This window comes from Roseovarius sp. MMSF_3281 (genome assembly GCF_030733685.1).
GTDB lineage: Bacteria > Pseudomonadota > Alphaproteobacteria > Rhodobacterales > Rhodobacteraceae > Roseovarius.
In genome coordinates this window covers 1-57,671 of sequence record NZ_JASHIM010000021.1, presented here as the reverse complement: position 1 = coordinate 57,671, position 57,671 = coordinate 1, and the positions used below count along the sequence as shown (strand labels likewise).

At 62.6% G+C, this 57,671-nt stretch carries 51 protein-coding genes (1 of these 51 running past the window's edge); 26 read left to right on the top strand and 25 right to left on the bottom strand.

Going from position 1 to position 57,671, the window contains the following annotated elements:
* The 9 genes from soxB to glnT all read left to right on the top strand — a co-directional run.
* Nucleotides 1-1,613 carry the 3' portion of a thiosulfohydrolase SoxB gene (soxB, locus tag RBB32_RS17225; protein WP_306154484.1) on the top strand. It extends 85 nt beyond the left edge of the window, so only the last 1,613 of its 1,698 coding nucleotides appear in the window; the start codon falls outside the window, past its left edge; it ends in the stop codon at nt 1,611-1,613.
* An 87-nt stretch (nt 1,614-1,700) separates the two neighbouring features.
* The gene (gene soxC, locus RBB32_RS17220; protein WP_306154482.1) at nt 1,701-2,987 is read left to right on the top strand and encodes a sulfite dehydrogenase; all 1,287 of its coding nucleotides are present in this window, start codon (nt 1,701-1,703) and stop codon (nt 2,985-2,987) included.
* Nucleotides 2,971-4,149: a c-type cytochrome gene (locus RBB32_RS17215; protein ID WP_306154480.1), complete on the top strand. Its 1,179-nt coding sequence runs from the start codon at nt 2,971-2,973 to the stop codon at nt 4,147-4,149. The genes soxC and RBB32_RS17215 overlap by 17 nt, the downstream gene beginning before the upstream one ends.
* Before the next feature lie 98 nt (nt 4,150-4,247).
* Nucleotides 4,248-4,958: a c-type cytochrome gene (locus tag RBB32_RS17210; protein WP_306154479.1), complete on the top strand. Its 711-nt coding sequence runs from the start codon at nt 4,248-4,250 to the stop codon at nt 4,956-4,958.
* Between the two features lie 38 nt (nt 4,959-4,996).
* Complete coding sequence (locus RBB32_RS17205; RefSeq protein WP_306154478.1) at nt 4,997-6,265, top strand: NAD(P)/FAD-dependent oxidoreductase; 1,269 nt, start codon at nt 4,997-4,999, stop codon at nt 6,263-6,265.
* A gap of 162 nt (nt 6,266-6,427) precedes the next feature.
* Entirely contained in the window at nt 6,428-7,321 is an 894-nt protein-coding gene (locus RBB32_RS17200; protein WP_306154474.1) for a glutamine amidotransferase family protein, read from the top strand.
* Between the two features lies 1 nt (nt 7,322).
* Nucleotides 7,323-8,000, top strand: a complete 678-nt coding sequence (locus RBB32_RS17195) for a GXGXG domain-containing protein (RefSeq protein WP_306154472.1) — start codon at nt 7,323-7,325, stop codon at nt 7,998-8,000.
* Between the two features lie 11 nt (nt 8,001-8,011).
* On the top strand, nt 8,012-9,358 hold the full coding sequence (locus RBB32_RS17190) for an FMN-binding glutamate synthase family protein (protein WP_306154470.1): 1,347 nt from the start codon (nt 8,012-8,014) through the stop codon (nt 9,356-9,358).
* Nucleotides 9,359-9,444: 86 nt separating this feature from the next.
* Complete coding sequence (glnT, locus tag RBB32_RS17185) at nt 9,445-10,779, top strand: type III glutamate--ammonia ligase (protein ID WP_306154468.1); 1,335 nt, start codon at nt 9,445-9,447, stop codon at nt 10,777-10,779.
* 78 nt (nt 10,780-10,857) lie between these two features.
* Here the strand turns inward: glnT and RBB32_RS17180 are convergent, their stop codons facing one another.
* Together RBB32_RS17180 and RBB32_RS17175 are read right to left on the bottom strand one after the other, a co-directional pair.
* Nucleotides 10,858-11,256 (bottom strand): cell division protein ZapA, encoded by a 399-nt coding sequence (locus tag RBB32_RS17180; protein ID WP_306154466.1) that lies wholly within the window; start codon nt 11,254-11,256, stop codon nt 10,858-10,860.
* Entirely contained in the window at nt 11,256-11,765 is a 510-nt protein-coding gene (locus RBB32_RS17175) for a hypothetical protein (protein ID WP_306154463.1), read from the bottom strand. Before RBB32_RS17175 ends, RBB32_RS17180 begins: the two co-directional genes overlap by 1 nt.
* A 254-nt stretch (nt 11,766-12,019) precedes the next feature.
* Between RBB32_RS17175 and tkt the strand changes: the two genes are divergently transcribed.
* From tkt to RBB32_RS17160, 3 genes are all read left to right on the top strand, one after another.
* Nucleotides 12,020-14,035 carry a transketolase gene (tkt, locus tag RBB32_RS17170; RefSeq protein WP_306154461.1) on the top strand — a complete coding sequence of 672 codons (2,016 nt, stop codon included), beginning with the start codon at nt 12,020-12,022 and terminating at the stop codon, nt 14,033-14,035.
* Between the two features lie 128 nt (nt 14,036-14,163).
* Entirely contained in the window at nt 14,164-15,117 is a 954-nt protein-coding gene (locus RBB32_RS17165; RefSeq protein ID WP_306154459.1) for a TAXI family TRAP transporter solute-binding subunit, read from the top strand.
* The gene (locus RBB32_RS17160) at nt 15,114-16,904 is read left to right on the top strand and encodes a TRAP transporter permease (protein ID WP_371931081.1); all 1,791 of its coding nucleotides are present in this window, start codon (nt 15,114-15,116) and stop codon (nt 16,902-16,904) included. The genes RBB32_RS17165 and RBB32_RS17160 overlap by 4 nt, the downstream gene beginning before the upstream one ends.
* A gap of 115 nt (nt 16,905-17,019) precedes the next feature.
* Here the strand turns inward: RBB32_RS17160 and grxD are convergent, their stop codons facing one another.
* The 5 genes from grxD to RBB32_RS17135 form a co-directional block, all read right to left on the bottom strand.
* On the bottom strand, nt 17,020-17,382 hold the full coding sequence (gene grxD, locus RBB32_RS17155) for a Grx4 family monothiol glutaredoxin (protein ID WP_306154457.1): 363 nt from the start codon (nt 17,380-17,382) through the stop codon (nt 17,020-17,022).
* A 7-nt stretch (nt 17,383-17,389) separates the two neighbouring features.
* Nucleotides 17,390-17,626, bottom strand: coding sequence for a hypothetical protein (locus tag RBB32_RS17150; RefSeq protein ID WP_306154455.1), 237 nt, complete (start codon nt 17,624-17,626; stop codon nt 17,390-17,392).
* 35 nt (nt 17,627-17,661) lie between these two features.
* Nucleotides 17,662-17,904 carry a BolA family transcriptional regulator gene (locus tag RBB32_RS17145; protein WP_306154453.1) on the bottom strand — a complete coding sequence of 81 codons (243 nt, stop codon included), beginning with the start codon at nt 17,902-17,904 and terminating at the stop codon, nt 17,662-17,664.
* 97 nt (nt 17,905-18,001) lie between these two features.
* Nucleotides 18,002-20,167 carry a phosphoribosylformylglycinamidine synthase subunit PurL gene (gene purL / locus RBB32_RS17140; protein WP_306154451.1) on the bottom strand — a complete coding sequence of 722 codons (2,166 nt, stop codon included), beginning with the start codon at nt 20,165-20,167 and terminating at the stop codon, nt 18,002-18,004.
* Between the two features lie 184 nt (nt 20,168-20,351).
* A complete protein-coding gene (locus RBB32_RS17135) occupies nt 20,352-20,858 on the bottom strand; it encodes a phosphoribosylglycinamide synthetase (protein ID WP_306154449.1) in 507 nt (168 codons plus the stop codon).
* A 210-nt stretch (nt 20,859-21,068) separates the two neighbouring features.
* Here RBB32_RS17135 and RBB32_RS17130 point away from each other — a divergent pair, with 210 nt between their 5' ends.
* A complete protein-coding gene (locus tag RBB32_RS17130) occupies nt 21,069-22,100 on the top strand; it encodes a pyridoxal-phosphate dependent enzyme (protein WP_306154446.1) in 1,032 nt (343 codons plus the stop codon).
* The gene (locus RBB32_RS17125; protein WP_306154444.1) at nt 22,097-23,227 is read left to right on the top strand and encodes a Xaa-Pro peptidase family protein; all 1,131 of its coding nucleotides are present in this window, start codon (nt 22,097-22,099) and stop codon (nt 23,225-23,227) included. Before RBB32_RS17130 ends, RBB32_RS17125 begins: the two co-directional genes overlap by 4 nt.
* A 234-nt stretch (nt 23,228-23,461) precedes the next feature.
* On the opposite strand, the gene RBB32_RS17120 is transcribed toward RBB32_RS17125, so the two are convergent.
* Nucleotides 23,462-24,367 carry a LysR family transcriptional regulator gene (locus tag RBB32_RS17120; protein ID WP_306154443.1) on the bottom strand — a complete coding sequence of 302 codons (906 nt, stop codon included), beginning with the start codon at nt 24,365-24,367 and terminating at the stop codon, nt 23,462-23,464.
* Between the two features lie 171 nt (nt 24,368-24,538).
* Between RBB32_RS17120 and RBB32_RS17115 the strand changes: the two genes are divergently transcribed.
* The 10 genes from RBB32_RS17115 (at nt 24,539) to RBB32_RS17070 (ending at nt 36,215) form a co-directional block, all read left to right on the top strand.
* Nucleotides 24,539-27,961, top strand: a complete 3,423-nt coding sequence (locus RBB32_RS17115; RefSeq protein WP_306154441.1) for an indolepyruvate ferredoxin oxidoreductase family protein — start codon at nt 24,539-24,541, stop codon at nt 27,959-27,961.
* 79 nt (nt 27,962-28,040) lie between these two features.
* Nucleotides 28,041-28,904 (top strand): lysophospholipid acyltransferase family protein, encoded by an 864-nt coding sequence (locus RBB32_RS17110; RefSeq protein ID WP_306154439.1) that lies wholly within the window; start codon nt 28,041-28,043, stop codon nt 28,902-28,904.
* 30 nt (nt 28,905-28,934) lie between these two features.
* Nucleotides 28,935-29,747 (top strand): glutamate racemase, encoded by an 813-nt coding sequence (locus RBB32_RS17105; RefSeq protein ID WP_306154437.1) that lies wholly within the window; start codon nt 28,935-28,937, stop codon nt 29,745-29,747.
* 116 nt (nt 29,748-29,863) lie between these two features.
* Nucleotides 29,864-30,892: an N-acetyl-gamma-glutamyl-phosphate reductase gene (gene argC, locus RBB32_RS17100; RefSeq protein WP_306154435.1), complete on the top strand. Its 1,029-nt coding sequence runs from the start codon at nt 29,864-29,866 to the stop codon at nt 30,890-30,892.
* 18 nt (nt 30,893-30,910) lie between these two features.
* Entirely contained in the window at nt 30,911-31,381 is a 471-nt protein-coding gene (ccmE, locus tag RBB32_RS17095; protein WP_306154433.1) for a cytochrome c maturation protein CcmE, read from the top strand.
* Nucleotides 31,382-31,670: 289 nt separating this feature from the next.
* A complete protein-coding gene (locus RBB32_RS17090; protein ID WP_306154431.1) occupies nt 31,671-32,282 on the top strand; it encodes a holin-associated N-acetylmuramidase in 612 nt (203 codons plus the stop codon).
* Nucleotides 32,273-32,848, top strand: a complete 576-nt coding sequence (locus RBB32_RS17085; protein ID WP_306154429.1) for a holin family protein — start codon at nt 32,273-32,275, stop codon at nt 32,846-32,848. Before RBB32_RS17090 ends, RBB32_RS17085 begins: the two co-directional genes overlap by 10 nt.
* Before the next feature lie 75 nt (nt 32,849-32,923).
* Complete coding sequence (locus RBB32_RS17080; RefSeq protein WP_306154427.1) at nt 32,924-34,894, top strand: heme lyase CcmF/NrfE family subunit; 1,971 nt, start codon at nt 32,924-32,926, stop codon at nt 34,892-34,894.
* Nucleotides 34,891-35,355, top strand: coding sequence for a cytochrome c-type biogenesis protein (locus RBB32_RS17075; RefSeq protein WP_306154425.1), 465 nt, complete (start codon nt 34,891-34,893; stop codon nt 35,353-35,355). Before RBB32_RS17080 ends, RBB32_RS17075 begins: the two co-directional genes overlap by 4 nt.
* 74 nt (nt 35,356-35,429) lie before the next feature.
* The gene (locus RBB32_RS17070; RefSeq protein ID WP_371931080.1) at nt 35,430-36,215 is read left to right on the top strand and encodes an enoyl-CoA hydratase-related protein; all 786 of its coding nucleotides are present in this window, start codon (nt 35,430-35,432) and stop codon (nt 36,213-36,215) included.
* 499 nt (nt 36,216-36,714) lie between these two features.
* On the opposite strand, the gene RBB32_RS17065 is transcribed toward RBB32_RS17070, so the two are convergent.
* From RBB32_RS17065 to gltX, 4 genes are all read right to left on the bottom strand, one after another.
* Nucleotides 36,715-38,331, bottom strand: a complete 1,617-nt coding sequence (locus RBB32_RS17065; RefSeq protein WP_306154423.1) for a calcium-binding protein — start codon at nt 38,329-38,331, stop codon at nt 36,715-36,717.
* Nucleotides 38,332-38,553: 222 nt separating this feature from the next.
* The gene (locus RBB32_RS17060; protein ID WP_306154422.1) at nt 38,554-39,318 is read right to left on the bottom strand and encodes a calcium-binding protein; all 765 of its coding nucleotides are present in this window, start codon (nt 39,316-39,318) and stop codon (nt 38,554-38,556) included.
* Nucleotides 39,319-39,517: 199 nt separating this feature from the next.
* Nucleotides 39,518-40,813 (bottom strand): citrate synthase, encoded by a 1,296-nt coding sequence (gene gltA, locus RBB32_RS17055; RefSeq protein ID WP_306154421.1) that lies wholly within the window; start codon nt 40,811-40,813, stop codon nt 39,518-39,520.
* Nucleotides 40,814-40,885: 72 nt separating this feature from the next.
* The gene (gene gltX / locus RBB32_RS17050; protein ID WP_306154420.1) at nt 40,886-42,295 is read right to left on the bottom strand and encodes a glutamate--tRNA ligase; all 1,410 of its coding nucleotides are present in this window, start codon (nt 42,293-42,295) and stop codon (nt 40,886-40,888) included.
* A gap of 80 nt (nt 42,296-42,375) precedes the next feature.
* Between gltX and RBB32_RS17045 the strand changes: the two genes are divergently transcribed.
* The gene (locus RBB32_RS17045) at nt 42,376-44,403 is read left to right on the top strand and encodes a ComEC/Rec2 family competence protein (RefSeq protein ID WP_306154419.1); all 2,028 of its coding nucleotides are present in this window, start codon (nt 42,376-42,378) and stop codon (nt 44,401-44,403) included.
* Here RBB32_RS17045 and lexA read toward each other — a convergent pair.
* From lexA to RBB32_RS17015, 6 genes are all read right to left on the bottom strand, one after another.
* Complete coding sequence (gene lexA / locus RBB32_RS17040) at nt 44,397-45,098, bottom strand: transcriptional repressor LexA (RefSeq protein ID WP_306154418.1); 702 nt, start codon at nt 45,096-45,098, stop codon at nt 44,397-44,399. The two genes, RBB32_RS17045 and lexA, sit on opposite strands and share 7 nt — an antisense overlap.
* An 82-nt stretch (nt 45,099-45,180) precedes the next feature.
* Complete coding sequence (gene glp, locus RBB32_RS17035) at nt 45,181-46,353, bottom strand: gephyrin-like molybdotransferase Glp (RefSeq protein WP_306154417.1); 1,173 nt, start codon at nt 46,351-46,353, stop codon at nt 45,181-45,183.
* The gene (gene moaC / locus RBB32_RS17030; RefSeq protein WP_306154416.1) at nt 46,350-46,826 is read right to left on the bottom strand and encodes a cyclic pyranopterin monophosphate synthase MoaC; all 477 of its coding nucleotides are present in this window, start codon (nt 46,824-46,826) and stop codon (nt 46,350-46,352) included. Before moaC ends, glp begins: the two co-directional genes overlap by 4 nt.
* A gap of 1 nt (nt 46,827) precedes the next feature.
* On the bottom strand, nt 46,828-47,643 hold the full coding sequence (gene trpC, locus RBB32_RS17025; protein ID WP_306154415.1) for an indole-3-glycerol phosphate synthase TrpC: 816 nt from the start codon (nt 47,641-47,643) through the stop codon (nt 46,828-46,830).
* Entirely contained in the window at nt 47,640-48,662 is a 1,023-nt protein-coding gene (gene trpD, locus RBB32_RS17020; RefSeq protein WP_306154414.1) for an anthranilate phosphoribosyltransferase, read from the bottom strand. The genes trpC and trpD overlap by 4 nt, the downstream gene beginning before the upstream one ends.
* Complete coding sequence (locus tag RBB32_RS17015; protein WP_306154413.1) at nt 48,659-49,240, bottom strand: aminodeoxychorismate/anthranilate synthase component II; 582 nt, start codon at nt 49,238-49,240, stop codon at nt 48,659-48,661. The genes trpD and RBB32_RS17015 overlap by 4 nt, the downstream gene beginning before the upstream one ends.
* 128 nt (nt 49,241-49,368) lie before the next feature.
* On the opposite strand from RBB32_RS17015, the gene RBB32_RS17010 reads away from it, so the two are divergent.
* Nucleotides 49,369-50,745 carry a divergent polysaccharide deacteylase family protein gene (locus RBB32_RS17010; RefSeq protein WP_306154412.1) on the top strand — a complete coding sequence of 459 codons (1,377 nt, stop codon included), beginning with the start codon at nt 49,369-49,371 and terminating at the stop codon, nt 50,743-50,745.
* 142 nt (nt 50,746-50,887) lie between these two features.
* Here the strand turns inward: RBB32_RS17010 and RBB32_RS17005 are convergent, their stop codons facing one another.
* The 7 genes from RBB32_RS17005 to RBB32_RS16975 form a co-directional block, all read right to left on the bottom strand.
* Complete coding sequence (locus RBB32_RS17005) at nt 50,888-51,433, bottom strand: rRNA large subunit pseudouridine synthase E (RefSeq protein WP_306154411.1); 546 nt, start codon at nt 51,431-51,433, stop codon at nt 50,888-50,890.
* A gap of 40 nt (nt 51,434-51,473) precedes the next feature.
* A complete protein-coding gene (locus RBB32_RS17000) occupies nt 51,474-52,079 on the bottom strand; it encodes a rhodanese-like domain-containing protein (protein ID WP_306154410.1) in 606 nt (201 codons plus the stop codon).
* A gap of 83 nt (nt 52,080-52,162) precedes the next feature.
* Nucleotides 52,163-53,674, bottom strand: coding sequence for an anthranilate synthase component I (gene trpE, locus RBB32_RS16995; protein WP_306154409.1), 1,512 nt, complete (start codon nt 53,672-53,674; stop codon nt 52,163-52,165).
* A 12-nt stretch (nt 53,675-53,686) separates the two neighbouring features.
* On the bottom strand, nt 53,687-55,531 hold the full coding sequence (locus tag RBB32_RS16990; protein ID WP_306154408.1) for a peptidyl-prolyl cis-trans isomerase: 1,845 nt from the start codon (nt 55,529-55,531) through the stop codon (nt 53,687-53,689).
* A gap of 74 nt (nt 55,532-55,605) precedes the next feature.
* Nucleotides 55,606-56,781 carry an aminotransferase gene (locus RBB32_RS16985; protein ID WP_306154407.1) on the bottom strand — a complete coding sequence of 392 codons (1,176 nt, stop codon included), beginning with the start codon at nt 56,779-56,781 and terminating at the stop codon, nt 55,606-55,608.
* Nucleotides 56,782-56,860: 79 nt separating this feature from the next.
* Nucleotides 56,861-57,358 carry a xanthine phosphoribosyltransferase gene (gene gpt / locus RBB32_RS16980; protein WP_306154406.1) on the bottom strand — a complete coding sequence of 166 codons (498 nt, stop codon included), beginning with the start codon at nt 57,356-57,358 and terminating at the stop codon, nt 56,861-56,863.
* Nucleotides 57,359-57,368: 10 nt separating this feature from the next.
* On the bottom strand, nt 57,369-57,671 hold a 303-nt coding region (locus RBB32_RS16975; RefSeq protein WP_306154405.1), incomplete at its 5' end, for a LysE family translocator.

Below are 57,671 nucleotides of genomic sequence, written 5' to 3'. Positions count from 1 at the left end.
TGGCAGCACAACAGGCCCTGACCCAGGATCAGCTTTTGGATTTTGACACTTTCGGCAACGTGAGCCTGATCCACGTCACCGATATTCACGCCCAGCTGAAGCCGATTTATTTCCGCGAGCCGGAGATCAACATCGGTGTGGGGGGCAACAAGGGCGAGGTGCCGCATGTGACCGGCGCCGATTACCGCAAGCTTTACGGCATCGAGGATGGCAGCCCGAGCCATTACGCCCTGACATACAATGATTTCGCGGCGCTTGGGAAAGAATACGGCAAAGTCGGCGGCCTTGACCGTGTGGCGACGGTCGTCAAGTCGATCCGCGCGGCCCGGCCCGATGCCCTGCTGCTGGATGGTGGCGATACTTGGCACGGATCCTACACCTGCTATCAGACCGAAGGCCAGGACATGGTCAACGTGATGAACGCGCTGAAGCCGGATGCGATGACCTTCCACTGGGAATTCACGCTGGGCCAGGACCGGGTGCGCGAACTGGTTGAAGGCTTGCCTTATGATGCACTGGGCCAGAACATTTTCGACGCCATGTGGGACGAGCCCGCCGCCGAGTTCAAACCCTACGAGTTTTACGAGCGGGGCGGCGTCAAGATCGCCGTGATCGGTCAGGCCTTCCCCTATATGCCGATTGCCAACCCCGGCTGGATGTTCCCCGATTACAGTTTCGGTATTCGCGACGAGAACATGCAGGCCATGGTGGACGAGGTGCGCGACCAGGGCGCGGAACTGGTTGTTTGCCTGAGCCACAACGGTTTCGACGTCGACAAGAAGATGGCCAGCGTCGTCAAGGGGATCGACGTGATCCTGACCGGTCACACCCATGATGCATTGCCGGAGCCGGTTCTGGTGGGCGATACCATCCTGATTGCCAGCGGATCGAACGGCAAATTCGTCAGCCGCGTGGATCTGGATGTGCGCGATGGCCGGATGATGGGGTTCCGCCACAAGCTGATCCCGATTTTCTCGGACGTGATCGAACCCGATGCCGATATGGCGGCCCTGATTGATGAACAGCGCGCACCGTTCAAGGCCGAGTTGGAAGAGGTGATCGGGGAAACCGATGATCTGCTTTATCGCCGTGGCAACTTCAACGGATCGTGGGACGACCTGATTTGCGATGCGCTGATTTCCGAGCGTGAGGCGGATATTGCCATGAGCCCCGGCGTGCGTTGGGGGCCGAGCATCCTGCCCGGTCAGCCGATCACCCGCGAGGATATCTGGAACGTGACCTCGATGTCCTATGGCGAGGCGTACCGCAGCGAGATGACCGGCGAGTTCATCAAGGTGATCCTTGAGGATGTGGCCGACAACATCTTTAACCCCGATCCCTATTACCAGCAGGGCGGTGACATGGTGCGCATCGGCGGCATGGGCTATTCCATCGACATCAGCAAACCGCAGGGTGAGCGAATTTCCGACATGACCCTCCTGAGCACCGGCGAGGCGATCGACCCGGCCCGGAATTACGTGGTCGCGGGCTGGGCCAGCGTCAACGAGGGCACCGAGGGGCCGAAGATTTGGGACGTGGTGGAAAGCCACATCCGCAAACAGGGCACCGTTAAACTGGAGCCGAACAACAGCGTTAAAGTCAGCGGCGTGTAAGCGCGCCGCGACGCTTTGACAGATACCCTGTTTTCATCATATTCATGTAGATGAATTTGATGTTGGAAGAGGAGGCTTAGGACAAAGATGACAGCCGACAAGAAATCAAACGGGGCTTCGCGCCGGGCGTTCCTGAAGGGCGCCGTGGCGGCCGGGGGTGCCGTGGCGGGGGCAGGCATGGCCCGCGCGGCCGGAGAGCCCGAACCGCTTATCACCGAGGTGCAGGAATGGGCCAGCGGCTTTGGCGAGGGCGTGGATGCCACGCCCTATGGCCTGCCCATTCGGTTCGAGGACGATGTGGTGCGCCGCAACGTCGAGTGGCTGACCGCCGATACGATCAGTTCGATCAACTTCACCCCGATCCATGCGCTGGACGGTACGATCACGCCGCAGGGCTGCGCCTTTGAGCGTCACCACTCGGGCGCGATCGAGTTGAAGAAAGAAGATTATCGCCTGATGATCAATGGTTTGGTCGATAAGCCGCTGATTTTCAATTATGCCGACCTGGAGCGTTTCCCGCGCGAAAACCACGTGTATTTCTGCGAATGTGCGGCGAACACGGGCATGGAATGGGCCGGGGCGCAGCTCAATGGCGCGCAGTTCACCCATGGCATGATCCACAACATGGAATATTCCGGCGTGCCGCTGCGCACCCTGTTGGAAGAGGCCGGTTTGGACCCCGCGGGCGACCTCAAGGACAAGTGGGTTTACGTGGAAGGGGCCGATGCCTCGTCGAACGGGCGGTCTATCCCGATGGACAAAGCGCTGGACGATGTTCTGGTCGCCTTCAAGGCCAACGGCGAGGCCCTGCGCAAAGAGCATGGGTACCCTGTGCGCCTGGTTGTTCCCGGTTGGGAAGGCAACATGTGGGTCAAGTGGCTGCGCCGTGTCGAGGTGACGGATGGCCCCGTGGAAAGCCGCGAGGAAACATCGAAGTACACCGATACGCTGGCCGATGGTACAAGCCGCAAGTGGACCTGGGAAATGGACGCCAAGTCGGTTGTCACCAGCCCCAGCCCGCAATCGCCCATCACCCATGGCGCAGGCCCGCTGGTTATCACCGGGCTGGCATGGTCGGGGCGTGGCGCGATCACCCGGGTCGATGTCTCGACCGATGGCGGCATGAACTGGCAACAGGCGCGTCTGGCCAAGGAAGGCGAGAGCAAGGCCCTGAGCCGGTTCTATTTGGACATCGACTGGGACGGCAGCGAGATGCTGCTGCAAAGCCGGGCGCATGACGACACGGGTTACGTTCAGCCGACCAAGACGCAGCTGCGCGAGGTGCGCGGCGAGAACTCGATCTATCACAACAACTGCATCCAGACTTGGTGGGTGAAAGAAAGCGGAGAGGCGGAAAATGTCGAAGTCTCTTAAACTTTACGGTGGCACGGCGTTGGGCGCGGCGGCGCTTTTGGCGGTGGCCTTCAACTTTGCCGATCGCAACATCACCCCGCTGCCCGAGCGCGCGGACAGGATGGGCGAGGCGCCTTCGAACCCCGATCTGGGCTTTATCGCCATGGCGCGCGCCGCAAGCGAGCCGCACGGCAACTATAACCTTGGCCGGATGGCCCTGCCGGAAGAGATCGCGGCATGGGATCTGGATGTCATGCCCGATGGCACCGGGTTGCCGGAAGGGTCGGGCGATGTCTGGACCGGCGAGGAAGTCTTCATCGAGAAATGCGCCGTCTGTCACGGCGATTTCGCCGAAGGCGTGGGCAACTGGCCCAGCCTTGCAGGCGGTGATGGCACCTTGGCGGACAAGGACCCGGTCAAAACGGTTGGCAGTTACTGGCCCTATCTGTCGACGGTTTGGGACTATGTGCATCGCTCGATGCCCTTCGGCGCGGCGCAGACCCTGACCGTGGATGAGACCTATGCCATCACGGCCTATATCCTTTATTCCAACTACCTTGTCGAAGACGACTTCGTCTTGTCGAACGAGACCTTCCTCGACGTGGAAATGCCCAATGCCGACGGGTTCATCGTGGATGACCGCGAAGAGGCCGAGGCGCATTTCTGGAATACCGAGGCCTGCATGTCGGACTGTAAGGACAGCGTGGAAATCACCATGCGCGCCGCAGTTCTGGACGTGACGCCGGAGGAAGAGGAAGACGCCGCGGCCGAGCCTGCCGCCGCCGAAGAGGTGGACACGGCCGCCGCCGAGACCGAGGAGGCCGCCGCAGAGCCAGCGGCGGAAGAAACCGCCGCGCTGGACCCTGAACTGGTTGCTGCCGGTGAAAAGGTCTTCCGTCAGTGCAAGGCCTGTCACCAAGTGGGCGATGGCGCGAAGAACCGCGTCGGCCCGCAGTTGAACGGCGTCATGGGCCGGACCATCGGCGGTGTCGAGGACTTCCGGTATTCGAAAACCATGGCCGCCATGGGCGAGGAGGGGCAAGTTTGGAACGAAGAGTCCATGGCCGCCTTCCTTGCCGATCCGCGTGGCTATGTGAAGGGCACCAAGATGTCCTTCCGTGGTCTGCGCAAGGACGATGATATCGCGGCAATGACCGAGTATCTGAAGTCGTTCTCGGACTAAGATTATCAAGCGGGGCCGGGTCGAACCGGCCCCGTTTTTTCTTTGACTGGTTGCATTTGCGTGCCATCATTCAAGCATGAGCTTTGGGAGGAGCGTTCATGCCGAAACGCGCGGTTGGTGCGGTGGCCCTGACGATGGGGTTGTTGGCATCACAGGCCCTTTGGGCGGATGAGATCGGCGATGCCGAGCGGGGCAAAAAGGTTTTTGCCAAATGTTCGGGCTGTCACCAAGTGGGCACAGGCGCCGAAAATGGCATTGGCCCGCATCTGAACGGGATTTTCGGGCGCAAGGCGGCCTCGGTCGCGGATGGTTACCGGTATTCGAAAGGGTTGGAGCGGGCCGGGGCCGATGGGTTGGAATGGCACCTTGAGACCCTTGATGCCTATCTTGAAAACCCCAAAGCCTTGGTCAGTGGCACCCGGATGAGTTTTCGCGGCTTGAAAAAGCCGCAGGACCGGGCCGATGTTCTGGCCTATTTGCGGATTTATTCGGACGATCCGGCCAACATCCCCGAGGCGGACCCCACGGCGATTGCGCCAGAGGTGGATTTGCCGCCCGAGATACTCGCCATGGTGGGGGACCCGGAGTATGGCGAATACCTGTCCAGTGAATGCAAGACCTGCCATCAGGCCGATGGCAATGATGATGGCATTCCATCCATAACCAATTGGCCGACGGAAGATTTCGTGGTGGCCATGCATGCCTATAAGCAAAAGCTGCGGCCGCATCCGGTGATGCAGATGATGGCCGGGCGATTGAGCGATGAGGAGATCGCGGCGCTGGCCGCCTATTTTGAGAATATCGAATAACTTGCCGGATCATACCGGCGCAACCGGGAGGAAATACCATGACCCTTAACAGACGAGTCTTTATCGGCACGGGTGTCGCGGCTGCGGCGGCGCTGTCGGCTCCGATGGTACGCGGCCAAGGTAAGCCGCGTGTCGTCGTGGTTGGCGGCGGGGCAGGCGGGGCAACCGCGGCCCGTTATATCGCAAAGGAGAGCGACAGCGCGATCGACGTGACCTTGGTGGAACCCACACGCGCCTATTACACCTGCTTTTTCTCGAACCTTTATATCGGCGGTTTCCGCGATTTGAGCAGCATCGGCCACAGCTATGGCACCTTGGCCAGCGATTACGGCGTGAACGTGGTGCATGACTGGGCCGTGGGGATTGACCGTGATGCCAAAACGGTAAGCTTGGCCGGGGGCGCGACGCTGCCGTATGATCGCCTGATCCTGTCGCCCGGCATTGATTTCGTCGAAGGTGCGGTGCCGGGTTGGGACGTGAGCCAGCAAAACAAGATGCCCCATGCCTACAAGGCGGGCAGCCAGACCGAACTGCTCAAGGCGCAGATCGAGGCGATGCCGGAGGGTGGGCTTTATGCCATGGTGGCCCCGCCCAACCCCTACCGTTGCCCGCCGGGGCCCTATGAGCGGATCAGCATGGTGGCGCATTTGCTGAAAGAGATTAACCCCACGGCGAAAATCCTGATCGCGGACCCCAAGGCGAAGTTCTCGAAGCAGGCGCTTTTCGAAGAGGGGTGGCAGAAACATTATGGCGGTATGATCGAACGGATCGGCCCGGATTTCGGCGGCCAGAACGTGAGTGTGAACCCCGACGAGATGACCGTGGATATCGACGGCGCGATCGAGAAGGTGGATGTCTGCAATGTCATTCCGGCCCAGAAGGCGGGCAAGATTTGCGACATGGCGGAGATTACCGAAGGCAATTGGGCGCCTGTTGTCCCGGCAACCATGCAATCGCGGATGGACGAGAATATCCATGTTCTTGGCGATGCCACGAACCAGGGCGATATGCCGAAATCGGGCTATTCGGCCAATTCCCAGGCGAAGGTGGCGGCCATGGCCGTTCGTGGGGCGCTGACCGGCTCCAAGGTCTTCCCGGCGAAATTCTCGAACACCTGCTGGAGCCTGATTGACACCGATGACGGTGTGAAGGTCGGCGCGTCTTACCAGGCGACGGATGAGAAGATTGCCAAGGTGGATGGCTTCATCAGCCAGACGGGCGAGGATTCGGCCATGCGCAAGGCGACCTACGAGGAAAGCCTTGGCTGGTACTCGGGCATCACCGAGGACATGTTCGGCGCGTCTTGACCCCTGCCAATCCATGACAGGCGGCCCCCGGTGCGGATCGGGGGCCGCTTTTTTGTGCAATATCGATTTTTCGAAGTTTCCTATTAGGAATAATACATTCTTAATATTGAGGTCACTTGCGACTCGGGCTAGCGTTTTCAGCACAGGATTATGGAGGCGTCGATGTGTGGAATCGTCGGATTGTTTTTGAAGGATAAAGCGCTTGAGCCGCGCTTGGGTGAGATGCTGAGCGAGATGCTGATCACCATGACGGATCGTGGCCCCGACAGCGCGGGGATTGCCGTTTATTCCCAAGATCGGGAGGGGCGGGCCAAGTTGACCGTGCAGGCCGATGACCCCGGCCGGTTCGCCGGGTTGGGCGATGAGATGGCCAAGGTGCTTGGCAGTGATGTGACCGTGCGGATCAAGGATACCCACGCGGTGATCGACCTGCCCGACGCCAAGATGGCCGAGGCGCGTGCCGCCCTCAAAGAATTGCGCCCCGATGCGCGGGTGATGAGCGCGGGGGAGGCGATCGAGATCTACAAGGAGGTGGGCCTGCCCGGCGATGTGGCCAATCGGTTCGATATTCCGCATTTGGCGGGCAGCCACGGCATCGGTCACACGCGGATGGCGACCGAGTCGGCGGTGACGACACTGGGCGCGCATCCGTTTTCCACCGGGGCCGATCAGTGCCTTGTGCACAATGGATCGCTTTCCAACCACAACTCCCTGCGGCGGCAGTTGGCGCGCGAAGGGGTCAGCGTGGAAACCGAGAACGATTCCGAGGTGGCCGCGGCCTATCTGACATGGAAGATGCAGCAGGGGCATAGCCTTGGCGAGGCGCTGGAATCGGGGTTGGAGGATCTGGACGGTTTCTTCACCTTTGTCGTCGGCACCAAGGATGGCTTCGGCGTGGTGCGCGACCCGATTGCCTGCAAGCCTGCGGTGATGGCCGAGACCGACCAATATGTGGCCTTTGGCAGCGAATACCGCGCGCTGGTGAACCTGCCCGGGATCGAAGAGGCCCGCGTATGGGAGCCGGAACCCGCAACCGTTTACTTCTGGAAGCACTGATATGCAGACATTCGATTTGGAAGCCAATGGCCTGCGGGCCTTGAACGCCGCGCTTCAGGCGCAAAGCGAGCAGACCAATGAAACCGCTTGGCAGGTGGTCAACCCGCGCGGCAGCCATGCGATTGCCGTGGGGCTGGACGCGCCGATTGACGTGACGGTCAAGGGGTCGACCGGGTATTACTGCGCGGGCATGAACAAGCAGGCCAGCATTACCGTGGATGGTAGTGCCGGCCCGGGCGTGGCCGAAAACATGATGAGCGGCACCGTGATCGTCGAGGGCGACGCCAGCCAATATGCCGGGGCCACGGGCCATGGTGGTTTGCTGGTCATCAAGGGCAACGCCAGTTCGCGCTGCGGGATTTCCATGAAGGGGATCGACATCGTGGTGCAGGGCAACGTCGGCCATATGTCGGCCTTCATGGCGCAAAAGGGAAACCTTGTGGTCTGTGGCGATGCGGGCGATGCGCTTGGCGACTCGGTCTACGAGGCGCGGCTTTTCGTGCGGGGCGAGGTGAAAAGCCTTGGGGCCGATTGCATCGAGAAAGAGATGCGGCCCGAGCATCTGGAAATCCTGCGCGACTTGCTGGAGCGGTCAGGGATTGACGCCAAGCCGGAAGAGTTCAGGCGCTATGGCTCGGCCCGGAAGCTGTACAATTTCAACATCGACAACGCGTATTGAGGGGAATCGATATGGCAGACGATCAAAAACACGCGATTCCGCAAACAGTGCCAACGCAGTCGGCCACCTTCAGCCCGCAGGTCAACGCCGAGATTCGGCGCGCGGCGGCGACGGGGATTTACGACATTCGCGGTGGCGGGGCGAAACGGCGGGTGCCGCATTTCGACGACCTGCTGTTCCTGGGTGCTTCGATGAGCCGGTATCCGTTGGAGGGATATCGCGAGCGGTGCGATACCAACGTGGTGCTTGGCACGCGTTTTGCCAAGAAACCCATCGAGTTGGATATTCCGATCACCATCGCGGGCATGTCCTTTGGCGCATTGTCGGCACAGGCCAAGGAGGCGCTTGGGCGCGGGGCGTCCATGGCGGGCACTTCGACCACCACGGGCGATGGCGGCATGACGACGGAAGAGAGGGGCCAGTCGAAAACGCTGGTCTATCAATACCTGCCGTCGCGCTATGGCATGAACCCCGACGATTTGCGCAAGGCGGATGCGATCGAGGTGGTCGTGGGACAGGGCGCCAAGCCCGGTGGCGGCGGGATGCTTCTGGGCCAGAAGATTTCCGACCGCGTGGCCGAGATGCGCGATTTGCCCAAGGGGATCGATCAGCGCAGCGCCTGTCGGCATCCCGATTGGACGGGGCCGGATGACCTTGAGATCAAGATTTTGGAACTGCGCGAAATCACCGGCTGGGAAAAGCCGATTTACATCAAGGTGGGCGGTGCGCGGCCCTATTTCGACACCACGCTGGCGGTGAAAGCGGGCGCGGATGTTGTGGTGCTGGACGGGATGCAGGGCGGTACGGCGGCGACGCAGGACGTGTTCATCGAACATGTGGGGCAGCCCACGCTGGCCTGTATCCGCGATGCGGTGCGCGCGCTGCAGGATCAGAACATGCACCGCAAAGTGCAGTTGATCGTTTCGGGCGGTATCCGTTCGGGTGCGGATGTGGCCAAGGCCCTGGCGCTTGGCGCCGATGCGGTAAGCATCGGCACGGCGGCCATGGTCGCCCTTGGCGACAATGACCCCAAGTGGGAGGCCGAGTATCGGGAAATGGGCACCACCGCAGGGGCCTATGACGATTGGCACGAAGGGCGCGACCCGGCGGGGATTTCCACGCAGGACCCGGAGCTTTCCAAGCGGCTGGACCCGGTCGAGGCGGGCCGCCGGTTGAACAATTACCTCAAGGTGATGGCGCTGGAGGCGCAGACCTTGGCGCGGGCCTGCGGCAAGAACCATGTGCAGCATCTGGAGCCCGAGGATCTGGTGGCCCTGACGATGGAGGCGGCGGCGATGGCGCAGGTGCCGCTTGCGGGGACCAACTGGTACCCCGGCAAGCCGGGCACGCAGTTTTAACGGCAAGACAATCGGACGGGGCGGCCAAGGGCTGCCCCGATTTCCTAACAACAGGGACGTAAACAAACGAAAGGGACAATAAGACCATGACGACAGATCTGGCATCCTTTGCCGCCGAGCGCGGCGTCAAGTATTTCATGATTTCCTTTACTGACCTCTTCGGGGGGCAGCGGGCCAAGCTGGTTCCGGCGCAGGCCATTGCCGATATGCAGGAAGACGGCGCGGGGTTTGCCGGGTTTGCCACGTGGCTGGATATGACACCGGCGCATCCCGATATGCTGGCCGTTCCGGACCCCGATAGCGTGATCCAACTTCCGTGGAAGCCCGAGGTGGCATGGGTGGCCGCCAACCCCGTGATGGAAGGCGAGGACGTGGCCCAAGCCCCGCGCAACGTGCTGCGGCGCCTGATCGACGAGGCGGCAAGCGAAGGCATGCATGTGAAAACCGGGGTCGAGGCGGAGTATTTCCTGTTGACCCCCGATGGCACGCAGCTAAGCGATGAATTCGATACCGCCGAGAAACCCTGTTACGACCAACAGGCGGTGATGCGCCGCTATGACGTGGTGCGCGAGATTTGCGACTACATGCTCGAACTGGGGTGGGGGCCGTATCAGAACGACCATGAGGATGCCAACGGCCAGTTCGAGATGAACTGGGAGTTTGCCGATGCGCTTGTCACCGCCGACCGGCATTCGTTTTTCAAGTTCATGACCAAGTCGGTGGCCGAAAGGCACGGCTTCCGCGCGACATTCATGCCCAAGCCGATCGAGGGGCTGACGGGCAACGGGTGTCATGCGCATATCTCGGTTTGGGATGGGGCCGGGGAGGACGCCAAGACCAACATTTTCGCCACCGAAGCCAGCAGTGGCAGCCCGACGGCGGAACTGGGCCTGTCGGAGCAGGGGGCGCATTTCCTTGGCGGGATCATGAAACACGCCAGCGCCTTGGCGGCGATCACCAACCCGACGGTCAACAGCTATAAGCGGATCAATGCGCCGCGCACCACCTCGGGGGCGACATGGGCACCCAACACGGTGACATGGACGGGCAACAACCGGACCCACATGGTGCGGGTGCCGGGGCCGGGGCGGTTTGAGCTGCGCCTGCCGGACGGGGCGGCAAACCCCTATCTGCTTCAGGCGGTGATCATCGCGGCGGGGCTTTCGGGCGTGCGCGCGCAGGCCGATCCGGGCAAACGCTATGATATTGATATGTATGCCGAAGGTCACAAGGTGCGCGGCGCGCCGAAACTGCCGCTCAATATGCTGGATGCGCTGCGTATGTATGACAAGGACAAGGAACTCAAGGCGATGATGGGCGATGAGTTTTCGAAGGCCTATCTGAACATGAAGCGCAAGGAGTGGGACAGTTTCGTGTCGCATTTCAGCCGGTGGGAAAAGGAGCACACGCTGGATATCTGATGCCTTGAAAACGACAAAGGCCCCAAGCCGTGCTTGGGGCCTTTTGACTAAGGGTACCGTGTCGGAGGAACAGGCCGTTCAATCGCCTTTTGCTTTGCCGTCCACCTCGTCGGCCAGAGCCTCGGCCCGGGCGGCGATTTCCGCGAGGCTGTCGGTGACATCCGTTGGCACCACGGGCACCTCGATGGTTTTCGGTTCGGGCGTGGGGGCGTTGCGCAGTTGCTCCAGTTCGGCCTCTTTCTCGGCCATGCGATCTTCCATCGCTTTCAGTTTGTCCTGCACGCCGGCGGTTTTATCGGCCAGCATGAGGCCGGCCATCAAGAGCATCCGTGCCTCGGGGATACGGCCGATCTGGGCGGCGAGAACCGAGGCTTCTTCGTCCAGCATCTTGGCGGCGGAATGCAGGTAGTGTTCTTCGCCTTCCTGGCAGGCGACATCGAAGGTCCGGCCACCAATTTCAATTTGCACTTCGGGCATCAGGCATCCTCCGGTTGGGTGGTGTCATCGGCGGTATCGCCGCCCGCGGCGCGCTGCAGGATCACCTCCATTTCAGAGAGGATCGCGTCGGCCTCGGATTTGTCGGCGGCGCGGCTGGCGCGCAGGCCTTCAAGCTCGGCCAGCATCGCCTTGTTGATCAAATGCGCCTCGCCCACGCCTTCGGCGTTGGCCTCGCGCAGGGCGGTGTTGTTATCACGAAGCTGCTGGTTGGCCTGGCGCAGGGATTGCAGGGATTTGTCCATATCCGTGAGCTTTTCGGCGCTGTCGGATTGGGCGGCATCGCGGGCCGCTTCGGCCTCGGAGAGGGAAGCCTTGAGTTTCTTGATGCGTTCTTCAAGCTGTGCGTTGGCGAGCTTTTCTTCTTCAAGCTGCTGACGGAGGGTGTCAATTTCTCCATCCTCGGCGGGTTTGGCCATCCCGTCCAGCCCTTGGCCGATGCGGTCAAGCGCTGCGGTAATTCGGCGCTGCAACTCGGGTATATCGCTCATGTCCTGACCCCTTGGGTTGGTGTTTTACGCGGCGGCCGCGAATCGCCTGAACGCGATTTTGTGGTTAAGTCTAATGCCTTCTGGCGAAAACCTGAAACAGCGCATTAAGAAGGGCCGGTTTGGCCTTGTCGGCGGGCGTGGCAAGCCCTTGCGGGCTTTTCCCGCGCAGGGGCGTTGCGGCGCGGTGTAATGCTTGATCTTTGCCTCGCGCCTGATATGCAGCGGGCAAGATGAACCTTTGCAAGGATGACCCCGTGGATATTGCTGCCCTGCGCTCTGCCGACCCCGACCATTGGATGAAAGCCGCCGCTATTCGTGCCCTGACGCTGGATGCGGTCGCGGCTGCGAATTCGGGCCATTCCGGTATGCCCATGGGCATGGCCGATGTGGCGACGGTCCTGTTCGAAAAGCATTTGAAATTCGATGCCGCCAACCCCGAGTGGCCGGATCGCGACCGGTTTATCCTGTCGGCGGGCCATGGCTCGATGCTGCTCTATTCGCTGCTGTATCTGACAGGGAACCCGGATATCACGCTGGAGGAAGTGAAGAACTTCCGCCAGTGGGGCGCCAAGACGGCGGGCCACCCGGAGAATTTCCTTGCGCGCGGGATCGAGACCACGACCGGCCCGCTGGGGCAGGGGATTTCCAATGCCGTGGGCTTTGCCATGGCCGAGGAGATGCTGCGCGCGCGCTTTGGCAAGAAACTGGTGGATCACCATACCTATGTGATCGCCGGTGACGGCTGCCTGATGGAAGGTGTGAGCCAAGAGGCCATCGGTTTGGCCGGGCGGCACAATCTGGGCAAGTTGATCGTGCTGTGGGACAACAACAACATCACCATCGACGGCAAGGTCGATCTGGCCGACCGCACCGACCAGGTGAAGCGCTTCCGCGCCAGCGGTTGGCAGGTGTTGGAGATCGACGGGCACGACCCCGAGGACATCGACGCGGCGCTGACCAAGGCAAAGTCGAGCAAGCGCCCGACGATGATTGCCTGCAAGACGCATATCGCCCTTGGCCATGCGGCGCAGGATACCTCGAAAGGGCATGGCGCGCTGACAGATCACGACCAACTGGTCGCGGCGAAAGAAGCCTATGGCTGGTCCTATGGGCCGTTCGAAGTGCCGGGTGAGATCAAGCAAGCATGGGAATCCATCGGGGCACGCGGGGCCGAGGACCGGACTGCATGGGAAGGCCGCTTGGCCGAGGTGTCCGAGCGTCGGCAGGCCGAATTCGCGCGCATCTTCGCCCGCGAGGTGCCCAAGAAGCTTTCGGCGCGGATCAAGGCGCTAAAGAAACAGATCAGCGAAGAACAGCCCAAGGTCGCCACCCGCAAATCCAGCGAGATGGTTCTGGAGGTGGTCAATCCGATCATGCCGGAAACCATCGGGGGTTCGGCGGACCTGTCCGGCTCGAACAACACCCAATCGGGCGATATGACGGTTTTTGACACGGACAACCGCAAGGGCCGTTATGTGCATTGGGGTATTCGTGAGCATGGCATGGCCGCCGCGATGAACGGTATGGCCCTGCACGGCGGCATTCGCCCCTATGGTGGCACATTCATGTGCTTTACCGATTACGCGCGTCCGGCGATGCGCCTGGCGGCACTGACGAAGCAGCCGACGGTCTTTGTCATGACCCATGACAGCATCGGCCTTGGCGAAGACGGCCCGACGCACCAGCCGGTTGAGCATCTGGCGATTTCGCGGGCCACACCGAACACCATGGTGTTCCGCCCCTGCGATACCGTTGAGACCGCCGAAGCCTGGGAGATCGCGCTGAGTTCGAAAGAGACCCCATCGGTCCTGTCGCTGACCCGCCAAGGGGTCAAGACCCTGCGGACCGAGCATCGCAACAAGAACATGGTTGCCCAGGGCGCCTATGTTCTGGCCGATGCCGAGGGTAAGCGTCAGGTGATCCTGATGGCCACAGGCTCGGAAGTGGAGATCGCCATGCAGGCGCGCGAGGCGCTTCAGGCCGAAGGGATCGGCACCCGGGTGGTTTCCATGCCCTGCTGGGAATTGTTCGAGCAGCAAGACGAAAAGACCCGGCGGCAGGTTCTGCCCGGTGGCCCGGTGCGTGTCGCGGTTGAGGCCGCGGTGCGCCAAGGTTGGGATCGTTGGCTGTGCGGCGAGCGCGGGCGCGAACAGAAGGCGGGTTTCGTCGGCATGGACAGCTTCGGCGCCTCGGCCCCGGCAGGCACGCTTTACGAGAAATTCGGCATCACGGCAGAGGCCGTGACCGAGAAAGCGAAAGCCTTGCTTTGAGCCTTTGAAAGGCATTGATCACGAAAGGCTGCCGGCCCAGTTGGTCGGCGGTTTTTCTTCGGGTATGGGCCGTTGACCATGGGCGCGCAGGCGGGTCTTATGGGGCCAAATCACAGGGAGGTACAGCAATGAACATTCGATCCATTCTTTTCGGAACCGCGATCTGCGCGATGACCGCAGCGCCGGCCATGGCCGAGACACGGGTAACCTATAAATCGGCGAAATCGACCTCGTCCTATTACCAGATGGCGGTGCAGATCGCCGAGGCGATGGAAGGGGCCAGCGATGGCGAGATCAATGTCACGGTCGAGGAAAGCCAAGGCTCGGTCCAGAACGTGATGGAAGTACGGGCGCGCGGTGGCGATTACGTGTTCACCACGCCGCCGGTTCTGGTGAAGCTGGCGCAAGGCGGCAAGGCGATGTTCGAGGGCAAGGGCAACCCGGCCTTTGACGACATCCGCGCCTTGTTCCCGATCCCGTCGCTGACCATGCATTTCGTGATGAGCGAAGACAGCGGCGCGGAAACCTTCGACGATCTGAAAGGCAAGACGATCCTTCTGGGCAAGGGGAGTTTCGGCGCGCGCGAGGGCGAGAAATACCTTGGCCTTTTCGGTATCGAGGACGAGGTCGAGGTGGCCGATGTGGAATTGTCGAACGCGGTTCCCGCGCTCAAGAACGGCCAGATCGACGGGTTCGTGACCGCCGGGTCGTGGCCCGCGCCCAACGTGGTGGAGGCCGCGGCCTCCACCGGGGTCAGGGTTCTATCGCTGAGCGACGAGCAGATCACTGAGACCAAGCGCACCAAGCTGGTGATCCCGGCGGGCACCTATGCGGGGCAAGGCGAAGACATCGTGACCACCTCGCTGCCCGTGGTGGCCTATACGACCACCAAGATGGATGACGACACGGCCTATAGCCTGACCAAGACCTATTGGGAGCAGAAGGGCAAAATGGCCGAGGCCGCCAAGTGGTGGGGCGGTGTCGATGAGGGCCTGATGGGCAATATCACCGGCAAGATCCACCCCGGCGCGGTGCGCTACTATGAAGAGGCAGGCATGAGCCTGACTGACGCGCAGAAGTGAGCATCGGGTTGAACGATAGCCCCGCGCCGCAGGGTGTGGCGCGGGCATTCTGGGCCAGCTTCGCGCTGGCCTCTGTCGTCTTTCATATCGGGTTGGTGTTCTCCGGGCTTGTGCCCAATCTGATCAGCCGCCCGGTACATTTGATTTTCGTGCTGCCTTGGGTGCTGATCTGGGGGCGTCAGGGGGCGGCGCTGTGGTCGGGCGTGGCGCTTTGTGCGGTGGGTGTTGCCGCGGCGGCCTGGGTGGCCTTGAGCCATGATGCCTTGGCCGATCAATACGGGTTTCTGGAAGGCGAGGCCCAGGTCTGGATCGCTGCCGCGCTTATCGGTGTGGTGTTGGAGGCCGCGCGGCGGGCGATTGGCTGGCCCTTGCCCTTGGTGGCTTTGACGGCCTTGCTTTATGGGCTGTTCGGGCAGCATATCCCGGGCCGTTTCGGCCATTCCGGTACGCCCGTCGAAAGTTTCCTTGGGACGTTGACCATTGCCGAAGGCGGGCTTTGGGGTACGTTGACCGCCGTGTCGGTCAATGTCGTGGCGATCTTCGTCATTTTCGGCGCGGTGCTGAACGCGGGCGAGGCCGGGCAGGGCTTCATGAACCTGGCCTCGGCGGCGGCGGGGCGTTTGCGCGGCGGGGCAGCCAAGGTTTCGGTCCTTTCATCGGCGCTTTTCGGGTCGATCTCGGGGTCGGCCTCGGCCAATGTGGCCTCGACCGGGGCGATTACCCTGCCAGCGATGGAGGGCCTGGGATATCCCAAGCGGATTGCCGCGGCGGTGGAAGCGGTGGCCAGTTCCGGCGGCCAGATCATGCCACCGCTGATGGGGGCAGGGGCCTTTGTCATGGTGGAGCTGACGGGGGTGCCTTACACCGGAATCATGGCTGCCGCGGCCTTGCCGGCGCTTTTGTATTTCTGGGCGGTCTGGATCGGGATCGACGGCTATGCCCGGCGCTTCGACCTGCGCGGTCTGGCAAAGGAAGACCGGCCCGAGGTGCGGGCGGTCTTGGTGACTTCTGCCTTCTTCCTTGTGCCCTTTGGCGTGCTGCTGTGGGGGATGTTCGGATTGCGCGTCACGCCGCAATATGCGGCCTGTCTGGCGATCATGGTCTCGGCGGTCCTGTTGTTGACCGGCGCGGACCTGCGGGTTGACCTGACGCGCGCCGTGGCCCGGGTGGAAACGGCCCTGATGGCCGCCGGACGACAGGTGGCGCTGATCGGGTCGATCATCTTCTGTGCGTCGCTTGTCATTGGTGTGCTGGGGGTTACCGGGCTGGGTGTGAAAATCACCTCGCTGATCCTTTCGGTTTCGGGCGGGATGCTTTGGCCCTCGCTTCTGCTGACGGCCTTTGCCTGCCTCGTGCTGGGGATGGAAGTGCCCACCACGGCGGCCTACGTGATCTGTGTGTCGGTGGCCGGGCCCGCCCTGATCGAACTGGGCCTCGAGCCTTTGCAGGCACATCTTTTCGTTTTCTGGTACGCGCTGCTCTCAACCATCACCCCGCCGGTCTGCGGCGCGGTCTTTATCGCTTCGGGCATGATCGGGGAAAATTGGCTGCGGGTGGCGATCACGGCCATGGCGCTTGGCGTGGGGCTCTACCTTATCCCGCTGGGTATGGTGGCCAACCCGGATGTGATCGGCCTTGCCACAGGCATCGGACCGGCCATCCTTGCCGCGCTCAAGATCGGCCTTGGCCTTGCGCTGATCAGCTGGGCCTTGGTGCGCAAAAAAGCGGCCCCGCTTCGCGGTGCCGCCCTTGCCTTGGGGCTGGGGGCCATCCTCTGGCCCCTCTAAGCCCTTCTTCTTTTGACAAGTATCCTGGGGTGAGGCCGCAGGCCGAGGGGCAAAGCCCCTCATCTGGCGCGCATCAGCGCGCTTAACCTGCCGCGCCGCAGGCGCGTCCTCTGGATTACGCGTTGGCTTCGCGGATCTTCTCGGCGGCGTCCTTGTCAAAGGTGACACCGTTCTGGTCGAACATCTGGTCCAACTCGCCCGAGAGGGTCATCTCGGTGATGATATCGCAGCCGCCGACGAATTCGCCCTTGATGTAAAGTTGCGGGATCGTGGGCCAGTCGGAGTAATCCTTGATGCCTTGCCGGATCGCCTCGTCGGCCAGCACGTTCACATCCTTGAACTCCACCCCCATGTAATTCAGCACCCCCGCCACGCGCGAGGAGAAACCGCATTGCGGCATATCCTTGGTGCCTTTCATGTAAAGCACCACGTCGTTGGATTTTACGGTTTCGTCGATCTGGGTTTTCGCGTCACTCATGGCAACCTCATTTTGTCTCGTCGTTTGTGTCGTCGTCATTGACGGGCGGTTCGTAGCTTGGGGCGGTCTCGTCGATGTCATAGGCCCCGCGCTTGTTCTTCGAAGGCCCGAACCGCCGCCAGCGTTGGTATTCCTTGTACGAGGCCCAGACGAACATGATCACGAATGGCACAAGCACAAGCATGATCGCCGGGTGCAGGGTGAAAAGAGCGTGGCCTTCGGCACCGAATGGGGAATTCTGCATCCTGCGTGGCTCCTCGGTCTTTGCCTTCGGGCCGACTAGTCGGGGGCCTTTGTCGTCAGGGCCAAGGCGTGAAGGTCGCCCGATGGGCCGTCCATTTTACCCTTGAGGGCCGCGTAAACCGCGCGTTGTTGTTGCACGCGGTTCATGCCCTTGAAGGAGGCGTCGATCACTTCGGCGGCGTAGTGGTTTCCGTCGCCTGCCAGATCCGTGATCGTGATCTGGGCGTCGGGAAAGCTCGTGCGGATCAGATCCTCGATTTCCTGCGCTTGAATGGGCATGCGGCGTTTCCTTTTCTTGGTCCTATGCAAAAATGTAGACCCGGTCAGGGGGTGTTGCAAGGGATGGCGCGCGCCGGTGGGGCGCGCGCGTGATCTGTCAGGCGAAGGTCTCGCCGAAGGTATTGCGATAGATGGTCGACAGTTCGGAAAGGGGCGCTTCGGAGGTGCCGAACTTCACCGTATCGCCGGTGAACTTGCCAACGCTCTGGATCGGCACGCCCGCGCGGCCGGCCGCGATCATCAGCGCCTCGGCCTGGTCAAAGTTGCAGGCCACGAGGTACCGCGCCTGATCTTCGCCGAAGAGGGTGGGGGTCTCGTCGCTGTCGAGTTGCACGCCCACGCCCGCGGCCTCGGCCATCTCGAAGGCTGCAAGGGCCAGTCCGCCATCCGACAGGTCGGTGCAGGCCTTGATCAGCGCGTGGTTGTCGCGGATGAAGTCGCCGTTGCGTTTCTCGGCCTCAAGGTCCACGGCGGGCGCGTCGCCTTCGATGCGGTTATAGACCTCGGCCAGGATGGCGGATTGACCAAGGTGGCCGGTGGCCTCACCGATGAGGATGGCGACATGGCCGTCGCGCACCTCGCCGCCAATGGCCTTGTCGGCGTGGTCGATCAGGCCAACGGCCCCGATGGTGGGGGTGGGCAGGATCGCCTGACCGTCGGTTTCGTTATAAAGCGAGACATTGCCCGACACGATCGGCATATCCAGCGCCGAAACCGCTTGGCCAATACCCTTGATGGCACCGACGAACTGGCCCATGATCTCGGGCTTTTCGGGGTTGCCGAAGTTCATGTTGTCGGTGGTTGCAAGGGGGCGCGCGCCAAGGGCGGTGAGGTTACGATAGGCCTCGGCCACGGCCTGTTTGCCGCCCTCGACGGGGTTGGCCTTGACGTAGCGGGGCGTCACATCCGAGGTGAAGGCTAGCAGCTTGTCGGTGCCATGCACGCGGATAAGGCCCGCGCCAATCCCGGGGCCGCGGGCGGTGTCGGCCATGACCATGGTGTCGTATTGTTCATAGACCCATTGCCGCGAGCAGTAGTTGGGCGAGCCGATCAGCGCCTTGAGCCCGTCGATGGGATCGACGCCCGGCACGCTGTCGGAGTCAAGCGCCTCGGCGGGCTGGGGGGCTTCCCAAGGGCGGTCGTATTCCGGCGCGCTGCCCGAAAGGGTGGCCAGCGGCAGATCGGCCTTGACCGCGTTGCCGTGCATGATCAGGAAGCGGTCTTCGGCGATGGTTTCGCCGACAATGGCAAAGTCGAGATCCCATTTTTCGAAAACGGCGCGGGCCTCGTCTTCTTTTTCCGGGCGCAGGACCATGAGCATGCGTTCCTGGCTTTCCGAAAGCATCATCTCGTAGGCGGTCATGTTCTCTTCGCGCTGCGGGACCTGATCGAGTTGCAGCTTGACGCCAAGGCCGCCCTTGTCGCCCATTTCGACGGCGGAACAGGTCAGGCCCGCCGCGCCCATATCCTGAATCGAGATCACCGCGCCGGTGGCCATCAGTTCCAGCGTGGCTTCCATCAGGCGCTTTTCGGTGAAGGGGTCGCCAACCTGCACGGTGGGGCGTTTTTCTTCGATGCTTTCATCGAATTCCGCCGAGGCCATGGTGGCCCCGCCGACGCCATCGCGGCCCGTCTTGGCCCCGAGGTACACCACCGGCATGCCGACGCCCGAGGCGGCGGAGTAGAAAATCTTGTCGGCATCCGCGAGGCCTGCGGCAAAGGCGTTCACAAGGCAGTTGCCGTTATAGGCCGCATCAAAGCGCACTTCGCCGCCCACGGTGGGCACGCCGAAGCAGTTGCCATAGCCGCCGACGCCTTCGACGACGCCATGCACAAGTTGTCGGGTTTTGGGGTGGTCCGGCTCACCGAAGGAAAGCGAGTTCATCGCCGCGATGGGGCGCGCGCCCATTGTGAAGACATCGCGCAGGATACCGCCCACGCCGGTCGCCGCGCCCTGATAGGGTTCGATGTACGACGGGTGGTTGTGGCTTTCCATCTTGAAGATCACGGCCTGACCGTCGCCGATATCCACCACGCCCGCGTTTTCGCCGGGGCCGCAGATAACCTGCGGGCCTTCGGTGGGCAGGGTGCGCAGCCATTTCTTGGAGGATTTGTAGGAACAATGTTCGTTCCACATGGCCGAGAAAATGCCCAGTTCGGTGAAGGTGGGGTCGCGGCCTATGATCTCGAGGATCATGTCGTATTCTTCGGGCTTGAGGCCATGGGCCTCGATCAGTTCGGGCGTGATTGCCGGGTCCTGCATTTTGATGGATTCCCCCAAGGTGTCCGATTGGCGCCTCTTTACGGCATGCGAAGGTCCGGGGGAAGGGGGCGATTGGCAGGCGGTGCGGGATGGTGGCGAAAAGCCTTTCGGGCGCCAAACGGCCCGGTCGGGTGGACCGGGCCGCTGATCAGGCTGGTATCAGTCGTGGCATGTGAGCCGACGCTTACATCGAGTCGCTGACCTTGTCGGCCACTGCTTCGCGCAGTTGCTCAAGCGTCAGGGCGTATTCAAGGCCGCCGCTTTCCTCGACGCTGAGGGTGCTGGTGCGGAAGGCGATACGATCAGCCATGAGGTTGGCATCTTCCGCGACATTCACATAGACCAGATGCTCGGCGTCCAAGTCGCCTTCGTTGGCGTAGATCGTGCCGATCTCAAGGTCGTCAACCGAGGTTACGATCGCGCCTTCATCCGCCGCGGCCACGATGTTTTCAACCTTGGTGCGGTCGGCTTCGGTCAGTTCAGGTTTCGATACGTCGCCTGAGAAGGGTGCAGTGACTTGGCCCTCGGCATCAACGGTCGCTTCGCCCATGCTTTCGGACATGGTTTCCTGAGTTTGCTGACGGTCGCCGTCGTCATCGTAGATGTTGGTGGTGTCGTTTTCCGTCGCATGTGCGGCAAGCGCGGTTGCACTGCTCAGGGCCGTTACGATGGCGAAGTTGCGAAAGGTCATAAAGTCCTCCGTTTCTGCAGGATTTTTCCCTGCGGATTGTCTCTAACGCACTGAATGCGCGTCTGGAGGGTCAACGCAGGGGGCAGTGTGGTGTTCCAAGGTGCCCGGGAAAAAAATTACGGCCCATGGAAAGCAGCCCCCTGTCGCAGATGCAGGATTGACGCGATCCATGGCTTTGTATCAGATGCGGCGAAATAAAATGGGGGGAACATGCAACAGCTATCCAATCGGTATCGTGGGACTGGCCTGCCAGAAGATGTCTTGATGGGGGCGCCATGGCCCAGCGTGGCCGCAGCGGCGCCCGAGGCTTTGTTGGCACAGTGCCCGGCGGCCGGTGAAACACCCTTGGTCGAGGTGGAGGGGTTCGGCCCGCGACTGTGGCTTAAGGACGAGCGCGGGCGCATGGGGCTGGGCAGTTTCAAAGCCCTTGGCGCGGCTTACGTGATTGCCCATGAGGCCGTGGCCACGGGGGCCGAGGATTTGGCGCGCGCGCTTGAAGGGCGGACGTATATCACGGCAAGCGCGGGCAATCATGGCCTTTCGGTCGCGGCGGGCGCACGGATTTTCGGGGCCAAGGCCGTGGTGTATTTGTCCGAGACCGTTCCCGAGAGTTTTGCCGCGCGGCTGCGCGAGAAGGGCGCCGAGGTGGTGCGCGCCGGGGCCGAGTACGAGGCCAGTATGCAAGCGGCCTTCGAGACGGCAAGGGAGAAAGGCTGGACCTTGTTGTCGGATAGTTCGTGGGAGGGGTATTTCGACCTGCCGCATCGCCTGATGGAAGGGTACCTGGCGATGGCCGCCGAGGCCGCGCGGCAAATGCCCGAGCCGCCGACGCATATCTTGTTGCAGGCAGGTGTCGGCGGGCTGGCCGGGGCCTGTGCCGCGTGGTTCCGCAAGGTTTGGGGCGCTGCGCCGCAAATCGCTGTGGTGGAACCCGACGCCGCACCGGCCCTGCATCACAGTATCGCCGAGGGCGGGCCGGTGGAAACGGTTGGGCCGGTGTCGAACATGGGGCGTTTGGATTGCAAGGCGCCGTCCCTGATTGCCCTCAAGGGCTTGGCGCGGGATGCGGATACCTTTGCCCTGATCTCGGATGCCGAGGCCAGCGCGGTTTTGCCGGAACTGGCCGCCAGGGGCTTGGCAACAAGTGAATCGGGGGCCGCGGGGGTGGCGGCGCTGCACCTGATGGATCTGCCCGCCGATGCGCGGGTTTTGTGTATCCTGAGCGAAGAGGCAGGTGCGTGACACGCGGCTTTGCGGTGGAAGAATTCCGCGCGCGCGTTACCCGCGCGCAGGCACGCATGGGAAACGCCGGGCTTGGGGCGCTTTTGCTGACCACCGAGCCGGATGTGCGCTATTTCTCGGGCTATCTGACGCGGTTTTGGGAAAGCCCCTGCCGCGCCTGGTACCTGATTGTGCCGGCACACGGTGAGCCGATCGCGGTGATCCCCGCCATCGGGGCGGCCTTGATGGGCAAGACGTGGATCAATGATATTCGCACATGGCCCGCACCGGACCCTGACGATGACGGTATCAGCCTTCTGGCCGAGGCCTTGGCCGAGGTGGGTGGCCCCGTGGGCCTGCCCAGCCATCAGGGAATGGCCCTGCGCATGCCCTTGGCCGACCTGGAGGCGATGAAGGCGCGAAGCGGGCTGGCGTTTACCGATGACCGCGGGATCGTTGCGGGCCTTCGGGCGGTGAAATCACAGGCCGAGACCGCCAAGATCGCGCAGGCCTGCGCCATTGCCGGGCGGGCCTTTGACCGTGTGGGCGAGATTGCCGCGCCGGGCGTAGCCCTGTCGCGTGTCTTTCGGGATTTCCAGCGGCTTTTATTGGAGGAGGGGGCAGATTGGGTGCCTTACCTTGCAGGGGGCGCGGGGCCTGAAGGGTATGCGGATGTGATCTCACCTGCGAGCGATGCGCCCTTGGAGACAGGGGAGGTTCTGATGCTGGATACCGGGGCGGTTTGGGACGGGTATTTTTGCGACTACGACCGAAATTTCTCCATCGGTGCGGCCAGCGATATGCAACGCGCGGCGCACACCCGGTTGATCGAGGCAACCCAGGCCGGGTTCGAGGCGGCGCGCCCCGGTGCGCGGGCCTGCGATGTCTGGCGCGCCATGGCCGATGTCGTGGACGGCGGCGAAGGGGCCGGGCGTTTGGGCCACGGGTTGGGCATGCAATTGACCGAGGGGTTATCGCTGACGGCGAAGGATCAAACCGTGCTTGAGCCGGGCATGGTGATCACGCTGGAGCCGGGGGTGCACCTACGGCCCGGAAAAATCATGGTCCATGAAGAGGATATCGTAATCACCGATGGCACTGCAAAGCCGCTATCGCCAATGGCCGGGGCGGACCTGATCGTTATCTGAGCCATTTGCACATGAAACGGGCGTCTTGGGAACAGAACCCGGCATTTGCCCAAAAAAAAGGCCGAGCACTAAGCTCGGCCATAGTCCAACAGGGAGGTATGATGATGACGTGATGTCATCGTCATGACTGCGAATTAGGCAGTTTGAGGGAGTCGATCAAGGGCCAAGATGCCGCAGGTGCAGCATGGCCGTTATGCGCCCTATGCATAACCAAACCCGCATGTGATGAATAGCTTAGCTAACTGCCTGTTCTTTCATCTTTTTTCGGTAGGCAAATATCTCTTTCTGGACAAAATCGCGGAAGGCGGCGATACGTTTGGACTGGCGCAATTCCTCGGGGTAGGCGAGGAACACCGGCACTTCGCTGGATTGAACGTCGGGGATGACACGAACCAGGTCGGGGAAGTCGCGCGCCAGGTAATCGGGGAGAACGCCGATTCCAAGATTGTGCAGCACGCCCTGCAAGACACCGAAATAGTTGTTCACCGTCAAAAGCGATGGCACGTCGTAGGTCATCAGTTCATTGACCAGGGTAGCGCCCGCACCCACCTGAGCCGAACGCGGGTTTTGGCAAATCAGGCGATGGGCGTGCAGTTCATCGGCATTTTCGGGCATACCGTGCGTTTCCAAATATTGCCGCGAGGCAAAAAGGCACATATGCACGCTCATCAGGCGTTTGCGGATCAAGTCGGCTTGGCTTGGCTCTTTCATGCGAATGGCGACATCGGCCTCGCGCATGGGCAGGTCGAGCACCTTTTCTTCCAACATCAGGTCGATCTTGAGGTCGGGGTGTTGTGCATAAAGTTGCGGCAGGCGCGGGGCCAGCCAAAGCGTGCCGAACCCAATGGTCGTGGTCACGCGCAATTCTCCGAATACCTCTTCTTCGCTGTCGCGGATGCGGGCGGTGGCGGCATCGAGGCGCTTCATCATGGCGCGGGTCGCATCGAACAGAAGTTCACCCTGTTCGGTGAGAATCAGGCCCCGTGCATGACGGTGAAAAAGCGTGGCATTGAGTGATTCTTCGAGTCCGCGCACCTGCCGCGAGACGGCGGATTGCGAAAGATGAAGCTGATCACCGGCATGTGTTAGACTTCCGGCATCGGCGACGGCGTGAAATATTCTGAGTTTGTCCCAATCCATGATGGTAACTTTCGACTCTCAATTCGGGTTGGAGCTGCAATACCAGAAAAGTGTTTCCAATTCACAGGCTTGGAATCTGTTTATTTGGAAAATGTGCTTGGTAGGTCACTAATTATGACCTAATATTGCCCTATATTTATACAAGGTGGATACGCCGAAGGGAGGCCAGGAATGACCAAGCAGACCGTGACGCTGAACGACCGCTTCGATCTGGAAAAATCGCCGGTATTGCTGAATGGGACGCAGGCGCTTGTGCGGCTGATGTTGACGCAGGCGGCGCGCGATCGCGCGGCGGGGGTGACCACGGCAGGCTATGTGACGGGGTATCGCGGTTCGCCCTTGGGGGCGGTCGATATGCAGATGAACCGCGCCGCCAAGCCCTTGGCCGAGGCGAATGTCACCTTCGAAGAAGGCCTCAACGAAGATCTGGCCGCCACGGCGCTGTGGGGCTCTCAGCAGGCCGAATTGCGCGGCGAAGGCAAGTACGACGGGGTTTTTGGCCTTTGGTACGGCAAGGGGCCGGGCGTGGACCGGACGGGCGATGTGATGCGGCATGCCAATATGGCGGGCACGTCGCCGCATGGCGGCGTCATCATGGCCATGGGCGATGATCACACCGGCGAATCCTCGACCGTATTGCACCAAAGCGAATGGGCCATGGTGGATGCCTATATGCCCGTGGTTAGCCCCGCGGGCGTACAGGAAGTGATTGATTACGGCATTTACGGTTACGCACTCAGCCGGTTTTCCGGGCTTTGGGTGGGCCTGAAAACCATGAAGGACACGGTTGAGGCGACGGCGGTGATCGACGGGCGTATTGACCGGATGCAAATTGTCACGCCTGATTTCGATATGCCCGAAGGGGGCCTGAACATCCGCTTGGGCGACACGCCCCACGCGCAAGAGGCGCGGATGATTGATTACAAGCGCTTCGCCGCCGAGGCGTTTTCGCATGCCAACAAGATGGACAAACGGGTTTGGGGCAAACCCGGGGCGAAGATCGGTTTCGTGGCCGCCGGCAAGAACTGGCTTGATCTGGAACATGCGCTGAGCCTTCTGGGGATTGATGCGCAGGAGGCCGAGCGGCTTGGTATCACCACCTACAAGGTGGGGCAGGTTTTCCCGCTGGATATGAAGGGGTTCCACGATTGGGCCGAGGGTTTGGACCTGATCGTCGTGGTGGAAGAAAAGCGCAAGCTGATCGAGGTACAGATCAAGGAGGCGATTTTCGATGATCGCCGGGGCCGCCGCGTATACGGCTGGCACAAGGGCGGCGGGGCCGGGTCCATGCACGGGCCGGAATTGTTCCCGACACGTGGCGCGCTTGACCCGATATGGATTGCCGAAAAGCTGGGTGAAATCCTGATCGAAGAGGGGCGCGGCACGGATTCCGTCAAGGCGGGGCTGTCTGCCCTGGCCGAGGCGCGCGCCGGGGACAACGCCGAGGAGATCGCGGCGCGCTTGCCCTATTTCTGTGCGGGCTGTCCGCACAACAGCTCAACCAAATTGCCCGAAGGCTCGCGTGCCTATGCCGGGATCGGCTGCCATTACATGGTGCAGTGGATGGACCGTGAGACCACCGGCTTTACCCATATGGGTGGCGAGGGGGCCAACTGGATCGGCGAGGCGCCGTTTTCCAAGCGCAAACATGTGTTCCAGAACCTAGGCGACGGCACCTACAACCACTCCGGCGTGCAGGCCATCCGCGCGGCTTTGGCGGCGGGAACCAACATTACCTACAAGATCCTGTATAACGATGCCGTGGCCATGACCGGCGGCCAGCCCAATGATGGCGGCCTGAGCGCGCCGCAGATCGTGGCGGAGCTTCGCGCCATGGGGGTCAAGCATGTCTCGGTTGTGTATGACGAGAAGGAAGACGTGGATTTGAACGCTTTCCCCAAGGGCGTTGATATTCACGAGCGGGCCGAGTTGATGGAGGTGCAAAAGCGCTTTGCCGACATCGAAGGTGTTTCCGCCATCGTTTACATCCAGACCTGCGCCGCCGAAAAACGCCGCCGCCGCAAGCGCGGCACCTTCCCGGACCCCGATAAGCGGGTCTTTATCAATACCGATGTCTGCGAAGGCTGCGGCGATTGCGGGGTGCAATCCAACTGCGTGGCGATCAGCCCGGTGGAAACCGAACTGGGCCGCAAGCGCGAGATTGACCAATCGGCCTGCAACAAGGATTTCAGTTGTCTGAAAGGGTTTTGCCCCAGTTTCGTGACCCTTGAGGGCGCGGAACTGCGCAAGGAGGAAACCGCATCGCTGGAACTGCCCGAGATGCCAGAACCCAAGCTGCCAAGCATCGACGGCACCCATAACGTGGTGATCACCGGGGTTGGCGGCACAGGTGTTGTGACCATCGGTGCTGTACTGGCCCAGGCTGCACAGATCGACGGGATGGGCGCGGGCATGATGGAAATGGCCGGTTTGGCCCAGAAGGGCGGCGCGGTGCATATCCATTGCCGTATTGCCAATTCGCCCGATGATATCAGCGCGATCCGCGTGGCCACCGGGGAATGCGACACGCTGATCGGCGGTGATCTGGTGGTCAGCGCCGGGGCCAAGACCATCGGCTTGATGAAAGAGGGGCGCACCGGAGGGGTTGTGAACAGCCATGAGATCGTGACCGGCGATTTCACCCGTGACCCGGAATTTCACCTGCCTGCCGATCGTCTGAGCCTTGCGCTTGAGGCGCGGTTGAAGGACGGGCTGCAACTGGTCGATGCCTCGGAGCTGGCGCGCGTGACCATGGGCGACTCGATCTTTTCGAACATGATGATCTTTGGCGCGGCGTGGCAGCGGGGGCTTATCCCGGTGCGCTATGATGCGATCAAGCAGGCCATCGAGTTGAATGGCGCCGCGGTACAACGCAACCTGCGCGCCTTCGAAATCGGCCGTTGGGCGGCGCATGCGCCGGACGAGGCCGAAAAGCTGCTGGTGCTGAACGTGGTGGAAAAACCCAAGAGTCTTGAGGAAAAGATCGCCTTTCGGGCCGACCACCTGGTGGACTATCAGGGCAAGGGCTTGGCCAAACGTTATCGCAAACTTGTGGACGGGATCGAAGACGGCGACCTGCGCGAGGCGGTTGCGAAAGGCTATCACAAGCTTTTGGCCTACAAGGACGAATACGAGGTGGCCCGCTTGCTGCTGTCGAGCCGGGACAAGGCCAAGGGGACGTTCGCGGGTGATTTCAAAATGACATTCCACCTTGCGCCGCCGCTTTTGGCCAAGACGGGGGCCGACGGGCGGCCCGTGAAACGAGAGTTCGGGCCGTGGTTGGAGCGGCCCATGCGGGGCCTTGCGAAGCTCAAGCGCCTGCGTGGCACGCCATTTGATCCTTTCGGCTATACCGCTGAGCGCAAGATGGAGCGCGCCCTGATCAAGCAGTACGAACGCGATATGGCTGAGGTGCTGCCCAAGCTGGATGCAGGCACCCGCGAGGCGATCATCGCCTTGGCGGAGTTGCCCTTGCAAATCCGCGGTTTCGGCCCCGTGAAACAGGCCAATGAAGCCAAGGCCGCGAAACGGCGCGAGGAACTTTTGTCACTTGTCCGGGCCGGCGGAACACCCGTGGCGCAGGCGGCGCAGTAATGTCATGAAACCGTAACGCGAACTGGTCACAACCGTCGCATACCCCTATGACACAGGCGAATCGAACGGGAAGTCGACCATGCGTCAGGAACGCCAGATCGCGCGCGACATAAGCTATTCATACTCGGCCCAGACAAAGGGCGGTCGGGCGATGATCCGTACGATGGAAAATCTTACGGGGCGTATCGGCCTGATCAAACGCGCCAAGGGATACGAGCGCGACGTCGCCGAGGGGCGGGATTTCTGGGAGGTCATGGTCGCGCGCTACGGTCTTTCGCTGGACGTGGTGCGCGGTAGCCTTGCCAATATCCCGCGGGAAGGGCCGCTGATCCTGATTGCCAACCATCCTTACGGCATTCTGGACGGTTTGATGATGGGCCATATCCTGAGCCAGACGCGGGGGGACTTCCGCATTCTGGCCCATCAGGTGTTTCGCAAGGCCGAAGACCTGAACAAGATCATCCTGCCCATCAGTTTCGATGAAACCAAAGAGGCCGTGCAGCTTAATTTGCGCACCCGCAAGACATCGCTGGACTACCTGAACGGTGGTGGAGCCATCGGAATTTTCCCGGGCGGCACGGTCAGCACGGCGGCCAAGCCCTTTGCACAGCCGTTGGATCCGGGGTGGCGTGGGTTCACGGCGCGGATGATTGCGAAGTCGAACGCGACGGTGGTGCCTGTTTTCTTCGACGGTCACACAAGCCGCTTGTTCCAGATCGCCAGTCATTTGCATTACACCCTTCGCATGGGCCTTTTGATCAAGGAGTTCGGCAAGCGGGTTGATAGCTCGGTGGGGATTGCGGTGGGCGAGCCGGTTGGCCGCGCGGAACTGGAGGCTTACAAGGGTGATACGAAATCGCTCATGGCCTTTCTGCGGCGTAAGACGTATGAGCTTTCCCCAAGGCCGATTGATCCGGCATCGATCGGGTTCGAATTCGAATAAGGGCGTCCCGCCGGGCGGGGCGGGGACATCATGGCAGTTGGCATTTTTGATAGTGGTCTCGGGGGGTTGACCGTTCTGGACGCGGTTGAAAAACGCCTGCCGGAGGTGCCCTTCGTTTACCTTGGCGACAATGCGCATGCGCCTTACGGGGTGCGGGATGCGGATGATGTTTACGAATTGACAACCCGCGGGGTTGAGCGGCTTTGGGCCGCGGGTTGTGACCTGGTGATCCTGGCCTGCAATACCGCCAGTGCCGCCGCGTTGCGCCGGATGCAGGAATCCTGGGTGCCACGCGACAAACGGGTGCTGGGCGTTTTTGTGCCGTTGATTGAAGCACTTACCGAGCGTGAGTGGGGTGACAATTCCCCGCCGCGCGAGGTGCAGGTCAAGCATGTTGCCCTATTTGCCACGCCGGCCACGGTGAGCAGCCGGGCGTTTCAGCGGGAACTGGCGTTCCGCGCGATCGGTGTGGATGTGGAGGCGCAAAGCTGTGGCGGGGTGGTGGATGCCATCGAGGAGGGCGACATGATTTTGGCCGAAGCACTGGTGCGCAGCCATGTGGATGCCCTCAAGCGCAAGATGCCCGATCCGCAGGCGGCGATCCTTGGATGTACCCATTACCCCTTGATGCAAAACATTTTTCAGGACGCGCTTGGGCCTGATGTAGAGGTTTATTCGCAACCCAATCTGGTGGCCGAAAGCCTTGCCGATTACCTGACGCGGCGGCCCGAGATGCTGGGCGAGGGGGCGGCGAAACAGTTCCTGACAACGGGCGACCCCAAGCGGGTGTCGGCACGCGCGACGCAGTTTTTGCGACGGGAAATCACCTTTGAGCAAGCCTGAGCGACGTTTTGTACAGTTTGTACGTTTTGTACGCGAGTTTTGTACGGAAATCGGCCGCTCTTTCCAAAGCAACGTACAACTTGTACGTAATTCCCGACATTCGGAAGGGATAAGACATGACCAAACAGATCGCCATTCTGGGCGCCAGCGGGTATACCGGGGCCGAACTTGTCCGGCTGATTGCCACCCATCCGGGGATGGAAATTGCCGCCCTTGGCGCAAACTCGAAGGCGGGGCAGAGCATGGCGCAGGTGTTTCCGCATTTGCGGCACCTCACGCTGCCCGATCTGGTGAAAATCGACGAGATTGATTTTTCCGGCATCGACCTGTGCTTTTGCGCGCTGCCGCACAAGACCAGCCAAGAGGTGATCAGCGCGCTGCCGAAAGACCTCAAGATCGTGGACCTGAGTGCGGATTTCCGGCTGCGTGATCCGGAGGATTACGAAAAATGGTATGGCAACCCGCATTCGGCGGTGGAGATGCAGAAAGAGGCGGTTTACGGCCTGACCGAGTTTTATCGCGACGAGATCCGCGAGGCGCGCTTGGTGGCCGGGACGGGCTGTAACGCGGCCACGGGGCAATATATCCTGCGGCCCTTGATCGCCGCCGGGGTGATCGGGCTGGAGGATATCATCCTTGATCTGAAATGCGGGGTGTCCGGCGCGGGGCGGTCGCTTAAGGAAAATCTGCTGCACGCGGAGTTGAGCGAGGGTTATCACGCCTATGCCGTGGGCAGCACCCACCGGCACCTGGGCGAGTTTGACCAGGAGTTCAGCAAGATCGCCGAGCGGGACGTGAGAATCCAGTTCACGCCGCATCTGATCCCGGCGAACCGGGGGATTCTGGCCACGGGCTATGTAAGCGGGGAGGCCGAGGCGATTCATGCGGCGTTGAGCGCGGCTTATGATGCAGAGCCCTTTATCGAAGTGCTGCCCATGGGCGAGGTGCCCAGCACCCGCCACGTGCGGGGCAGCAATTTTTGCCATATCGGCGTGGTGGCCGACCGGATCGACGGGCGGGCGATCGTGGTTGCCGCCTTGGATAACCTGACAAAAGGTAGCAGCGGGCAGGCATTGCAGAACGCCAACCTCATGCTACATATTCAGGAAACCGAAGGTCTGATGCTGGCCCCGGTATTCCCGTGATCTGATCGGAGCAAGGCCATGAAATCGCTGAAGAAAAAACGCCGGGTTCAGATTATCGCGCTTGCGGCACTGGCCTTGGTGGTTTCCACGGCGCTGATTGGCTATGCCATGAAGGACGGGATCAACTTTTTCCGCTCGCCCAGTCAGGTGATGGCCGAGCCGCCCGAACCGAGCGAGGTTTTCCGGATTGGCGGCTTGGTCGAGGGCGGCAGCCTTGTGCGCGGTGAGGGCGAGACCATCCGGTTCAACGTGACCGATGGCGGGGCCTCGGTGCCCGTGGCCTATACCGGTGTTCTGCCTGATTTGTTTGAAGAAAATCAGGGGATGGTCGGTATGGGCAGCTATCGCGATGGCGTGTTTCAGGCCACCGAGATTCTGGCCAAGCACGACGAGGATTACATGCCCAAGGAAGTGGTGGACAGCCTGAAAGAGCAAGGTGTCTATCAGGAGCCCGAGAACGACGCCGACGGGTATGGTGGTGGTAGCTGAGACCTTTTTCTTTTTAGATGTTTGAGCGACACACGGCGCGGAATCAAGGCGCGTAGCGCCGCCGCGCCATCGGCGGGCCGCCCCCACGGCCCGGCGATTGGGCTGGTCTTGGTGCATAGCTTAATCATCACGCGCCAGTTTCAGAGATAAAGGGCTATAGCCTGAAAGTGCGATCGCCGCGCCGCGGCCCGCCGACGACGCGGCCTTAGGCCAAGCACCGCACGGTCCATCATACCTGCGTTAACCATTTGCCCTGATCCTGCTTTTCACACGGCAGGAGGCATAGGCGATGCAGAGCGTTTCCCAGATTGCGAAAGAGATCGTCGCCCGTGAGGGCGGTTTCGTGAATGACCCCGACGATCCGGGCGGGGCCACGAACCATGGCGTGACCATTCACACGCTGCGGCGCCTGGGGCTGGATGTGACCGGCGACGGGGTGGTCGATGTGGCGGATGTGCGGGGCTTGAGCCGCGCGCAGGCCGAGAGGATTTTCATCGAGCATTATTTCGAGCGCCCCGGCATTGCCCGCTTGCCACAGGTTTTGCAGGCCAGCGTGTTCGATATGTACGTCAACGCCGGGGCCAACGCGGTGAAGATATTGCAACGGTTGCTTCGGCAGATGGGGCAGGCGGTGAGTGTCGATGGCGTGATCGGGCCGCAGACCGTGGCGGCGGCGCGGGCGGCGGCCAAGGCCGCGCCGGGGCATATTGCCGATGCCTACGGGATCGCGCGGCGGAATTATTACCTGCGCTTGGCCGACCGGCGGCCCGCAAGCCGCAAGTTCGCGCGGCGGCGCGATGGCGGCAAGGGGGGATGGATCCGGCGGGCGGAAGATTTCATCGCGCCGCGGTATCATCTGTCAGAGGTGGAATTCAGCGAGAGGGTGGCCTCATGGGGATAATAGAGCGGCTGTTCAATATCGTCTTCGGGGAAGGGCGGAACGTGGTGAAGGACACCGTGGAGGTGTTTCACGAAAACACCGAGGCCGGGGCGGTGCGCGCCGCCGATCACAAGGCCGAGGTTGTCGCGCAATATGGCGCCGAGTTTGCCGCCCCGGCGCGCGGCTGGTTCGACCGGTTCATGGATGGTTTGAACCGGGTGCCGCGCCCGGCCATGGCGCTTGGCACGCTTGGGCTTTTCATCGCGGCGATGGTTGAGCCGGTATGGTTTGCCGAGCGGATGCAGGGCATTGCGCTGGTGCCCGAGCCCTTGTGGTGGCTTCTGGGGGCCATCGTCAGCTTTTATTTCGGCGCGCGGCACCAAGTGAAGGGGCAGGATTTTCAACGCTCTATCGCCGCGACGATGGCGCGGGCGCCTGTGGTGGTGGAAAACCTGCGCGCCCTGGGGGCCCTGCGGGCCGGGAGCCCCGGCGCGGCGAATGCGGGGCGCGATGCCGCGCTTTCGCTGGAGGTGGTCAAGCCCGAGGCCAACCCGGCGCTGGAGGATTGGCGGCATTCGCGCGGCTGACCCCGCGACAAATTGATCGCCGGGCGGGGCCGAATGCGCTTTGCCCGGCTTGCCGCGAAGTTTATATTCCGATTCATGATTACGGAAATCGGACACTTCGCCCTTATCCTTGCCTTTTTCGTTGCCGCCGTGCAGGCGGTTATCCCGCTTGTGGGGGCGCATAAGCGATGGCCCGGCTGGATGGCCGTGGCCGAACCCGCCGCGACGGCGCAATTCTTGTTGACGGCATTGAGTTTTGCCGCGCTGACCTATGCCTTCGTGGTCTCGGATTTCTCGCTTCGGTTGGTGACGCTGAACAGCCATTCGGACAAGCCGCTGCTGTACAAGATCACCGGCGTTTGGGGGAACCACGAAGGGTCGATGCTGCTTTGGGTGTTGATTGTCACCCTGTTTGGCGCGTCGGTGGCGTGGTTCGGATCGAACCTGCCGCCGGGGTTGAAGGCGCGGGTGTTGAGTGTCCAGGCGATGATCGGGGTGGCGTTTTTCGCCTTTATCCTGTTCACCTCGAACCCCTTTCTGCGCATGGCGGTGCCGCCCTTTGACGGGCAGGATTTGAACCCGCTGTTGCAAGACCCCGGTTTGGCTTTCCATCCGCCGTTCCTTTACCTTGGGTACGTCGGGCTTTCGATGACCTTTTCCTTTGCCATCGCGGCGCTGATCGAAGGCCGCGTCGATGCCGCTTGGGGCCGTTGGGTGCGGCCCTATACGCTGGCGGCATGGATGTTCCTGACCGTTGGTATCGGCCTTGGCAGTTGGTGGGCCTATTATGAACTTGGCTGGGGCGGTTTCTGGTTCTGGGACCCGGTGGAGAACGCCAGTTTCATGCCGTGGCTGATTGCCGCCGCGCTGTTGCATTCGGCCGTGGTGGTCGAGAAGCGCGAAAGCCTGAAAAGCTGGACGATCCTGTTGGCGATCATCGCCTTCGGCTTTTCCATGGTCGGTGCCTTCATCACCCGGTCGGGCATCATCACCTCGGTGCATGCCTTTGCCACGGACCCCGAACGGGGCATGTTCCTGTTGCTGATCCTGGCGGTGTTCATGCTGGGCGGTCTGACGATGTTTGCCGCGCGGGCCAATGCGATGCAGGCCAAGGGCGTCTTTGCCCCGGTGAGCCGCGAGGGCGTGTTGGTGATCAACAATATCCTGCTGGGTGTCTCGGCCTTCGTGGTCTTCGTCGGCACGATCTGGCCCTTGGTGAGCGAGATGGCCTTTGACCGCAAGCTGAGCGTCGGGGCGCCGTTTTTCAACATGGCATTTACGCCCTTCATGCTGGTGCTTGGGTTGATCCTTCCGGTGGGGGCGATGCTGCCATGGAAGCGGGCGAATTTGGGCCGGGCGATCAAGCCCTTGCGCGGGGCTTTTGCCCTGTCGCTGGCGATTGGGGTTCTGGCCTATGCCATGCAGACCGGGCGCAGCGGGTTGGGGCCTGTGGGCCTGTTCCTGGGCGCTTGGCTTATCTCGGGCGCGATGGTGGATTTGTGGAGCCGGACAGGACGCGGGGCAAACCGCTTGGGCCGTTTGCGCCGCCTGCCGCGCGCCGATTGGGGCAAGGCCATGGCCCATGGGGGCCTTGGCGTGACCATGGCCGGGATCGCGGCCATGCTGGCCTGGGAGGCCGAGGATATCCGCGTGGTGCAGGTGGGCGAGACCTTCGAGGTGGCGGGCTTCACCCTGACGCTGGACGATGTGCGCAAGATTGACGGGCCGAATTACGACTCGACGCAGGGTGTCGTGACATTGTCCAGTGACGGGCGCGAAATCTCGACCATGTACCCCGAAAAGCGGTTCTACCCGGTGGCCAAGATGCCCACCACCGAAGCGGCGCTTGATATCGGCTTTCTGCGCGATGTCTATGTCGTGATCGGGGATCCGCAGAACAACGGCGGTTGGGCGATGCGCACCTATTACAAGCCGCTGGCGAACTGGATTTGGGGTGGTACCATCCTGATGGCCATCGGTGGGCTGCTGTCGTTGAGCGATCGGCGCTATCGCGTGGCCGCGGGCGCACGGCGGGCCGCACCAAGCCAAGGGGTGCCCGCGGAATGATGCGCTTTGCCCTGAGCCTTGTGGCCTGTTTGATGCTGGCGCTGCCGGTGGCGGCGGTGCAGCCCGACGAGATATTGGACGATCCCAAGCTGGAAGAGCGCGCGCGGGAGATTTCCGGCGGGCTGCGCTGCCTTGTGTGCCGCAACGAGAGCATTGACGATTCCAACGCGGACCTGGCCCGTGACTTGCGCCTTTTGGTGCGTGAGCGGCTGGTGGCGGGCGACAGCAACGAGGAAGTAGTTGACTATATCGTGGATCGCTATGGTGAATACGTGCTTCTGACCCCCACGGCCACCGGATCGAACCTTGTGCTGTGGCTGGCCGGGCCCTTGATGCTGATTATCGGCGGGGTGATCGGGGCGTTTTACCTGCGCCGCCGGTCGCAGGCTGTGCCGGAGGCGGAAAGGGACGTGCTTTCACAGGACGAGGCCGAACGCCTGCGGCAAATCATGGACGAGTGACGCGCCGTTTCCCTTGGCAGCAGGTGGCGAATAGGGTTTGAATGCCCGCAAAGCCAAGGCAAGGGATCAGACCAGTGAAAGATTATCAGACCATCACGTTGGAGATCGACGAGGGCGCGGCGATTTTAACGCTGAACCGCCCCGACAAGATGAACGCGCTGAACACCCAGATGCGGGCCGAGATCACCGATGCGGTCAAGACGGTCTCATTGGAGCAATCGGCGCGGGTGATCGTGCTGACCGGGAATGGCAAAAGCTTTTGTTCGGGGCAGGACCTGAGCGATGGGGGCAATGCCGCCAATCTGGATTTGGAACGGGTGCTGCGCGATGAATACGTGCCGATGCTGCGGGCGATTTTCGAGTGCCCGGTGCCGACGATTTGCGCGGTGAATGGCCCGGCGGCGGGAGCAGGGGCGAACCTTGCGCTGGCCGCCGATGTGGTGATTGCCACCGAAAGTGCCTATTTTCTGCAGGCTTTCACGCGGATCGGGTTGATCCCCGATGCGGGCGGGACCTATTGGTTGCCGCGTCAGATGGGGGCCGCGAAGGCCATGGGTGCGGCCTTGTTCGCTGAACCGATCAGTGCGCGGCAGGCCGATGACTGGGGCATGATCTGGGAAGCGGTGGAGGACGAGGCGTTTGACGCCCATTGGCGCGCTCGGGCCGCGAAGCTGGCGCAGGGGCCGACGGTGGCCTATCGCGGGCTGAAGGAGGCGGTGCGCGGGGCGTGGGACCACAGCCTTGATGCGCAGTTGGAGTTGGAAGCCAAGTTGCAAGGCACCTGTGGAACGACGCGCGATTTCAAGGAAGGCGTCATGGCCTTCCTTGAAAAACGCCCCCCGAAATACGAGGGGCGTTGAGGGACAGTTGAAAATGCGCGGCCCATGGGGGCCAGCCCTTTGCATTTCGTGATGCAAATGAGCGCGGAGGGCCGGGGCCCTGCTTGCAATGTCCGTTTCTAGCCCTTGTTGAACATTCGATCGCGAAGCTCCCGCGCGGAATCAAGGCGCGGCACGCGCCGCCGCGCATCGTCATGCTGAAAGCATGCCTCCGGCATGACGCCGTCCCCCGGCACGGCGATTGGGCTGGTATGGGCACAAGGCTTAAAGGTCACGCGCCAGTGGCCGGGATAAAGTGAACTGTTCAAAGGTTGGATCGCCGCACCACGGCCCGCCGATGCGCGGCTAGTGCAATCTCCGGTTCGTCCGCTTGGTCCGCCGAGTTGACCTCCGGCGCAGAAGTCTCCCGAAAATTTCTTCGGGAGGCTTCGTTGGACATTGCACTATGCTTGCAAGCATCTCGGCCATGAGCTGCAACAGGAGACGCAAAGCGCGGCCCAAGGGGGCCGCGTTTTTGGTTCTAGGCGGTGGCGGGGGCGGCCTCTTGCAAGGTGATATCGCTGGCGGTGAAGCCTGTGCCGACGCCTTGCACCGTCATGAAGGGCATGCCATCGAGGGTGACGGTGGCGTCGCCCTCGGTTGCCGTGGCCCCATCGGAATAGGTGATGGCAAGCTCCGGCGTGGCGCCGGCGGCGGTGTTGACCACAAGCATGTCACTGCCGATCTCGAAATCGGTGATGAGCGAACCGGAGGTGGCGGCCGAGGTGGTCAGGGTGTCAGCGCCAAGACCGCCGCTGACGGTATCATCGTCGCCAAAGGTGATCTGATCGTCGCCCTGACCGCCATAGAGTTCATCGCCGGTTGAATCGCCATCCGGGCCTTCGGCACTTGCGAAGCTGGAGCCGATGATCTCGTCATCGCCCGCATCCCCCTGCAGGGTGTCGCTGCCTTCGGTATCGGTCAGGCTGTCGCCGTCGTCACCGCCGCGCAGGAAGTCATCGCCGGCCCCGCCGGTCATGGTGTCAGCGCCATCATTGCCAAAGGCGCGGTCGTCGCCATCGCCCATCGCGATCGCATCGTCGCCCGCGTTGCCGCGCGCGATGTCATCGCCCGCCAGAAGGGTGATGCTGTCGTCGCCGCCTTGCCCGGTGACCACGTCATCGTTAAGCGAGCCGCGGATATCATCCGCCTCGTCTGTGCCGGTCACGGCGACGCCATCGGTGATGTCGTCTTCGTAGGACAGCACTGCGATATCCTCGGCGCTGAGGGTGCCGGCGGCCCCGGTGACGGTGGCCAGAACCTCGCCATCGGCGGAGATGACGGCGTTGCCCTCATCGTCGTCGGAGACCGTGAGTTCGGGGGCCTCATCGGTGTTGAAGCCAAAGGCGATCTGGTCGCTGTCGGGGTCGTAATCGGCGATTTCCGCCGCGCGCCCGGCTTGGATCCAGTCGCCCATGAGGAAGAAATCGTTGCCGTCGCCGCTGCTGGCGGTGTCTTCGCTGCCGACAAGCATGACGTCGTCGCCCAAGCCGCCGTTCATTTCGTCCCCGGCATCGGCGTCTGCGCCTGTCCCGCTCAGGGCGAGGGAGGTGAGGAGGGCCTCTGGCGCCGTTTCGCCCTCGGCCAGCCCGGCCTTGAAGTCCTCGACAGAGCCATCCTGCAGCGCGGTTTGCGTGCCGATCAGAAGGTCATCGCCGGTGGAGCCGCTCATGGTGTCCGCGCCTTCGCCGCCAACCAGGAGGTCGGCGTTGCTGCCGCCCCAGATATCGTCATCCCCGGCGCCACCCAAGGCGATGTCGCTGCCGCTGCCGCCATAGATGCCGTCATCGCCCTCGCCACCGGCGAGGATGTCATCGCCATCGTCGCCCGAGACATGGTCGTTCCCGGCATCGCCGCTGACCTCGTCATCGCCGCCCATGCCGATCAGCCGATCGTCACCGGCGCCGCCTTCCAGGGTGTCGTCGTCCATCGCGCCTTGCAGCAGGTCGTCGCCATCGGTGCCTTGAGTGTCATCACCGGTGTCCTCGCCGGGCGTTTGAGGCGAGTTGGTGCCCCCGTCGTCATCGTCGTCAAGCTCGTAGATAAGCCCGCCGACCGCGCCAATGCCCAGAAGGGCCAGAAGAAGATAGCCAATCATAAAAAAATCCCCCGAAAAACCACTGGGGAGAGTTAAGTCCAAATTCGCAACTGGTTGAAGCCGAAAATGGCGAAGGCGTCGGATTGAACCCTTCTTGGCGTGGTTTGTGAAACAAAAACCGGGTTGAGCCGGGCTGCGTTGCCGATACAGAAACATTGGCAGGGCGATTGCCGGACAGGGTGCGTGACCGGTCCGCGAATCGCCTTGTGGTTTACCGGCGGATCACGCGGCGTAGCGGCCGACGACCACATTTTGCAGTGAAAAACCGGGCGCGGCATTGCGCAGAATCGCCACCGCGTCGCCATCGGCGCGAAGGGTGGTCAGGCCGGTTATCTCATCGCGTTCAACCGTCAGTTCGGGCGCCGGGCCGTCGCCGTTGTAGACGAAGGACAGGACATCTTCGGCGGTGTCGAAATCGGTGATCTCGACCGGGGCGTCGCCGCTGATCCAGTCGCCCAAGGCAACCTCATCCGCGCCGTCACCGCCGGTGATCGTGTCATCGTCACCGGCCACGACGGTATCGTCGCCATCCCCCATATCGACGCTGTCGCCGGTGTCGGGGGATTGCGCCATGTCATAGCGAAAGATCACGTCCGAAATCCGCTGAATTCCATCGAGGGAGTCGCGCAGGGCCGACTCGTCGACCAGGTTTGCGGATTCGATGAAATCGTCCCCCGTGCCGCCGCTGAGTTGATCGGCGCCTTCCCCGCCAATCAGCACATCCGCGCCATCGCCGCCCGAGATCTGATCAGCCCCATCCAGCCCGATGATCCAATCGTCGCCGGTATCGCCCGAAAGGCTGTCGTCGCCCGCCAGCCCGACAAGAAGATCATTGCCGGCACCGCCGGCAAAGCTGTCGTCGCCATCAGTTCCGGCAAAGCCATCGGCATCGTCGCTGCCTTCGGTTTCAGGCTCATCAGGGGCGGCAAGGCCGGTTGCCCCGGCCAGCGTTGCACCGACCAACAGGAAAAGCGCGAGAAATGCCATGACCACATCCTTTATCCGGTTGCAGGGCCGAAAAGCCCGATGCGGCAAGGATCGTTCCGGGGCGGTAAAGGCGGGGTAAATCGCTGTCGGATTATTTCCGGGCGATTTGTTTAAAACTTTATCGACCGGGGCCAAGGGCACGAAAAAGCCGGCCTGCAAGATGCGGGCCGGCCTTGAATTTTCAAATGGTGAAAGGCGTTTAGCGGTTCTCGATATCCACGTAGTCGCGCAGCGTTTCACCATGGTAAAGCTGACGCGGACGACCGATTTTCAATTGTGGATCGCTGATCATTTCCTTCCACTGCGAAATCCAGCCCACGGTGCGCGACAGCGCAAAGATCGGCGTGAACATCGAGGTGGGGAAGCCCATGGCCTCAAGAATGATGCCGGAATAGAAATCGACGTTCGGGAACAGCTTCTTGTCGGTGAAATAGGGATCGGCAAGGGCCGCTTTTTCCAGTTCCTTGGCCACCTGCAGGGTCGGGTTATCCTCGATTCCCAGAAGGTCCAGAACCTCGTCGGCGGATTGCTTCATCACCTTGGCGCGCGGATCGAAGTTTTTATAAACCCGGTGCCCAAAGCCCATCAGGCGGAACGGATCGTCCTTGTCCTTGGCGCGCGCGATGAATTCGGGGATGCGATCGGGCGTGCCGATTTCCTGCAGCATTTCAAGGCAGGCCTGGTTCGCGCCGCCATGCGCCGGACCCCAGAGGCAGGCGATACCCGCCGCGATACAGGCGAAGGGATTGGCGCCCGAAGAGGACGCCAGGCGCACCGTGGAGGTCGAGGCGTTCTGTTCGTGATCGGCATGCAGGGTAAAGATGCGATCCATCGCGCGGCTGAGGATCGGGTTCACCTCGTAATCGGCGGCGGGCACGGCAAAGCACATGCGCAGGAAGTTCGAGGCATAATCGAGATCGTTGCGCGGATAAACGAAGGGCTGGCCAATGGAATACTTGTAAGCCATGGCCGCGATGGTAGGTAGCTTGGCGATCATGCGGATCGAGGCGACCTCGCGCTGCCATGGATCGGAGATATCGGTGCTGTCGTGATAGAAGGCCGACAGCGCGCCGACCACGCCGACCATGATGGCCATCGGGTGCGCATCGCGACGATAGCCGCGGAACAGATACATCATCTGTTCGTGAATCATCGTGTGATTGGTCACGCGGGATTCGAAATCTTCCAGTTGCGCGGGCGAGGGGAGTTCCCCGTAAAGCAGCAGGTAGCAGACTTCGAGATAATGCGATTTCTCGGCCAGTTGGTCGATCGGGTAGCCGCGGTGCAGCAGTTCGCCCTTGCCACCGTCGATATAGGTGATGGTGCTGTCGCAGCTTGCGGTCGAGGTAAAGCCCGGATCGTAGGTAAAGACACCCGCCTGCGCATAAAGCTTGCGAATGTCGATCACCTCGGGCCCTGCCGTCGGTGAGTGAATGGGCAGCTCGTAGTCCTTGCCGTCAATCGTCAGCTTGGCGGTTTTGGTGCTATCGGCCATTGGGATCCTCCCTCAATCAAGCCCACGCCATACGCGTCGGGGGCTGGTTAAACTATCAGCCTTTCGAGACGGTTAACCACTCTCGCAGGCGGCATCGGTGAGCCGGGCAATCGTTTCTTCTTGCCCAAGCACCAGCATCATGTCGAACACACTCGGTGTCGCGCTGCGGCCTGCCAATGCGGCCCGAAGGGGGCCGGCAAGCTTGCCGAACTTCATCTCGTGGGCTTCTGCAAATTGCATCGCGGCGGCTTCGAGACTGTCGCGCGACCAACTAGCATTTTGCAACTGCGGCGTCAATTCGATCAGTATACCACGGGATACATCATCAAGATTCCTGGCCGCTTTCTCATCCGGCTGAATTGGCCGATCGGCAATAATAAACTCAGCCTTATCAAGGAGTTCCGGAAAGGTCTTCGCGCGTTCCTTGAGGCAGTACATACCCTTTTCCATAAGCGCGTTTTTTTCATCGGACAGGGCCGTGCCCCCGGTGCTGGCCAGGAAGCCCTGCAATTCATGCAGCAACGCAGCATCATCCGTGGCCGCGATATGCTGACCACAGAGATTTTCGAGCTTCTTGAAGTCGAAGCGTGCGGGGGATTTGCCGATTCCGTCAAGAGAGAACCATTCGCGCGCCTGCGCGTCGGTAAAAAATTCGTCGTCGCCATGACTCCAGCCAAGGCGCGCAAGGTAGTTGCGCATGCCCGCCGCCGGATAGCCCATCTTCTGGTATTCATCCACGCCAAGCGCGCCATGGCGTTTGCTGAGTTTCTTGCCGTCGGGGCCGTGGATCAACGGGATATGGGCATAGGTCGGTAGCGGCCAGCCCATGGCGTTATAGATCATCATTTGCCGTGCGGCATTGTTGAGGTGGTCATCGCCGCGGATCACATGGGTGACGTCCATATCGTGATCGTCGACGGCCACGGCCAGCATGTAAACCGGGCTGCCATCGCTGCGCAGCAGGACCATATCGTCAAGCTGATCGTTGCGGATGGTGACATCGCCCTGCACCTCGTCGCGGATCACGGTTTGGCCGTCGCGCGGGGCCTTGAGGCGGATCACGTAGGGGGCGTCGGGATGCGTGGAAGGGTCGGCATCGCGCCAGGGGCTTTGGAACAGCGTCGAGCGGCCCTCGGCGCGGGCGGCCTCGCGGAAGGCTTGAATTTCCTCTTGGGAGGAGAAGCATTTGTAGGCGGTACCTGCGTCCAGCATTTGCAGGGCCACTTCGCGGTGACGGTCGGCGCGCTCATATTGGCTGATGACTTCGCCGTCGTGATCGAGGCCCAGCCAGGACATACCATCGAGGATGGCCTGTGTCGCCTCGGGGGTTGAGCGGGTGCGGTCGGTATCTTCGATCCGCAACAGGAACTTTCCGCCACGGCCCCGCGCATAGAGCCAGTTGAAGAGCGCCGTGCGCGCCCCCCCGATATGCAGAAAGCCGGTGGGCGAGGGGGCGAAACGGGTCACGACGGGTGTGGTCATGGTCAGGGTTAACCTTTCGGTAAGCATGAAGGGCGTAGCGTTGGGGCCTGTCTAATGCTGCACCGGAAGGGAGACAAGACTTGGCCCGCCGCCTGGCCCCCTGGCATGGCTTGCTTGACGCGTGGTTGGCGCAGCGCGGGCACCTGTTTCCATGGGTGCCGATGTGTCTTGGGCTGGGCGTCGGGATATATTTCGCCCTTGGATGGGAGCCGGAGGCGGCGCATTACGCCGGCTTGGCAGCTGTGGCCCTGTTCGGGCTGGTCCTGATCCGTTTCTCGGGCATTTGGGCGCCCCTGGTCTGGGCCCTGGTGCTGGTGGCCCTGGGGTTTGGCGTCGCCGGGCTGCGCGCCCATCGGGTGGCCGAACCGGTGATGGGCTGGCGCTATTACGGCCCCATCGAGGGGCGCATCGTCGGGATGGACCGTTCGGCCTCGGACGCGTTGCGCCTGACCTTGGACCGGGTGGTTCTGGCCGATGTCGCCCCGGCGCGAACCCCGGCGCATGTGCGGGTTTCGCTGCATGGGCAACAGGGATTCGTGCAGCCCGCGCCGGGGATGGTGGTGATCCTGACAGGGCATTTATCGCCCCCCGGTGGGCCGGTTGAGCCCGGAGGCTTCGATTTCCAGCGTCACGCGTGGTTTCAGGGGCTTGGCGCCGTGGGCTATACCCGTACGCCTGTTCTGGCTCTGGAGCCGCCCGGCGACGGCCTGTGGTGGTTCAAGGCGCGCATGGCGCTTTCGGCGCGGGTGCAAGCGGGCCTTCCGGGAGAGGCCGGGGCCTTTGCGGCGGCGATCATGTCGGGCGACCGGTCGGGCATGGGGCAGGAGACCCTGCGCGCGCTGAGATTGTCGAACCTTGCGCATCTGCTGGCCATCTCGGGGCTGCACATGGGGCTTTTGGCCGGTTTTGTCTTCGCCGCCCTGCGCATGGGCTTTGCCCTTGTGCCGGTTCTGGGCCTGCGGGTGCCTGCGAAAAAGCTGTCGGCACTCGGGGCCTTGGTGGCCGCGGCGGTTTATCTTGGCCTTTCGGGGGGCAATGTGGCGACCGAGCGGGCCTTTGTCATGGCCGCGGTGGCCTTGGTGGCGGTGATGGCAGACCGGCGGGTGCTGTCGTTGCGGGCCGTGGCCGTGGCGGCGGTGATCGTGCTTGTGCTGCGGCCCGAGGCCCTGTTGGGGCCGGGGTTCCAGATGTCCTTTGCGGCCACGACCGCCCTTGTCGCGGTCTTCGGTTGGCTGCGCGATGCCGAGGTGCCGTTGGGGCCAAGGTGGTTCAGGCCGGTGGCGGCGGTGGTGATCTCGTCGGCGGTGGCCGGGGCGGCGACCGCCCCCGTGGCGGCGGCGCATTTCAACCAGTTTGCCCATTACGGGTTGATCGCCAACCTTATGAGCGTGCCGCTGATGGGGGTGTTGGTGATGCCTGCGGCGGTCTTGGCGGCTTGCCTGATGCCCTTTGGCTGGGAGGGGCCGGCGCTTTGGGTCATGGGGCTGGGACTGGAATGGATATTGGGCGTGGCGCATTGGGTGTCCAACCTGGACGGGGCGCGAGGAACTGTTGTGCGCCCCGATGCCGAGGTGCTGCCGCTTCTGGCGCTTGGGGCGCTTTCGGTCGTGCTGTGGCAGGGCCGGGCGCGGTGGATCGGCCTTGCACCCGTGGCATTGAGCCTGGCGCTTTGGATGCAGGCCGCGCGGCCCGATGTCCTGATCGCGGATAACGGCAGCCTGATCGGCGTGATGACCGAAAAGGGCCGGGCGCTGAACCGGGCGCGCGGCTCTGGCTTTGTTGCCATGAACTGGCTTGAGAATGATGGCGCCGCCCTAGAGCAAGAGGCCGCGGCGGCCCTGTGGCAGGCGGGGCAATCCCCGGTGCCGATCATCGCGCTGCGGGGCAAACGCGCGGCACAAGGTTTTGCGGGCTGCGCGACGGGCGATTGGGTGGTGATGAACACCCGGCCCGAGAATCCAGGCCAGTTTGCGGGGCTGCCCTGCCGGGTGTTGCACCCCGGTACTTTGCGAAAAACCGGTGCCTTGGCGCTTTATGCCGATGAAACCGGTATTCGAGAAGTCAGCGCGCGCCAGATCACCGGCGCGCGCCTTTGGAATGATCAATAGCTGCGGATGAGGCCCACAAGACGGCCCTGCACCTTGACCTGTTCTTCGGGCAGGACGCGGGTTTCATAGGCCGGGTTCGCGGCCTCCAGCGCGATGGCATTGCCCTTGCGGTAGAATTTCTTGAGCGTCGCCTCGTGGTCTTCGACCAGCGCCACGACGATATCGCCGTTATCGGCGGTCTTGGTTTCGCGGATCACCACGATATCGCCATCGTTGATGCCCGCGTCGATCATCGAGTCGCCCTTGACCTCAAGCGCGTAGTGATCGCCCTGGCCGCTTAACATGCTTTGCGGCACTGCCACGTTGTGGCTGACCTGGGCAATCGCTTCGATCGGGACACCGGCGGCGATCTGGCCCATGACAGGCAATTCCATCGCGCCGGCCACCTCGACGGGCAGGGCGTTGGCGGGTTGGCCTGCATCGGGCTTTTCGCCTTCGATGACGCGGGGGGTGAAACCATGGCTGGCGCCGCCGCCCATGCTTTCGGGCAGTTTGACGATTTCCAGCGCCCGTGCGCGATGCGCAAGGCGACGGATGAATCCACGTTCCTCAAGGGCGGTGATCAGCCGGTGAATGCCGGATTTCGAGCGCAGGTCCAGCGCCTCTTTCATTTCATCGAAACTGGGCGGGACGCCATCGCGCTGAATGCGTTTGTGGATGAATTCCAGCAGGTCCAACTGTTTTTTGGTGAGCATGACACACTCCCTCCGAGAACATGCGTTTCTTTTTGTTCTACGCATGTTCACGTTTTGTGTCAACCGTCCAATGCCCCGGCACCTAAAGGGGAAGGTATTGCATCACCTCGCCTGCCTTTCGCGGGCCGTCGCCGGCCGGGCGGATCATCAAGGCGTTGGCATTGGCCAGCACAGACAGCAGCGCGCTGTCCTGTCGGGGTTCGGGGGTGATCTGGCCGTCTTTCAGCTCGGCGCGCATGTAGTGTTCGCGCGGCCCGCTGGCGTCGAGATCATGGGCAAGCCGGGCCTCTTGGCGCGGGGGCAGGGCGGTGCCAAGGCCCAGCATGCAGCGGATCATCGGGGCCAGAAAGACATGCCCGCAGACCATGGCCGAGACCGGGTTTCCGGGCAATCCGACCATCGCCGCCTTGCCCATGCGGCCCGCCATCAGCGGTTTGCCCGGACGCATGGCCACCTTGTAAAAGCTGCGTTCCATTCCCAGGCTGGCGGCGACATCGCCCACGAGGTCATGATCGCCCACCGAGGCCCCGCCGATGGTCACGACAAGATCGGCACCATGCGCCAGATCGAAACAGGCCTCAAGCGAGGCGCGGTTGTCGCGGGCAATGGGCAGGATACGGGCCTGCGCGCCCATGCCCTCCAGCATGGCCTTGAGGCCAAAGGTATTGGAGGCGATGATCTGATCCGGGCCGGGGGTATCGCCGGGCATGACAAGCTCATCGCCCGTGGAAATCAGCGCCACCTGCGGTTTGCGGGCGACGGTCACCTCGGGGATGTTCATGGCGGCCAGAAGGGCGATATCGGTGGCGCGCAGGATGCGTGGCGCGCTGACCTCCTGACCGGATTTGAAATCGGCGCCCATGGGGCGGACGAAAGGGTTGTTTTCCAGCGTGTCACCGATGGTAATCCGGTCGCCCTCGCGCGTGACATCTTCCTGGATCACCACGCGATCGGCGCCTTGCGGCAAGGGCGCGCCGGTGAAGATACGGGCGGCCTGGCCGGTTTCGACGGTGCCGTCAAAGGCATGGCCCGCTGCCGCCTCGCCAATCACGGTGAGGGACGCGCCGGGCGTCGCGTCGTCGCTGCGCACCGCATAGCCATCCATGGCGGAGGCGGCAAAGGGGGGCTGATCACGGTTTGCCCTGGCGGGGGCCACCATGCAACGCCCCGCCGCCCTGGCCAGCCCGACCTGTTCGGTGGGCAGGGGGGAGACGAGGGAAAGCAGGTGGTCAAGGGCCTCGGCGACGGTGATCATGTCGCCTCGTAGCGGCCGGATTTGCCGCCGTCTTTCAGCAGGACGCGGATGCCGCCGATTTCCATGGCTTTGTCCACGGCCTTGGCCATGTCGTAGACCGTCAGGCAGGCAGTGCTGACGGCGGTGAGGGCCTCCATTTCGACCCCGGTTTGGCCGGAGGTTTTCACGGTGCCTTCGACGCGTATGCCGGGCAGGTCGGGATCGAGGGTCAGTTCCACGGCAACCTTGGTCACCGGCAGCGGATGGCACAGCGGAATGAGATCGGGGGTTTTCTTGGCCCCCATGATGCCCGCAAGCCGGGCCACCGACAGCACATCGCCCTTCTTGGCGCGGCCTTCGGCGATGGTTTCGAAGGTGTCTTGCGCCATGCGGATATGGCCCTCGGCCACGGCGACCCGGGCGGTCACGGCCTTATCCGAGACATCCACCATATGGGCATCGCCCTTGCCGTCGAAATGCGTGAGGCCCGGCATGTCACATGCCCCCGGCCGTCAGGGGATTGGCCAGCAACTTGCGCGTGGCCGCTTCGACGTCTTCCTGGCGCATCAGCGACTCGCCAATCAGGAAGCTGCGTGCGCCGTAGCGGGCCATTTCGGAAAGGTCTTCGGGCGTGTGCAGCCCGCTTTCGCAAACGATCATCCGGTCGGGCGGCACCAGTTTGGCCAGCTTGCGGGTGGTGTCGAGCGTGGTCTCGAAGGTATCGAGGTTGCGGTTGTTGATGCCGATCATGCGGGATTTGAGGTTCGAGGCGCGCTCCAGCTCTTCTTTGTCGTGGACTTCCAGAAGGGCATCCATGCCCCAGCTTTCGGCGGCCTCTTCCAGTTCGGCGGCTTGCGCGTCGCTGACGCTGGCCATGATGATCAGGATGCAATCGGCGCCCCATGCGCGGGCCTCGGCCACCTGGTAGGGGTCATACATGAAGTCCTTGCGCAAAACCGGCAGGTCACAGGCGGCGCGGGCCTGTTGCAGGAACTCGGGGGCGCCTTGGAAACTGGGGGTGTCCGTCAGCACCGACAGGCAGGTTGCGCCGCCTGCGGCATAGGCCTGGGCCAGTTCGGCAGGTTCGAAATCCTCGCGGATCAAGCCCTTGGACGGGCTTGCCTTTTTAATTTCGGCAATCAGGCCATACCCCTGTTTGGAGGCCTGCAAAAGCGTGTCGGCGAAGGGGCGGACCGGGCCGGCCTCGTGGGCGGCGACTTCGATCGCATCCTGTGGGCGCTCGGCCTTGGCGGCTTCGATTTCTTCAAGTTTGTAGGTCTTGATCTTTTCAAGGATGGTGGGGGTGGTCATGCGGCCTCCGTCGTGATGCGGGCAAGCGTTTGAATACTGGATAGGGCGGCACCGCTGTCGATACTTTCAATCGCGCGGGCGACGCCTTCTTTCAGGTCGGCGGTTTTGCCGGCCACCACGAGGGCGGCGGCGGCGTTGAGCAATACCGCGTCGCGGTAGGCCCCGGGCGCGCCCTCGAGAAGGGCGCGGAAGGCTTTGCCGTTGTCTTCGGGCGTGCCGCCGAGGATGGCCTCGAACGGGTGCACGGGCAGGCCGAAATCCTCGGGGTGGAGTTCGGTTTCGGTAACCTCGGCGTTTTCGCCCAGTTGTGCAACCCAAGTGGTGCCGGTGATGGTCATTTCATCGGTGCCGTCCGAGCCATGCACAAGCCATGCCTTTTCCGATCCAAGCTGTCCCAAGGTTTCGGCCATGGGGCGGATCAGGTCACGTGAAAAGGCCCCGGTCAGCTGTCGCTTGACGCCAGCGGGATTGGTGAGCGGCCCGAGGATGTTGAAGATCGTCCGGGTGCCAAGCTCGGCCCGCACGGGGCCGACATGGGCCATGGCGGGGTGGTGCATCGGGGCCATCATGAAGGCGATTCCGGCCTGTTCCAGCGCGCGTTCCACCACACCGGCCCCGACCATGACGTTGACGCCCATTTGCGTCAGGGCATCCGCGGCCCCGGACTTGGAACTGAGGTTGCGGTTGCCGTGTTTGGCTACGGGTACGCCCGCGCCCGCCACGACAAAGGCCGTGCCGGTCGAGATATTCAGCGTGCCTTTGCCGTCCCCGCCGGTGCCGACGATGTCCATGGCCCCGGCGGGCGCTGTGACCTTGTTGCATTTGGCGCGCATCACGGCGGCGGCGGCGGCGTATTCATCCACCGTTTCGCCACGGGTGCGCAGGGCCATGAGAAAGCCGCCCATCTGGGCCGGGGTCGCCTCACCTTCGAAGAGGGTGGTAAAGGCGGCCTCGGCCTCCTGGCGGGTCAGGGGACGCTCGGCGGCGGTGCCGATCAGGGGTTTGAGCGCGTCACTCATGCGGGCACCTTCATCGTATTCAGGAAGTTCTGCAACAGGGCGTGGCCATGTTCGGAGGCAATGGATTCGGGGTGGAACTGCACGCCTTCGATGGGCAATTCGCGGTGCTTGAGGCCCATGATGGTGCCATCTTCAAGTTCCGCCGTGATCTCCAGCGCCTCGGGGCAGGTGGCGCGTTCGACCACCAGCGAGTGATAGCGCGTCGCCTCGAACGGCGAGGGCAGCCCGGCAAAGATGCCTTTGCCGGTATGGTGCATCTGGCCCATCTTGCCGTGGACGATGTCGGAATGGCGAATGACCTTGCCGCCGAACGCCTGCCCGATGGTTTGATGGCCAAGGCAGACCCCCAGAAGCGGGGTCTTGGTTTCTGCCGCGGCCTTGGTCAGGGCAAGGCAGATGCCGGCCTGATCCGGGTCGCAGGGCCCGGGGCTGAGCAAGATGCCGGCGGGGTTCATCGCCATGGCCTCTTGCACGTTCAGGGCGTCGTTGCGGCGCACCACCACATCGGCCCCCAGTTCGCCCACGTAATGGACGAGATTATATGTGAAACTGTCGTAGTTATCTATCAGCAGCAGCATCTTGCCCGAACTCCGTGCAGAAAGGGGGGTGGAGGCCCGGCCCCCGGTCGCGGTATACTTGTTCAGTCTTGCACGGAGGCGTCAAGGGGCGCATAGGTTAGAAAACGGGCAAATCAGGGGGCAAAGCAGTGGCACGTGGGATTTTCTCGGGATTTATCGTGGGCGGCATGGTGTCGGGTCTGGCGCTTGGGGTGGCCTCGGTCATGACGGAGGTGCCGGGAACGGCCCCGCCGGAGGCTGCTGCATTGGACGTGCCGGCGGGGTCCGAGTTCGATCAATCGCTGGAAGACCGCGAGGCGGAGCTTCCAAGCGCGGGCGAAACGCCCGAGGCCGGTGAAGGGCAGGCGCCGCAGGTGAGTGCGCCGGAACCGGATGACCTGACCTCGCTGGAAGGGGCCGATACCGATCCGGCGGCCCGCCCCGAGGCCGGGGATGCCGAAAGAAGCTTGTCGGCGCCTGAAGCGGGGGATGACTCTGCGGGGGTTGATCTCGACAGCGACAGCCCCGTGTTGCCCAGCCCGCAGGCCATGGCCCCCGCGGCCCCCGACGGGGAAGAGGACCTGTCGATTTCGACCGACCCGGCACAGCCGCAGCTGCCCGAAGCCGAGGGCTCGGCCTTTCCGAGTGACGCACAAGGCGCGGCAGAACCTGCCCCCGAAAGCGAAGACCTCACGCCTGATGCAGAGGCCGAGGAAGCCGGAACCGCACCTGAGCAAAGCACAAGCGAAGGTACGATCGGTAACATGGCCGAAGGGGTGACCACCAACCGCCTGCCAGCGGTGGGCCAGGAGGCCGAGACGGAGGTGAGCACGCAAGAGCCCGCCCCGGACCTGCCGCCGCTTGAGGCCTATGCGGCGGAGTTTGACAACCCTGATGGCAAGCCCTTGATGTCCATCGTTTTGATCGACGACGGCAGCAGCCCGATTGGATTCGAGGCGTTATCGAGTTTTCCCTATCCCCTGAGCTTTGCGGTGGATGCCGATTGGCCCGGCGCGGCCGAGGCCGCGGCCAAGTACCGGGCGGCGGGGTTCGAGGTTCTGGCGATGGCGGATTTGCCGGAGGGGGCAAATGCGGCGGACGCCGAAGTGGCCATGCAGGCCTATCTGGAGGCGGTGCCCGAAGCGGTGGCGGTTTTGGAAGGCCCCGAGACCGGGTTGCAAAGCAGCCGGGCGGCGGCCGAGCAACTTGCGCCCATCCTGCTGGACAGTGGGCACGGGGTTGTCATGCAGCCCCAGGGCCTGAATACCGCGCAAAAGCTGCTTTCGCGCGAGGGCGTCAGCGCCGCCAGCGTGTTTCGGGATTTCGATGCCAAGGGGCAGGAGGCCACGGTGATCCGCCGCTTTCTGGATCAGGCGGCCTTCAAGGCCGGGCAGGAAGAGGCCGGCGTGATCATGCTGGGCCGGATGCGGGCCGAGACCGTCAGCGCGCTTTTGCTGTGGGGCTTGCAGGACCGCGCAAACCGCGTGGCCTTGGCCCCGGTTTCGGCGGTTTTGACCGCCCAATAGCCCTGTTTGCATAGCGTCGGTATTTTGTCGGTATTGCGTCAGTGGATTGCACAGACCATGCATGGCGCGGGGGGCACCCGAACCTCAGCCTCCGGCGGGATTATTTTTGGAAAGATGAAGGGGGGCGGGGGCGCCCCTTTTTTCATGCGTTGCGCCATGTGCCGGGGGCAAGGTTTTCGAGGTCGTGGTCGCCCACACGCCAGCGGATGAGGCGCAGGGTGGGCAGGCCGACATGGGCCGTCATGCGGCGGACTTGCCGGTTGCGGCCTTCGGTGATGGTGATTTCCAGCCAATGATCGGGGACGGATTTGCGAAAGCGCACTGGTGGGTCGCGCTCCCAGACATCCGGCGGGTCGATCTGGTGCGCCTTGGCGGGCCGGGTGGGGCCGTCTTTGAGTGTGACGCCCTTGCGCAGGGCGGTGAGGGCGGCCTTGTCCGGCGCGCCTTCGACTTGCACGAGATAGGTTTTTTCCGTTTTGAAGCGCGGGTTGGAGAGCCGCGCCTGTAGCTTGCCATTGTCGGTGAGCAGCAAAAGCCCTTCGCTGTCGCGATCCAGCCGCCCGGCGGGGTAGACGCCGGGCAGGTCGATGTAGTCAGACAGCGTGGCGCGGGGGCTGTCGGCATTGCCCTTGTCGGTGAATTGCGACAGGACCCCGTGGGGTTTGTTGAACAAGATGAGCCGGGTCATGGGCGCATGACATGCCCTAGGGGGCCCCGGCGCGCAAGGCTCACTTGGCAAGCAGGCCTTCGGTGATCTTGTAGGTCCAACTGCCGCCTGCATTTTTCCAGCCGTTGACGGTGCGTTGGCCCGCGTCGGATTTATCGCCTTCGAAACCGTCGACCACGGTGTAGGCCGGGGTTTCGACACCGGCCTCGGCCAGAACATCGACAGCCTTGGCACTGCGCCCGCCGGAGCGGCAGATGATCAGCAGGGCGGCGGGATCGTTGGCGGCCACATATGCCTTGATTTGATCGACGAAGCCTTTGTTTGGCATCATCTTGTAGGCGCTTTTCTTGGGGTTGTAGGCATGCGCGGGATCGACCTTCATGAAGGGAATATTGGCATCCGTGTCGGTGGCGTAGCCGACGAACATGGTTTCCTCGGGGCTGCGGATGTCGATCAGGGCGACGTCGTCGCGGTCGGCCAGAAGGGCGATGGATTCGGCGGCGGTGATGTAGTGGCCGGGTTCGTTGGTTTTCTTCTTGGGCAGATTGGCCTCGGTCACCGAGGTCTCAAACATCGCGCCGTGGTTATCGGCGAAGCCTGGCCCGGCCATGGGCAGGGCAAGGGCAATGGCCAGCGCCGGGGCGGTCAGGATTTTAGGAAAGGTCATGGGGCGTCTCCTTGTCAGAACACATTTTATAATTCGCATGTGTTTTGACTAAAGGTGATTGACGCCCCGATCCTTGATGTGGATCAACCGTTGCCGTCGCCGGTGAAGCGCGCGGCATCGGCGGCGGCGCGGCGAATGGCGTTCGATTTATGGACGGTTTCCATATATTCGGCCTCGGGGTCGCTGTCGTAGACGACACCGCCACCGGCCTGAATATAAAGCTTTTCGTCTTTGACCACCGCCGTGCGCAGCGCGATGCAGACATCCATATCGCCACGGGCCGAGAAATAGCCGACACCGCCGCCATAGACGCCGCGTTTTTCCGGCTCAAGTTCATCAATGATTTCCATGGCGCGAACCTTGGGCGCGCCCGAGACCGTCCCGGCGGGCAGGCCCGCGAGCAGGGCGGAAAGGGCATCCTGATCCTCGGCCAGGTCGCCCACGACGTTCGAGACGATGTGCATGACGTGGGAGTAGCGTTCGATGATGAATTCCTCGGTCGGGTGGACCGAGCCGATTTTTGCCACGCGACCCACATCGTTGCGGCCCAGATCAAGCAGCATGAGGTGTTCGGCCAGTTCCTTTTGGTCGGCAATCAGATCGGCCTCATTGGCGCGATCCTCTTCGGGGGTGGCGCCGCGCGGGCGGGTGCCGGCGATGGGGCGCACGGTGACTTCGCCGTCCATCACGCGCACAAGGATTTCGGGGCTGGCGCCCACAACCTGAAAGCCGCCGAAGTTGAAGTAGAACATGAAAGGCGAGGGGTTGGTGCGCCGCAGGGAGCGGTAGAGCGCGAAGGGCGGCAGCGGGAAATCCTGTGTCCAGCGTTGGCTGGGCACGACCTGGAAGATGTCGCCCGCGCGGATGTATTCCTTGGCCTTTTCAACGGCTTGGTGGTAGCCCTCGCGCGTGAAATTTGAGGAGGGCGGGCCGGGCTCATGCGCCTCGCCCAAACCGCGCGAGGCCTGCGGCAGGGCGCGTTCGAGGTCGCGCACGGCGTCCATCACCCGTTCGGCGGCCTGTGCATAGGCGGCCTTGGCGGATTGACCGGAGGCAGCCCAAGCGGGGGCGACGACGGTGACCTCGCCCTTGACGCCATCGAGAACGGCCACCACCGAGGGGCGCATCATCACCGCGTCGGGCAGGCCCAAGGGATCGGGGTTCACATCGGGCAGGTGTTCGACCAGCCGGATCATATCGTAGCCCAGATAGCCGAAGAGCCCGGCACTTGAGGCGGGGAGGTCTTCGGGCAGGTCGATGCGGCTTTCGGCGATCAGCGCACGCAGGGTGTCGAGGGGGTGCCCCTCCTGATCCTCGAACGCGTCACCATCGAAGCGGGCATCGCGGTTGAGGCGGCTTTTCTCGCCGTGGCATTGCCAGATAAGATCGGGCTTCATGCCGACGATGGAATAGCGCCCGCGCACCTCGCCCCCGGTGACCGATTCCAGTACGAAGGCGTCACGCGCCGCCCCGGTGAGTTTGAGCATCAGCGAGACAGGCGTATCAAGGTCGGCGGCAAGGCGTGCGTAGACCACTTGGTTTTCGCCGGCCTCGTAGCCCTTGGCAAAATCCGCGAATGTCGGGGTCAGCTCCACTTTAGGGCACCTTTACTGGAAGTTGGAATGCACGGCGTTGAGCGCGCTTTGATTCAGTTCGATGCCCGCGCGGCCCCGGATATCGTTGGCCAGCAGTTGGAACAGGTCCTGACCCATGCCCGAGGCGGCCTGATCGCGCAGCATCGTGGTTAGCTGCTCAAGATCTTGATCCTCGGGGTCCGGGGCGCGAATGGCGTCGAGCCGCAGGAGGAAAACCTGGTCGGTGCCCGGAATGAAGCGGGCTTCGCCGTTGGTCATGTCGAAGACCGTTTCAATGAAGGCCGCGGGCGTATCGGGCTGAAAGCCGCGACGTGTGACGCCTTCGGCGGTATTGGTCTGCAATTCCAGATCGGCAAAGGAGGCACCGGAGGCCAGCGCGCTGCGGGCCTCTTCGTATTCGGAGGTCAGGGCCTCGGTCACGGCTTGAGCGCGCCAGCCTTGCAGAACCTGATCGCGCACATCTTCGAGCGGCTGGACTTCGGGTTCGACGATCTTGTCGAGGCGCATGGCGAAAATGCTGCCGTCCTCCAGTTCAAGCACCTCGGGATAGTCTTCGGAGGTGAGGTTTTGTGCGGCGGTGCGGAAGCCCGCGTAGGCGCCGATGTCGTCCGTCACGCCGGGATGCCACGCGATCTGCCCCAGTTCCATGTCGGATTCGCGGGCCAGGTCCTCGATGGTGGCCCCTCCGGCGAGAAGGTCATCGACGGACTCGATGCGGGCCTCGATGACGCGGCGGGCGCGGTCGGCGGCCAATTCGCTGCGCAGGTCCGGTTCGGCCTCTTCGAAAGTCGTTTCCTGGGCAGCAAGAATGGCATTGACGCGGAACAGCGCGGGGCCAACGGGGCTGGAGGCGGGGCCGGCAATATCACCGGTTTCAGCAGAGAACACCGCGTCGGCGGCGGCGCCGAGATCGTCGCGGGCCACATCGCCCATATCCACATCGGCCAGTTCGAGACCGCGGGCCTCGACTTCGTCTTCAAAGCTGCTTTCGTCCGATGCAATGCGGTCAGCGGCGGCTTGGGCGGCGGCCTCGTCAGGGAATACAAGGCGTTCGACAAGGCGGCGCTCGGGCTGAATATACTCGTCAGCGCGGGCTTCGTAGGCGTCGCGCAGGGCCTGTTCATCCACCTCGACAGTGTCGATGATCATCTCGGGCGAGAGCCAGGCATAGGTGATTTCACGCGTTTCCGGCGTGGTGAATTGCGCCACGTTGGCCTCGTGATAGGCCTGCAACTCTTCCTCGGTCGGTTCTGGCAGGCCTGTGGTGAGGTCGTTGCGGTCAAGAACCGTCCATGTCACGTCACGCTCTTCGCCGATATAGGTCAGCAGCGTTTCGGTATAGGCCCGGGGCATGGTGACACCGGCCATGACCGCGCCTTGAAGAAAGCCGCTTGCGGTTTCCTCGCGCAGGTCTTCTTCGAACTGCGCTTCGCTGAGGCCCGCTTGTTCCAAAGCAAAGGCATAGGATTCGCGGTCAAATTCGCCATCGACACCCTGGAAGCTGGGGATGGCGACGATTTGTTCGAGCAGGGCTTCATCGCCTACCGAGAGGTGCAGGCGGTTCGTTTCATGTGTCAGCGCGGCCTGAGCGACAAGGCGGCTCAGCACGGCATCGGGGATGCCTGCGGCCTCGGCCTGTGCAAAACTCATGGCCTCGCCGCGTTCGGATTCCGCCGCGCGGATTTCGTTTTGCAGGGCGCGGGCGTAATCGTTGACGTCGATCTCGGCCTCGCCGACCGCGCCCACGCTGCGCACCGACCCCGACAGGTTGGTGATGCCAAAGCCGCCAAGGCCAAGGATCAGCAGGCCCATCAGGATCCAGACGAATGTTTTCGAGATGCTTTTGCTTGCGGACATGCGGCCCCCGTCAGACGGCGTTGAAATTTATCATTCGGGGCTGTCTACGCCCTGTCCGGCGCAGGGGCAAGGGGTCAGCGGAGGCTTGCTAGCCTGTCAAAGAGCGTGGCGATGCCCGCACGGTCGACATTTGCGAAAGCAACGCGCACTTCCTGCGCGCCCGCCGGGTCATCGGAGGGGCGGAACATGGTGCCTGGCAGAAGCAAAACACCCGCGTCGCGCACCAGTTTCGGGGCCAGTTCGTTGGACGGGATATCAAAGGGATGGCGCATATAGGCGAAATAGGCGCCGCATCCCAGAAGCTGCCAACCCTGGGTGGTGATTTTCGGCATATGGTCATGGATGGCGGCGCGACGGTCGAGGATTTCGGCGCGTTCGCCGGCCAGCCATTGCGAGAGGTTCTGCATCCCCCAGAGGGCCGCGATTTGGCCTAATTGGTTGGGGCAGATGGTGACGGTATCGAGGAATTTCTCGGCCTCGGCCAGGCGCGCGGGACTGGCGATCATCGCGCCGACGCGGTGCCCGGTCAGGCGGTAGGCCTTGGAAAAGGAATAAAGCTGAATCAGGGTATCGCCCCAATCGGGATCGGCAAACAGGTCATGCGGTGGCATGGGGCGGGCGTCGAAATCTCGGTAGGTTTCATCAATGATCAGCGCCAGCCCGTGACGCTTGGCCAGTTCATAGAAGGCGCGCAGCAGATCGGCGGGGTATTCGACGCCGCCGGGGTTGTTGGGGGTGACCAGAACGATGGCACGGGTGCGGGTTGTGATGCGCGCCAAAGCCTCGTCGGGGTCGGGCAAAAGCTCGGACCCGCAGGGCAGGGGAATGGCCCGCGCCCCGGCCATGTCGAGCCACATTTTATGGTTGAAGTACCATGGGGTTGGCAGGAGAACTTCATCGCCTTCCGCGCAGAGCGTGGATATGGTGGCACAGAAGGCCTGGTTGCACCCGGATGTAATGGCGACATTCCCGGCGGTCAGGTCGCCGCCGTAGGAGGCGGACCATTGCGCGGCCAGTTCCTCGCGCAGGTCGGGATTGCCTAGGACCGGCCCGTAGAGGTGCGCCGAGGGGGTATTCAATGCCGCATCGGCGATCACTTGGCGCAAAGGTTCGGGCGGCGGATCAACCGGCGCGGCTTGGCTGACGTTGATCAGGGGGCTGTCATCGGGAAATGTCACGCCCTCAAGCCAGCGGCGGGCCTCCATCACGGGGGGCGGAAAGGTGGTGGCAGTGCGCGGTATCGTGGTCATTGAGGTCTCCTTGAGCGCTTGTCACCCCTGTCGGAGGTCCGCGCGAAGAGGGCGCGCAGGCGGCCGATAAGCGCCCGCGTTACGCCCCGCGATAGGGTTCGACGTATTGCAGGGCCATGTCCCACGGGAAGAAAATCCATGTGTCCTGGCTGACTTCGGTGACATAGGTTTCGACCATGTTGCGGCCCATTGGTTTTGCATAGACGGTGGCGACATGCGCCTTGGGCATATGCTTGCGGACCACTTCGAGGGTTTTGCCGGTGTCGACGAGGTCATCGACGATGAGTACGCCCTCACCACTGCCGACGATCTCTATATCGGGGGATTTGATGACCCGTGGCTCGGATTGGGTTTGGTGGTTGTAGGATTTCACGCTGATCGTATCGACCACGCGGATATCCAACTCGCGCGCAACGATCATCGCCGGGGCCATGCCGCCGCGGGTAATGGCCACCACCGCGCGCCAGCCACCCTCGGGCGCTTCGCTTTGCAGGCGCCATGCCAGCGCGCGTGCATCACGGTGCAATTGGTCCCAGCTGACGTGGAAGCCTTTTTCGTGGGGCAAGCGATCGGTCATGCGTTTGTCCTTATCGGTCGGTCAGAAGCCGCAGGCCGAGCATGCCAAGCACGGCGGCGGCCAGACGGTCGAGTATCGGTTTGAGCCGCAGATAGCCGTCGCGCGCGGGTCTTGTCGAGAGGGCAAGCGCAAAGAGGCTGTAGGCGATCCACTCGACGATCAGGTGGTTGGTCACGATCAGGGCCTTTTGTGACAGCGTCATATCAGGCGGGAAGATCACCACGAGGACCGAGGCCGCGAAGAGCACCGACTTGGGATTGGCAAGGTTGACCAGAAGGCCGGTGCGAAAGGCTCGGCGGCGTGGGGCGGGGGG

Coding starts and splice junctions, on each gene's coding strand:
- RBB32_RS17085 (WP_306154429.1), top strand. CDS start 32,273: ATGGGGATAATAGAGCGGCTGTTCAATATCGTCTTCGGGGAAGGGCGG.
- RBB32_RS17110 (WP_306154439.1), top strand. CDS start 28,041: ATGCGTCAGGAACGCCAGATCGCGCGCGACATAAGCTATTCATACTCG.
- RBB32_RS17190 (WP_306154470.1), top strand. CDS start 8,012: ATGGCAGACGATCAAAAACACGCGATTCCGCAAACAGTGCCAACGCAG.
- RBB32_RS17060 (WP_306154422.1), bottom strand. CDS start 39,318: ATGGCATTTCTCGCGCTTTTCCTGTTGGTCGGTGCAACGCTGGCCGGG.
- trpC (WP_306154415.1), bottom strand. CDS start 47,643: ATGACCACCCCCACCATCCTTGAAAAGATCAAGACCTACAAACTTGAA.
- RBB32_RS17005 (WP_306154411.1), bottom strand. CDS start 51,433: ATGACCCGGCTCATCTTGTTCAACAAACCCCACGGGGTCCTGTCGCAA.
- RBB32_RS17015 (WP_306154413.1), bottom strand. CDS start 49,240: ATGCTGCTGCTGATAGATAACTACGACAGTTTCACATATAATCTCGTC.
- RBB32_RS17165 (WP_306154459.1), top strand. CDS start 14,164: ATGAACATTCGATCCATTCTTTTCGGAACCGCGATCTGCGCGATGACC.
- RBB32_RS17150 (WP_306154455.1), bottom strand. CDS start 17,626: ATGCAGAATTCCCCATTCGGTGCCGAAGGCCACGCTCTTTTCACCCTG.
- gltA (WP_306154421.1), bottom strand. CDS start 40,813: ATGGCCGATAGCACCAAAACCGCCAAGCTGACGATTGACGGCAAGGAC.
- RBB32_RS17180 (WP_306154466.1), bottom strand. CDS start 11,256: ATGCCCGAAGTGCAAATTGAAATTGGTGGCCGGACCTTCGATGTCGCC.
- RBB32_RS17200 (WP_306154474.1), top strand. CDS start 6,428: ATGTGTGGAATCGTCGGATTGTTTTTGAAGGATAAAGCGCTTGAGCCG.
- RBB32_RS17000 (WP_306154410.1), bottom strand. CDS start 52,079: ATGACCTTTCCTAAAATCCTGACCGCCCCGGCGCTGGCCATTGCCCTT.
- glnT (WP_306154468.1), top strand. CDS start 9,445: ATGACGACAGATCTGGCATCCTTTGCCGCCGAGCGCGGCGTCAAGTAT.
- RBB32_RS17215 (WP_306154480.1), top strand. CDS start 2,971: ATGTCGAAGTCTCTTAAACTTTACGGTGGCACGGCGTTGGGCGCGGCG.
- trpD (WP_306154414.1), bottom strand. CDS start 48,662: ATGAGTGACGCGCTCAAACCCCTGATCGGCACCGCCGCCGAGCGTCCC.
- RBB32_RS17080 (WP_306154427.1), top strand. CDS start 32,924: ATGATTACGGAAATCGGACACTTCGCCCTTATCCTTGCCTTTTTCGTT.
- RBB32_RS17130 (WP_306154446.1), top strand. CDS start 21,069: ATGCAACAGCTATCCAATCGGTATCGTGGGACTGGCCTGCCAGAAGAT.
- RBB32_RS17145 (WP_306154453.1), bottom strand. CDS start 17,904: ATGCCCATTCAAGCGCAGGAAATCGAGGATCTGATCCGCACGAGCTTT.
- RBB32_RS17115 (WP_306154441.1), top strand. CDS start 24,539: ATGACCAAGCAGACCGTGACGCTGAACGACCGCTTCGATCTGGAAAAA.
- ccmE (WP_306154433.1), top strand. CDS start 30,911: ATGAAATCGCTGAAGAAAAAACGCCGGGTTCAGATTATCGCGCTTGCG.
- lexA (WP_306154418.1), bottom strand. CDS start 45,098: ATGCTCACCAAAAAACAGTTGGACCTGCTGGAATTCATCCACAAACGC.
- moaC (WP_306154416.1), bottom strand. CDS start 46,826: ATGCCGGGCCTCACGCATTTCGACGGCAAGGGCGATGCCCATATGGTG.
- gpt (WP_306154406.1), bottom strand. CDS start 57,358: ATGACCGATCGCTTGCCCCACGAAAAAGGCTTCCACGTCAGCTGGGAC.
- RBB32_RS17195 (WP_306154472.1), top strand. CDS start 7,323: ATGCAGACATTCGATTTGGAAGCCAATGGCCTGCGGGCCTTGAACGCC.
- RBB32_RS17120 (WP_306154443.1), bottom strand. CDS start 24,367: ATGGATTGGGACAAACTCAGAATATTTCACGCCGTCGCCGATGCCGGA.
- glp (WP_306154417.1), bottom strand. CDS start 46,353: ATGATCACCGTCGCCGAGGCCCTTGACCACCTGCTTTCCCTCGTCTCC.
- gltX (WP_306154420.1), bottom strand. CDS start 42,295: ATGACCACACCCGTCGTGACCCGTTTCGCCCCCTCGCCCACCGGCTTT.
- RBB32_RS17210 (WP_306154479.1), top strand. CDS start 4,248: ATGCCGAAACGCGCGGTTGGTGCGGTGGCCCTGACGATGGGGTTGTTG.
- RBB32_RS17135 (WP_306154449.1), bottom strand. CDS start 20,858: ATGACCTTTCGCAACTTCGCCATCGTAACGGCCCTGAGCAGTGCAACC.
- grxD (WP_306154457.1), bottom strand. CDS start 17,382: ATGAGTGACGCGAAAACCCAGATCGACGAAACCGTAAAATCCAACGAC.
- RBB32_RS16985 (WP_306154407.1), bottom strand. CDS start 56,781: ATGACCACGATACCGCGCACTGCCACCACCTTTCCGCCCCCCGTGATG.
- RBB32_RS16990 (WP_306154408.1), bottom strand. CDS start 55,531: ATGTCCGCAAGCAAAAGCATCTCGAAAACATTCGTCTGGATCCTGATG.
- soxC (WP_306154482.1), top strand. CDS start 1,701: ATGACAGCCGACAAGAAATCAAACGGGGCTTCGCGCCGGGCGTTCCTG.
- RBB32_RS17105 (WP_306154437.1), top strand. CDS start 28,935: ATGGCAGTTGGCATTTTTGATAGTGGTCTCGGGGGGTTGACCGTTCTG.
- RBB32_RS17205 (WP_306154478.1), top strand. CDS start 4,997: ATGACCCTTAACAGACGAGTCTTTATCGGCACGGGTGTCGCGGCTGCG.
- purL (WP_306154451.1), bottom strand. CDS start 20,167: ATGCAGGACCCGGCAATCACGCCCGAACTGATCGAGGCCCATGGCCTC.
- RBB32_RS17065 (WP_306154423.1), bottom strand. CDS start 38,331: ATGATTGGCTATCTTCTTCTGGCCCTTCTGGGCATTGGCGCGGTCGGC.
- RBB32_RS17075 (WP_306154425.1), top strand. CDS start 34,891: ATGATGCGCTTTGCCCTGAGCCTTGTGGCCTGTTTGATGCTGGCGCTG.
- argC (WP_306154435.1), top strand. CDS start 29,864: ATGACCAAACAGATCGCCATTCTGGGCGCCAGCGGGTATACCGGGGCC.
- RBB32_RS17090 (WP_306154431.1), top strand. CDS start 31,671: ATGCAGAGCGTTTCCCAGATTGCGAAAGAGATCGTCGCCCGTGAGGGC.
- RBB32_RS17175 (WP_306154463.1), bottom strand. CDS start 11,765: ATGAGCGATATACCCGAGTTGCAGCGCCGAATTACCGCAGCGCTTGAC.